The organism is Candidatus Pelagibacter sp. HIMB1542 (assembly GCF_052047835.1).
In the GTDB taxonomy this organism is placed as follows: domain Bacteria; phylum Pseudomonadota; class Alphaproteobacteria; order Pelagibacterales; family Pelagibacteraceae; genus Pelagibacter.
Genome location: NZ_JBNAJB010000001.1, coordinates 230687 through 287928 on the forward strand (window position 1 = coordinate 230687; position 57242 = coordinate 287928).

At 30.7% G+C, this 57242-nt stretch carries 68 protein-coding genes (2 of these 68 running past the window's edge); 51 read left to right on the plus strand and 17 right to left on the minus strand.

All coding sequences use genetic code 11. The features are described from left to right. The 17 genes in view from ACTTBI_RS01180 to ACTTBI_RS01260 are tightly spaced (at most 57 nt apart) and all read left to right on the plus strand, a layout consistent with a single transcriptional unit that may run on beyond the window. Positions 1-147, plus strand: partial view of a class I SAM-dependent DNA methyltransferase gene (locus ACTTBI_RS01180; protein ID WP_440614132.1) — the 3' end only. 489 nt of this gene lie to the left of the window's left edge; the window shows 147 of its 636 coding nt (coding positions 490-636); its start codon lies off the left edge, out of view; the stop codon is at positions 145-147. Continuing rightward, entirely contained in the window at positions 144-1379 is a 1236-nt protein-coding gene (locus ACTTBI_RS01185) for a M24 family metallopeptidase (RefSeq protein ID WP_440652262.1), read from the plus strand. Before ACTTBI_RS01180 ends, ACTTBI_RS01185 begins: the two co-directional genes overlap by 4 nt. Further along, a complete protein-coding gene (locus tag ACTTBI_RS01190) occupies positions 1379-1789 on the plus strand; it encodes an adenylyl-sulfate kinase (protein WP_440652263.1) in 411 nt (136 codons plus the stop codon). Before ACTTBI_RS01185 ends, ACTTBI_RS01190 begins: the two co-directional genes overlap by 1 nt. Continuing rightward, complete coding sequence (locus ACTTBI_RS01195; protein WP_075506148.1) at positions 1786-2160, plus strand: cytidyltransferase; 375 nt, start codon at positions 1786-1788, stop codon at positions 2158-2160. Before ACTTBI_RS01190 ends, ACTTBI_RS01195 begins: the two co-directional genes overlap by 4 nt. 6 nt (positions 2161-2166) lie before the next feature. Further along, positions 2167-3018: a HalD/BesD family halogenase gene (locus tag ACTTBI_RS01200; protein WP_440652264.1), complete on the plus strand. Its 852-nt coding sequence runs from the start codon at positions 2167-2169 to the stop codon at positions 3016-3018. After that, entirely contained in the window at positions 3019-3798 is a 780-nt protein-coding gene (locus ACTTBI_RS01205) for an enoyl-CoA hydratase (protein WP_440647580.1), read from the plus strand. A 2-nt stretch (positions 3799-3800) separates the two neighbouring features. Beyond that, positions 3801-4001, plus strand: a complete 201-nt coding sequence (locus ACTTBI_RS01210; protein ID WP_440652265.1) for a hypothetical protein — start codon at positions 3801-3803, stop codon at positions 3999-4001. 4 nt (positions 4002-4005) lie between these two features. After that, positions 4006-4440, plus strand: a complete 435-nt coding sequence (locus ACTTBI_RS01215) for a CoA-binding protein (protein WP_440618200.1) — start codon at positions 4006-4008, stop codon at positions 4438-4440. 4 nt (positions 4441-4444) lie between these two features. After that, positions 4445-4864, plus strand: a complete 420-nt coding sequence (locus tag ACTTBI_RS01220) for a YeeE/YedE family protein (protein ID WP_440652266.1) — start codon at positions 4445-4447, stop codon at positions 4862-4864. Next, positions 4861-5280, plus strand: coding sequence for a DUF6691 family protein (locus ACTTBI_RS01225; protein ID WP_440652267.1), 420 nt, complete (start codon positions 4861-4863; stop codon positions 5278-5280). Before ACTTBI_RS01220 ends, ACTTBI_RS01225 begins: the two co-directional genes overlap by 4 nt. 47 nt (positions 5281-5327) lie before the next feature. Continuing rightward, positions 5328-6938 (plus strand): hypothetical protein, encoded by a 1611-nt coding sequence (locus ACTTBI_RS01230; RefSeq protein WP_440652268.1) that lies wholly within the window; start codon positions 5328-5330, stop codon positions 6936-6938. A 46-nt stretch (positions 6939-6984) separates the two neighbouring features. Continuing rightward, complete coding sequence (locus ACTTBI_RS01235) at positions 6985-7554, plus strand: NAD(P)H-dependent oxidoreductase (RefSeq protein ID WP_440633576.1); 570 nt, start codon at positions 6985-6987, stop codon at positions 7552-7554. Further along, positions 7526-7999 (plus strand): hypothetical protein, encoded by a 474-nt coding sequence (locus tag ACTTBI_RS01240; RefSeq protein WP_440634399.1) that lies wholly within the window; start codon positions 7526-7528, stop codon positions 7997-7999. Before ACTTBI_RS01235 ends, ACTTBI_RS01240 begins: the two co-directional genes overlap by 29 nt. 57 nt (positions 8000-8056) lie before the next feature. Further along, positions 8057-10489 carry a GcvT family protein gene (locus ACTTBI_RS01245; RefSeq protein WP_440652269.1) on the plus strand — a complete coding sequence of 811 codons (2433 nt, stop codon included), beginning with the start codon at positions 8057-8059 and terminating at the stop codon, positions 10487-10489. Beyond that, positions 10489-11238 (plus strand): electron transfer flavoprotein subunit beta/FixA family protein, encoded by a 750-nt coding sequence (locus ACTTBI_RS01250; protein ID WP_440633573.1) that lies wholly within the window; start codon positions 10489-10491, stop codon positions 11236-11238. The genes ACTTBI_RS01245 and ACTTBI_RS01250 overlap by 1 nt, the downstream gene beginning before the upstream one ends. Next, complete coding sequence (locus ACTTBI_RS01255; protein WP_440652270.1) at positions 11238-12191, plus strand: electron transfer flavoprotein subunit alpha/FixB family protein; 954 nt, start codon at positions 11238-11240, stop codon at positions 12189-12191. The genes ACTTBI_RS01250 and ACTTBI_RS01255 overlap by 1 nt, the downstream gene beginning before the upstream one ends. Before the next feature lie 23 nt (positions 12192-12214). Further along, positions 12215-13834 (plus strand): electron transfer flavoprotein-ubiquinone oxidoreductase, encoded by a 1620-nt coding sequence (locus ACTTBI_RS01260; RefSeq protein WP_440652271.1) that lies wholly within the window; start codon positions 12215-12217, stop codon positions 13832-13834. A 1-nt stretch (position 13835) separates the two neighbouring features. Here the strand turns inward: ACTTBI_RS01260 and ACTTBI_RS01265 are convergent, their stop codons facing one another. Both ACTTBI_RS01265 and hisI read right to left on the minus strand, forming a co-directional pair. Next, a complete protein-coding gene (locus tag ACTTBI_RS01265) occupies positions 13836-14210 on the minus strand; it encodes a DUF2237 family protein (protein WP_440652272.1) in 375 nt (124 codons plus the stop codon). Beyond that, on the minus strand, positions 14210-14677 hold the full coding sequence (hisI, locus tag ACTTBI_RS01270) for a phosphoribosyl-AMP cyclohydrolase (RefSeq protein WP_075506137.1): 468 nt from the start codon (positions 14675-14677) through the stop codon (positions 14210-14212). The genes ACTTBI_RS01265 and hisI overlap by 1 nt, the downstream gene beginning before the upstream one ends. Positions 14678-14753: 76 nt before the next feature. Here hisI and folE point away from each other — a divergent pair, with 76 nt between their 5' ends. From folE to ACTTBI_RS01320, 10 genes are all read left to right on the plus strand, one after another. Next, entirely contained in the window at positions 14754-15374 is a 621-nt protein-coding gene (gene folE / locus ACTTBI_RS01275; protein ID WP_075506136.1) for a GTP cyclohydrolase I FolE, read from the plus strand. 1 nt (position 15375) lies between these two features. Then, positions 15376-16377 carry an MDR family oxidoreductase gene (locus ACTTBI_RS01280; protein ID WP_440652273.1) on the plus strand — a complete coding sequence of 334 codons (1002 nt, stop codon included), beginning with the start codon at positions 15376-15378 and terminating at the stop codon, positions 16375-16377. Then, positions 16377-17264, plus strand: coding sequence for a LysR family transcriptional regulator (locus tag ACTTBI_RS01285; protein WP_440614153.1), 888 nt, complete (start codon positions 16377-16379; stop codon positions 17262-17264). Before ACTTBI_RS01280 ends, ACTTBI_RS01285 begins: the two co-directional genes overlap by 1 nt. A gap of 126 nt (positions 17265-17390) precedes the next feature. Continuing rightward, a complete protein-coding gene (locus ACTTBI_RS01290) occupies positions 17391-18410 on the plus strand; it encodes an extracellular solute-binding protein (protein ID WP_440652274.1) in 1020 nt (339 codons plus the stop codon). Between the two features lie 72 nt (positions 18411-18482). Further along, entirely contained in the window at positions 18483-20093 is a 1611-nt protein-coding gene (locus ACTTBI_RS01295; RefSeq protein ID WP_440652275.1) for an ABC transporter permease, read from the plus strand. 1 nt (position 20094) lies between these two features. After that, the gene (locus ACTTBI_RS01300) at positions 20095-21153 is read left to right on the plus strand and encodes an ABC transporter ATP-binding protein (protein WP_440652276.1); all 1059 of its coding nucleotides are present in this window, start codon (positions 20095-20097) and stop codon (positions 21151-21153) included. A 14-nt stretch (positions 21154-21167) separates the two neighbouring features. After that, on the plus strand, positions 21168-21854 hold the full coding sequence (locus ACTTBI_RS01305; RefSeq protein WP_262590458.1) for an AzlC family ABC transporter permease: 687 nt from the start codon (positions 21168-21170) through the stop codon (positions 21852-21854). Between the two features lies 1 nt (position 21855). Further along, positions 21856-22164: an AzlD domain-containing protein gene (locus ACTTBI_RS01310; protein ID WP_075506129.1), complete on the plus strand. Its 309-nt coding sequence runs from the start codon at positions 21856-21858 to the stop codon at positions 22162-22164. 1 nt (position 22165) lies between these two features. After that, entirely contained in the window at positions 22166-23182 is a 1017-nt protein-coding gene (locus ACTTBI_RS01315; RefSeq protein ID WP_440652277.1) for an MBL fold metallo-hydrolase, read from the plus strand. Next, positions 23182-23619 (plus strand): DUF4396 domain-containing protein, encoded by a 438-nt coding sequence (locus tag ACTTBI_RS01320; protein WP_440633562.1) that lies wholly within the window; start codon positions 23182-23184, stop codon positions 23617-23619. The genes ACTTBI_RS01315 and ACTTBI_RS01320 overlap by 1 nt, the downstream gene beginning before the upstream one ends. Here the strand turns inward: ACTTBI_RS01320 and ACTTBI_RS01325 are convergent. Continuing rightward, positions 23606-24922: an MATE family efflux transporter gene (locus tag ACTTBI_RS01325; protein WP_440652278.1), complete on the minus strand. Its 1317-nt coding sequence runs from the start codon at positions 24920-24922 to the stop codon at positions 23606-23608. The genes ACTTBI_RS01320 and ACTTBI_RS01325 overlap by 14 nt on opposite strands. A 16-nt stretch (positions 24923-24938) precedes the next feature. Beyond that, positions 24939-25466 carry a cytochrome b gene (locus tag ACTTBI_RS01330; RefSeq protein ID WP_440652279.1) on the minus strand — a complete coding sequence of 176 codons (528 nt, stop codon included), beginning with the start codon at positions 25464-25466 and terminating at the stop codon, positions 24939-24941. On the opposite strand from ACTTBI_RS01330, the gene ACTTBI_RS01335 reads away from it, so the two are divergent. The 3 genes from ACTTBI_RS01335 to ACTTBI_RS01345 all read left to right on the plus strand — a co-directional run bounded on the left by ACTTBI_RS01335 (position 25461) and on the right by ACTTBI_RS01345 (position 28965). Continuing rightward, a complete protein-coding gene (locus tag ACTTBI_RS01335; RefSeq protein WP_440652280.1) occupies positions 25461-25928 on the plus strand; it encodes a c-type cytochrome in 468 nt (155 codons plus the stop codon). The genes ACTTBI_RS01330 and ACTTBI_RS01335 overlap by 6 nt on opposite strands. A gap of 77 nt (positions 25929-26005) precedes the next feature. After that, on the plus strand, positions 26006-28435 hold the full coding sequence (locus tag ACTTBI_RS01340) for an FAD-dependent oxidoreductase (RefSeq protein ID WP_440652281.1): 2430 nt from the start codon (positions 26006-26008) through the stop codon (positions 28433-28435). Between the two features lie 8 nt (positions 28436-28443). After that, a complete protein-coding gene (locus ACTTBI_RS01345; protein ID WP_440652282.1) occupies positions 28444-28965 on the plus strand; it encodes a hypothetical protein in 522 nt (173 codons plus the stop codon). A 284-nt stretch (positions 28966-29249) separates the two neighbouring features. Here the strand turns inward: ACTTBI_RS01345 and ACTTBI_RS01350 are convergent, their stop codons facing one another. The 3 genes from ACTTBI_RS01350 to ACTTBI_RS01360 are packed head-to-tail and all read right to left on the minus strand — an operon-like array spanning position 29250 to position 32503. Further along, positions 29250-30107 (minus strand): NAD(P)-dependent oxidoreductase, encoded by an 858-nt coding sequence (locus ACTTBI_RS01350; protein ID WP_440614163.1) that lies wholly within the window; start codon positions 30105-30107, stop codon positions 29250-29252. A 13-nt stretch (positions 30108-30120) separates the two neighbouring features. Continuing rightward, a complete protein-coding gene (locus ACTTBI_RS01355) occupies positions 30121-30984 on the minus strand; it encodes a DMT family transporter (protein WP_440614164.1) in 864 nt (287 codons plus the stop codon). Between the two features lie 13 nt (positions 30985-30997). Beyond that, positions 30998-32503 (minus strand): UxaA family hydrolase, encoded by a 1506-nt coding sequence (locus tag ACTTBI_RS01360; protein WP_440652283.1) that lies wholly within the window; start codon positions 32501-32503, stop codon positions 30998-31000. A 46-nt stretch (positions 32504-32549) separates the two neighbouring features. Between ACTTBI_RS01360 and ACTTBI_RS01365 the strand changes: the two genes are divergently transcribed. The 13 genes from ACTTBI_RS01365 (at position 32550) to ACTTBI_RS01425 (ending at position 46920) form a co-directional block, all read left to right on the plus strand. Then, positions 32550-34334 (plus strand): IlvD/Edd family dehydratase, encoded by a 1785-nt coding sequence (locus ACTTBI_RS01365; protein ID WP_440614166.1) that lies wholly within the window; start codon positions 32550-32552, stop codon positions 34332-34334. Next, the gene (locus ACTTBI_RS01370) at positions 34335-35303 is read left to right on the plus strand and encodes a 2-hydroxyacid dehydrogenase (protein WP_440652284.1); all 969 of its coding nucleotides are present in this window, start codon (positions 34335-34337) and stop codon (positions 35301-35303) included. Positions 35304-35428: 125 nt separating this feature from the next. Then, entirely contained in the window at positions 35429-36445 is a 1017-nt protein-coding gene (dctP, locus tag ACTTBI_RS01375; protein ID WP_262590472.1) for a TRAP transporter substrate-binding protein DctP, read from the plus strand. Positions 36446-36504: 59 nt separating this feature from the next. Beyond that, a complete protein-coding gene (locus ACTTBI_RS01380; protein ID WP_262590473.1) occupies positions 36505-37074 on the plus strand; it encodes a TRAP transporter small permease subunit in 570 nt (189 codons plus the stop codon). A gap of 1 nt (position 37075) precedes the next feature. Next, on the plus strand, positions 37076-38398 hold the full coding sequence (locus ACTTBI_RS01385; RefSeq protein ID WP_440614168.1) for a TRAP transporter large permease: 1323 nt from the start codon (positions 37076-37078) through the stop codon (positions 38396-38398). Beyond that, the gene (locus ACTTBI_RS01390; RefSeq protein WP_440652285.1) at positions 38395-39264 is read left to right on the plus strand and encodes an NAD(P)-dependent oxidoreductase; all 870 of its coding nucleotides are present in this window, start codon (positions 38395-38397) and stop codon (positions 39262-39264) included. The genes ACTTBI_RS01385 and ACTTBI_RS01390 overlap by 4 nt, the downstream gene beginning before the upstream one ends. Next, the gene (locus ACTTBI_RS01395) at positions 39261-40004 is read left to right on the plus strand and encodes an SDR family oxidoreductase (RefSeq protein WP_440652286.1); all 744 of its coding nucleotides are present in this window, start codon (positions 39261-39263) and stop codon (positions 40002-40004) included. The genes ACTTBI_RS01390 and ACTTBI_RS01395 overlap by 4 nt, the downstream gene beginning before the upstream one ends. A gap of 21 nt (positions 40005-40025) precedes the next feature. Beyond that, the gene (locus ACTTBI_RS01400) at positions 40026-40868 is read left to right on the plus strand and encodes a fumarylacetoacetate hydrolase family protein (protein WP_440652287.1); all 843 of its coding nucleotides are present in this window, start codon (positions 40026-40028) and stop codon (positions 40866-40868) included. Positions 40869-40874: 6 nt separating this feature from the next. Beyond that, positions 40875-42047: a mandelate racemase/muconate lactonizing enzyme family protein gene (locus ACTTBI_RS01405; protein ID WP_440652288.1), complete on the plus strand. Its 1173-nt coding sequence runs from the start codon at positions 40875-40877 to the stop codon at positions 42045-42047. Further along, complete coding sequence (locus ACTTBI_RS01410) at positions 42040-42951, plus strand: SMP-30/gluconolactonase/LRE family protein (protein WP_440652289.1); 912 nt, start codon at positions 42040-42042, stop codon at positions 42949-42951. Before ACTTBI_RS01405 ends, ACTTBI_RS01410 begins: the two co-directional genes overlap by 8 nt. Further along, positions 42926-45616 (plus strand): phosphoenolpyruvate carboxylase, encoded by a 2691-nt coding sequence (gene ppc / locus ACTTBI_RS01415; protein WP_440652290.1) that lies wholly within the window; start codon positions 42926-42928, stop codon positions 45614-45616. Before ACTTBI_RS01410 ends, ppc begins: the two co-directional genes overlap by 26 nt. Then, complete coding sequence (locus ACTTBI_RS01420) at positions 45617-46324, plus strand: cytochrome c biogenesis CcdA family protein (RefSeq protein ID WP_440618235.1); 708 nt, start codon at positions 45617-45619, stop codon at positions 46322-46324. It begins immediately after the preceding gene. Positions 46325-46332: 8 nt separating this feature from the next. Then, positions 46333-46920: an FMN-dependent NADH-azoreductase gene (locus ACTTBI_RS01425; protein ID WP_440633546.1), complete on the plus strand. Its 588-nt coding sequence runs from the start codon at positions 46333-46335 to the stop codon at positions 46918-46920. Here ACTTBI_RS01425 and ACTTBI_RS01430 read toward each other — a convergent pair. Next, the gene (locus ACTTBI_RS01430; RefSeq protein ID WP_440652291.1) at positions 46910-48013 is read right to left on the minus strand and encodes a TauD/TfdA family dioxygenase; all 1104 of its coding nucleotides are present in this window, start codon (positions 48011-48013) and stop codon (positions 46910-46912) included. The two genes, ACTTBI_RS01425 and ACTTBI_RS01430, sit on opposite strands and share 11 nt — an antisense overlap. A 67-nt stretch (positions 48014-48080) precedes the next feature. On the opposite strand from ACTTBI_RS01430, the gene ACTTBI_RS01435 reads away from it, so the two are divergent. From ACTTBI_RS01435 to ACTTBI_RS01445, 3 genes are read left to right on the plus strand one after another with little or no spacing between them, the layout of a single operon-like run. Next, positions 48081-48887, plus strand: coding sequence for an inositol monophosphatase family protein (locus tag ACTTBI_RS01435; protein WP_262590483.1), 807 nt, complete (start codon positions 48081-48083; stop codon positions 48885-48887). Next, positions 48884-49447, plus strand: coding sequence for a DUF924 family protein (locus tag ACTTBI_RS01440; protein ID WP_440652292.1), 564 nt, complete (start codon positions 48884-48886; stop codon positions 49445-49447). The genes ACTTBI_RS01435 and ACTTBI_RS01440 overlap by 4 nt, the downstream gene beginning before the upstream one ends. Before the next feature lies 1 nt (position 49448). Next, positions 49449-49820, plus strand: coding sequence for a DUF952 domain-containing protein (locus ACTTBI_RS01445; protein ID WP_440614178.1), 372 nt, complete (start codon positions 49449-49451; stop codon positions 49818-49820). Here ACTTBI_RS01445 and ACTTBI_RS01450 read toward each other — a convergent pair. The 7 genes from ACTTBI_RS01450 to ACTTBI_RS01480 all read right to left on the minus strand — a co-directional run bounded on the left by ACTTBI_RS01450 (position 49799) and on the right by ACTTBI_RS01480 (position 52362). Continuing rightward, a complete protein-coding gene (locus ACTTBI_RS01450) occupies positions 49799-50134 on the minus strand; it encodes a DMT family transporter (RefSeq protein WP_440648086.1) in 336 nt (111 codons plus the stop codon). The genes ACTTBI_RS01445 and ACTTBI_RS01450 overlap by 22 nt on opposite strands. 1 nt (position 50135) lies before the next feature. Next, complete coding sequence (locus ACTTBI_RS01455; protein ID WP_440652293.1) at positions 50136-50468, minus strand: DMT family transporter; 333 nt, start codon at positions 50466-50468, stop codon at positions 50136-50138. Positions 50469-50506: 38 nt separating this feature from the next. Next, a complete protein-coding gene (locus ACTTBI_RS01460; protein WP_440652294.1) occupies positions 50507-50827 on the minus strand; it encodes a nuclear transport factor 2 family protein in 321 nt (106 codons plus the stop codon). Positions 50828-50840: 13 nt separating this feature from the next. Continuing rightward, positions 50841-51164, minus strand: coding sequence for a GYD domain-containing protein (locus ACTTBI_RS01465; RefSeq protein WP_075505873.1), 324 nt, complete (start codon positions 51162-51164; stop codon positions 50841-50843). Positions 51165-51237: 73 nt separating this feature from the next. Next, positions 51238-51519: a hypothetical protein gene (locus ACTTBI_RS01470; protein WP_440614182.1), complete on the minus strand. Its 282-nt coding sequence runs from the start codon at positions 51517-51519 to the stop codon at positions 51238-51240. 26 nt (positions 51520-51545) lie between these two features. Next, positions 51546-51920 carry a hypothetical protein gene (locus tag ACTTBI_RS01475; RefSeq protein WP_440614183.1) on the minus strand — a complete coding sequence of 125 codons (375 nt, stop codon included), beginning with the start codon at positions 51918-51920 and terminating at the stop codon, positions 51546-51548. Between the two features lie 13 nt (positions 51921-51933). After that, positions 51934-52362 carry a hypothetical protein gene (locus ACTTBI_RS01480; protein WP_440614184.1) on the minus strand — a complete coding sequence of 143 codons (429 nt, stop codon included), beginning with the start codon at positions 52360-52362 and terminating at the stop codon, positions 51934-51936. Positions 52363-52525: 163 nt separating this feature from the next. Between ACTTBI_RS01480 and ACTTBI_RS01485 the strand changes: the two genes are divergently transcribed. Then, positions 52526-52942 carry a hypothetical protein gene (locus ACTTBI_RS01485; RefSeq protein ID WP_440614185.1) on the plus strand — a complete coding sequence of 139 codons (417 nt, stop codon included), beginning with the start codon at positions 52526-52528 and terminating at the stop codon, positions 52940-52942. On the opposite strand, the gene ACTTBI_RS01490 is transcribed toward ACTTBI_RS01485, so the two are convergent. Together ACTTBI_RS01490 and epsC are read right to left on the minus strand one after the other, a co-directional pair. After that, positions 52939-53940 carry a cysteine synthase A gene (locus ACTTBI_RS01490; RefSeq protein ID WP_440614186.1) on the minus strand — a complete coding sequence of 334 codons (1002 nt, stop codon included), beginning with the start codon at positions 53938-53940 and terminating at the stop codon, positions 52939-52941. The two genes, ACTTBI_RS01485 and ACTTBI_RS01490, sit on opposite strands and share 4 nt — an antisense overlap. After that, positions 53933-54517 (minus strand): serine O-acetyltransferase EpsC, encoded by a 585-nt coding sequence (epsC, locus tag ACTTBI_RS01495; protein ID WP_262590495.1) that lies wholly within the window; start codon positions 54515-54517, stop codon positions 53933-53935. The genes ACTTBI_RS01490 and epsC overlap by 8 nt, the downstream gene beginning before the upstream one ends. A 73-nt stretch (positions 54518-54590) precedes the next feature. Here epsC and ACTTBI_RS01500 point away from each other — a divergent pair, with 73 nt between their 5' ends. The 4 genes from ACTTBI_RS01500 to ACTTBI_RS01515 form a co-directional block, all read left to right on the plus strand. After that, positions 54591-55001, plus strand: coding sequence for a VOC family protein (locus ACTTBI_RS01500; RefSeq protein WP_440652295.1), 411 nt, complete (start codon positions 54591-54593; stop codon positions 54999-55001). A gap of 92 nt (positions 55002-55093) precedes the next feature. Continuing rightward, the gene (locus ACTTBI_RS01505) at positions 55094-56056 is read left to right on the plus strand and encodes an ABC transporter substrate-binding protein (RefSeq protein ID WP_262590496.1); all 963 of its coding nucleotides are present in this window, start codon (positions 55094-55096) and stop codon (positions 56054-56056) included. 68 nt (positions 56057-56124) lie between these two features. After that, on the plus strand, positions 56125-57186 hold the full coding sequence (locus tag ACTTBI_RS01510) for a quaternary amine ABC transporter ATP-binding protein (RefSeq protein ID WP_440652296.1): 1062 nt from the start codon (positions 56125-56127) through the stop codon (positions 57184-57186). Further along, on the plus strand, positions 57176-57242 hold the beginning of the coding sequence (locus ACTTBI_RS01515) for an ABC transporter permease (RefSeq protein ID WP_440648075.1). It continues 1439 nt past the right edge of the window; only the first 67 of its 1506 coding nucleotides appear in the window; it begins with the start codon at positions 57176-57178; its stop codon lies off the right edge, out of view. Before ACTTBI_RS01510 ends, ACTTBI_RS01515 begins: the two co-directional genes overlap by 11 nt.

A 57242-nucleotide genomic window follows, 5' to 3' on the forward strand; every position in this document is an offset into this window, starting at 1 on the left:
GGTATTTTTAAGAAATATAGTTTTGATACTAAAATAGATCAATTTAAACAGAACAAATTGTGGGAAGAAAAAGATTTCTTCAAATCAGATTACATTGCTAGTAAAAATGTAAATGCATGGTTAGGAATTTATAAAGTTACAAAATGAGATTTAGTAGAAAAATAGTTCCAGAATTTAAACCAAAACAGAATTATATTACCAAAAAAAGATTAAGAGAAGATGAAATAGATTTTGATAAACTTAGATCATATCGTTTAGATAGAGTTAGAAAAGAATTAGAAAAAAATAATTTAGAAGCTTGCTTTTTATTTGATCCAGTAAATGTTCGATATGCATTAGACACAGTAAACATGAGTGTTTATAATATGCATAATTTAACTCGATACTGCTTTGTTCCAGTTAATGGTCCAGTAATTCTTTATGAATATTTTAATTGTGAAAAGTTATCTGAGCATCTTCATCTTATAGATGAATTGAGACCAGCTATAACTTGGGATTATTTTAGTAACGGAGATCAATCTGAAGAGCAATTAAAAAAATGGATTAATGAAGTTAAAGATTTATCTAAATCATATTTTAAATCAAAAAAAATTGCCATTGATGTTTTAAACGGTCCTGCAGTTCTTGCGTTAAATAAAGAACAAATTCAAGTGGTTGATGCTAAATTAATTTTAGAACAAGCAAGAGTAATTAAATCATCTGAAGAAATTAAATGTATGAGATCAGCAATAGATGTTGCTGAAATGGGCATTGTTAAAATGAGAGAACAATTAAAACCAGGAATGACAGAAAATGAATTATGGTCAATTCTTCATCAAACAAATATAGAAAATTATGGTGAATGGATTGAGTGTAGATTATTAGCATCAGGAGAAAGAACAAATCCTTGGATGCAAGAATGTGGAAACAAAGTTATTCAAGATGGTGAACTAGTTGCTTTTGACACAGACATGGTAGGACCCTATGGATACTGTGCAGATATTTCTAGAGCATTTGTAGTTGGTAATAAATTTAATGAGGAACAAAAAAAATTATATTCAATGGCTGTTGAACAAATAGATTACAATTCAAGACTAATTAAAGATGGTTTATCTTTTAAAGAATTCACAGATAAATCATGGGGTTTACCTGAAGATTACTACCCAAATAGATACTCTGTAATGGTACATGGAATAGGTCTTTGCGATGAGTGGCCTGCAATTAGATATCCAACAGATGGTGGTGAATGTAGTGGAATGTTTCAAAAAAATATGACGATAACAGTTGAGAGCTATATTGGTAAAGTAGGTGGTAAAGAAGGTGTTAAACTTGAGCAACAATACCTTATAGGTGAAAATGGACTTGAATTAATGTCCCATCATCCTTTAGAAGATATTTAATGAAAATTATTTTGGTTATGGGTTTACCTGGAGCAGGTAAAACAACTTTAGCAAATGAAATGGCACCTTATTTATATGCTAAAAGATTAAATGCTGATGAAGTTAGAAAAGCAGCTGATGATTGGGATTTTTCAGAAGAAGGAAGAGTAAGGCAAGCTAAAAGAATGGCTGAATTTGCTCTAAAATTAAAAGCCGATGGTCATTATGTAATTGCAGATTTTGTTGCTCCTACACCGGAGGCAAGAAGCTTGTTTCCAGCAGATTTTAGAATTTGGGTAGATACAATAAAGAAAAGTAGATTTGAAGATACCAATCAAATGTTTGTTAATCCAAAAAACTTTGACTATCATGTAACAACTCAGGATGCTAAGAAATGGGCACCTTTAATAATTGAGGAGATAAAAAAATGACATATCAATGGGATAATAAAAAACCTACAGCGCAAATGTTGGGAAGATGGCAACCCTTTCATGATGGGCACTATAAACTGTTTAAAGAAATAATTAAAAAAACAGGACAAGTTTGTATCCAAATAAGAGATGTACAAGGTGTGGATGATAATCCATTTGATTTTGAAACTGTAAAAAAAAATATTGAAGAAAGATTAAATCCTGAATTTGAAGGTCAATTTAAAATTATGTTGGTTCCTAATATTACAAATATTTGTTACGGAAGAGGTGTTGGTTACAAAATTGAGGAAATAGTTTTAGATGAAGAAACTCAAAAAATTTCAGCTACTAAAATTAGAGCTCAAATGAGAGAAGAGGGTAAATTAAAATAACCTTTAATGAATGATAGATTAAATACTATTGTCGATTTAAAAAAATATCCTATTCACGATTTAAATTCTCCAATCATTAAAAATTTAGTAAAAAAATGTAAGGAAGAATTAGACCAATATAGTTGTTCAACTATTCCAAATTTTATTTTACCTAAATCTTTAGAGGTAATGAATTCAGAATTAGAAAAACAACTTGATGAAGTTTATATGTCTAAAGAAAGCATCAATGCGTATCTTTATGCTAAAGATGATCCAAGTTTACCTGAAAAACATCCAAAGAGAAATTTTATGGAAAGGTATAATGGATATTTAAATTCAGATTGCTTTCCAAAAAATTCAGAAATGAAATATCTTTATGAAACAGAAGAACTTTTAAAATTTGTTTCTGCATGTTTAGGTATTTCCCCTATTTATAGATGGGCAGACCCTTTGGCTTGTCATGCGTACAATGTTATGAAGCCAGATGGAATTCTTCCTTGGCATTTTGATAGTTGTGAATTCACTTTAAGTTTGATGATACAGAAACCTGAAAAAGGAGGTGTTTTTGAATATTGTCCAAATATTAGAGCACCAGGAAACGAAAATTTTGATGAGGTTAAAAAAGTTTTAGATGGAGATCGATCAAGAGTAAGACAGCTTAAATTAGAACCAGGGGATCTTCAAATTTTTAAAGGAAGATTTACTTTGCATAGAGTAACAAAAGTAGAAGGTCAAAAATCTAGATATATGTGCATTCCTGCTTATGTCTTAGATCCTTATAGAGTAAATACCCCAGAACACTCAAAAGCAATTTATGGTAAAGTTTTACCAATTCATATAGAAAGAAATCAGGCTAGATCCGATGGATTAGCTGATTAAATGACTAGTAATATTAAAATAAAGAGAATTAATTCTGAGATTTCATCAATAATAATTGATGAACCAAAAACATATAATTCTCTTTCATTTAAAAATCTTTCCGATTTATTAAAATCATTAAAAAAATTAGATGCTGATAAAAAAACTAAAGTAATAATCATAGAGGGCGCAGGAAAAGGATTTAGTGCTGGCCATAATCTAAAAGAAGTCAGAAGTCTAAAAAAAAAAGATAAATATCAAAAGTTATTTAATCTTTGCTCTAAGGTTATGTTACAAATTGTTGAAGGAAAAAAACCAGTTATTGCAAAGGTTCATGGGGCAGCTTTTGCAGCAGGCTGTCAGTTAGTTGCAAGTTGTGATCTCGCATATAGCACCAAAGACGCTTTATTCGCTACACCTGGTGTAAATATTGGATTGTTTTGCAGCACACCAATGGTGGCGGTTAGTAGAAAAATTAATCGTAAACCAATGATGGAGATGCTTTTAACAGGAGAACCTATCAAAGCAAATTATGCAAAAGAAATTGGTTTAATAAATGATCATTTTTCTAAATCAAAATTAAACGATGAAGTTTTAAAAGTAGCAAAAAAAATTGGATCGAAATCTAATTTGACCATTAAAATCGGAAAACAGGCTTTTTATAAGCAATTAGAAATGCCTCTAAGAAATGCTTATGCATACACTAGCAAAATGATGACTGTTAATATGATGGCAATGGATGCCAAAGAAGGCATCTCGGCCTTCTTAGAAAAAAGACAACCAAATTGGAAACATAAATAATAATGAAGAATAAAAAAAATATACTCATTATTTTATTTATTATTTTTGGAATGTACTTTGTATTAAATCTTAAAGATTATAATTTTAAAAGAGCAGTAGATGCTTGTATTGCCGGAAGTCAAAAATTATCTGAGACTAAAATTACTGATTTGGAAGAAGCAAGAAAATTCTGCGAGGAACAAATTAAAAAAGAAAACAAATAATAAAATGAGTGACATAAAGAGGATTTTAGAAAATTCTAAGTCTATAGCAATGATTGGTGTCAGTAATGATTTAAAAAAACCCTCAACTATTGTCATGAAATATATGCAAGAGTATGGTTATAAAGTTTATCCAGTTAATCCATCAGCTAAGGGTAAAAAAATTTTAGGTGAAGAAGTGTATGCTTCGATAACAGAGATTAAAGATCCTATAGACATTGTAGATGTTTTTAGACCTTCTAAAGAAGCCTTTGGCATAGCTGAAGATACTGTGAAAATTGGCGCTAAAGTATTATGGCTACAACTTGGAATAAGAGACGAAAATGCTAAGTCACTTGTAGAAAAAAATAATATAGAATACGTAGAAAACAAATGTACTAAAATGGAATATCAAAAATTTTTTTTAAAAGTCAGACAGGCTTTTCCTGTTTTGAGTAATTAATTTTATGAACATAGTAAATTTTACACCAATTCCAGCTTTTACTGGTGGATTGATAATTGGATTAGCGGTGGTGGTATTTTTTTTACTGAATGGCCGTTTAGTGGGAATTAGTGGTATCGCAAGTAATGCGTTAACTGAGAAAGAAAATAAATTTGATAATTTATTATTCTTATTAGGTTTAATTATTGCACCATTTATTTACTTCTTGTTTTCTAATGGAGGAATTAAGATTATTATCTCTAATTCTTACGTGTTGATGATTTCTGCAGGTTTGTTAGTTGGAATTGGAACACGTGTTAGCGGTGGATGCACAAGTGGCCACGGTATAAGTGGTATTGGAAGATTTTCTTTAAGATCAATTATTGCAACAATTACATTTATAATTGTTGGAATATTAACTGTATTTATAAAAAATTTATTATGAACAAATTAGCTTCCCTTCTTTCAGGTATAATATTTGGTATCGGTTTAGTGATATCTGAAATGGTTAATCCAGCAAAAGTATTAGGCTTTTTGGATTTATTTGGAAATTGGGATCCATCTCTTGCATTTGTGATGATGGGAGCTTTGATTGTTTCATCTCCTTTGTTTCACATAATTAAGAAAAAAGAAAAACCATTATTTGCAGAGAAATTTAATTATTCAAATAACAAAACAATTAATAATCAATTAATATTAGGTTCAGCTTTATTTGGTGCTGGATGGGGATTAGGAGGATTATGTCCTGGTCCAGCTATAACTTCTGTTGCTTTATTGAATATTTACTCAATAACTTTTGTTGTTTCAATGTTTGTAGGATTTTACTTAGTTAAATCATTCAATTTAAACTCCTCAAGATAAATTTATAATTTTTCTTAATTGTTTATAATGAGCAGAAATAATTTTTTATGGATAAAGTTTTAAAATTTTTAGACAGCACTTTTTTAGATTTAGGTCGACAATTTAAATGGACTTATTTGCCTCCTTTAATGGTTTACGTTGCGGCTGGTATTTCTGGATTAACTGGAATAGTTGGAACTTTTTTTGTTAAAGACTACTTAAATTTATCTGCAGCATTTTTAGCGGGGCTTGGGTTCTGGGCTGGAATTCCATGGGCATTAAAAATGCCTTTAGGACACTTGGTTGATCTTATATGGGATAGAAAAAATTATATGGTTTACTTTGGCGCTTCTTTAATCGCTTTAAGTTTGCTGATTATGTATGGACTTATAATTCATACAGAGGACATGTCTGAAATTTTCACAGTTGAGACTTGGTTTGTGATTAGCGTAATTTTAGCACCTGTTGGTTATGTAATTCAAGATGTTGTTGCTGATGCTATGACTGTTGAAGCTGTCCCACTAACTGATGAGAGTGGAAATGATTACAGTAAAGATCAAGTTAAAATTATGCATACAACAATGCAAACCCTTAGTCGTTTTGCAATTATTGGAGGCACTGTTTTAGTTGCGTTGGTGAATGTAATTTTATTTAGAGATGTATATAGCCTAGAACAGTCTGCTAAAATTTCTCTATACGGTAAAATTTATTTATATGCGTTAGTTATTCCAGTTGTTTCGATCTTAGGAGTATTTTTAGCAAAATATTTAAGGAATAAGAAAATTCAAAATTTAAAATCTAAAGGACTTGAATTTAAAGAGGAAAGAGGAACTGAGAAAACTAAAATTAATTGGTGGATCCTTGGAGGAAGCTTAATTTTTGTTATTTTCACTTTATCTATTGGATCCTTCAAAGTTCCCTTTGCACAAGAAATTGTTTTCATTGGTTCAGTTATCATAATTTTATTTTTGATGTTTAAGCTGATCAAAGAGTTGCCAGAAAATTTAAGGTTAACAATTGTTGGTACTGCAGTAATTATATTTATATTTAGAGCAATGCCAGGCCCTGGTCCCGGTCTAACGTGGTTTGAAATTGATGAACTTGGTTTTAATGAACAATTTTTTTCAATTTTGTCTTTATTGGCTTCAATTTTAACATTGGCTGGAATTGTTTTATTGAGACCGTTTATGGCTAATAATTCAATTGCAAAAATTATTGTTGTATTAAGTATAGCTGGTGCGATTTTATTTTTACCAAGTGTTGGGATGTATTATGGATTTCATAATTGGACTGCTTCAATAACAGGTGGTGTAGTTGATGCTAAATTTATAGCGATACTTAATACAGCTTTAGAGTCTCCATTGGGTCAGGTATCAATGATTCCTTTATTAGCTTGGATTGCAAAAAATGCTCCTTCACATCTTAAAGCAACTTTTTTTGCAGTATTTGCTTCTTTTACAAATTTAGCTCTTTCAGCAAGTGCTTTAGGAACAAAATATTTAAATCAAATTTTTACAGTTACTAGAGAAGTAAAAGATAAAGTTTCAGGTGAAATTCAAACTACTGCTGATTACTCAGAGCTTGGGATATTGTTAATTGTTGTAACTTTACTTACACTTATTTTGCCTATTTTATTTGTATATATAATTAACAATAGTAAGTACAAAACCTCAGAATAAACAATAATTTTATAGTTTTTTTGGTTTTTTTTGTTAATTAAAAATTATGAAAAAAATTTTCCTAGTTTACGGTCATTATAATGAAAATTCATTTAACGCAGCAATTAAAAATGAATTTATCAAACACTCTGAATTAAAAGGTAACAAAGTAGACGTTGTAGATTTATACAAAGAAAAATTTGATCCTGTATTTGCTGGAGAAGACCCAAGTGCTGAAGTCTTAGATCATCGTAAGAGAATAGAAGAGTGTGATACAATTGTATTAGTTGCACCAATATGGAATTTTAGAATGCCAGCAATTGTTGAAGGATGGATTGATAAAGTGTTGGCACCACCATGGGCATTTAGATTTAAGCAACTAGTTGGAAACTATGGTTATCCAATTGGTAATTTAAGAAAAAAGAAAGCGGTAATTTTTTGCACATATGGTTCACCAAGACTAGCTATCACTACATTTTTTTTAAATTTACCGATTAGAAGACTTAAAAGAGGGGTATTTCATATGTGTGGCATATATAACATTACCTATCGAAGATATTTTGCAGTACCTTTTGTAAGCGACTCAAAAAGACAAGAGTTCTTAGAAGATGTTAGAAAAACTGCGAATAATATTTAGCACTTTATTAATTCTATTATTAACTACTGTTTATTCATATTCAGAGTTGATAAACCCAAGCAAAAATATTACTCCAAAAGAAGTTGTTGAAATTCAACTTAATGGTCTCAAACAAAATGATTTAGAATATAAAGATAGAGGGATAGAGCAAACCTGGACCTTTGCTCACCCGAATAATAAAAGAGTAACAGGTCCCCTAGGTAATTTTAAGCGAATGATCAAAGGAGCCTCCTATAAAATGATGATTAATCATCTAAGCCACACTATTACAGAGCTTGGCAGTAGTGACAAATGGGCCCAATTTGAGGTCATCATTTTAGATAAGGACAAAATTTATCACAAGTTCAATTGGCAGGTTGAAAAATATACAGACGAAGGAGTTTTAAAAGATTGTTGGTTGACCACAATGGTCTCAAGTCCAATTCCACTCGGCAGCTCAATTTGATTATCCACAGATACATTTTTGTTTCGTTACTAATAAAAATTTAGTAGGAATCACGAAATGAAAACAAAAACTAAAGTCGTAGTAGTTGGTGGTGGAGTAGTTGGTGTCAGTGCTCTTTATCATTTAGCAAAAAAAGGTTGGCCTGATGTAGTCCTTGTTGAGAGAAAAGAATTAACCTCAGGTTCAACTTGGCATGCCGCAGGTTTGTTGCCGTTGTTTAATATGAGTTACTCTGTAGGTCAGCTACATAAGTATGCAGTAAATCTTTATAAAACTTTAGAAGAAGAAACTGGAAAAAATGTTGGCTTTAGTGTTGTTTCAAATATTCGTTTGGCAAGTACAAAAGATAGAATGGATGAGTACCATCAGTACGCAGGTGTAGCTCGAACAATTGGGGTAGATGTAAAATTTTTAACTCCACAACAAGTAAAAGAAATTTGGCCTTTATGTCATACAGATGATTTAGTTGGAGCAATTCAACACCCAGAAGATGGATACATTCAACCAGCAGATTTAACACAAGCTTTAGCTACTGGTGCAAGAAATAGGGGAGCGGAGATTTATAGAAACACAACTGTTCTATCAATGAGACAAACAAAAGATGGATGGATTGTTGAAACAGATAAAGGATCAATAGAGTGTGAACATGTAATCTCTTGTTCTGGAAATTTTGCAAGACAAACTGGTGAAATGGTTGGATTAGATATTCCAGTTATCCCTGTTGAACATCAATACATCGTAACCGAACCACATCCTGCTATTCAACAAAGAAAAAAAGACGGTTTACCAGAAATGGGAGTTTTAAGAGATAGCGATAGTAGATGGTATATGAGAGAAGAAGCGGGTGGATTAATTTTAGGACCTTATGAAGATGGTGCACCAGCATGTTATGTAGAAGGACCATCAAAGAATTCTGAATACGAATTATTTCAAGAAGATTTAGATAGATTAGCTCCACATATTGAAGGAGCAATACATAGAGTTCCAGCTTTTGGAGAAGTTGGGGTTAAGAAAGTTTATAATGGAGCAATTTGTTATACACCTGATGGAAATCCAATTGTTGGACCTGCTTGGGGATTAAAGAATTTTTGGATTAATGAAGGTCATAGTTTTGGAATAACTGCAGCAGGTGGTGCTGGTTGGCAACTTGCTGAATGGATTGTAGACGGTGAACCAACAATTGATATGTTGGGAGTTGAGCCAAGACGATATGGAAACTATGCAACGAAATCATATTTAAAAGCTAAGAATGAAGAAGCTTATAGTCATGTTTTTATAGTTCACTATCCAGATGAAGAAAGACCTGCAGCAAGACCTTTAAGAACAGCTCCATGTTATGAAAGAATGAAAAATTTAGGAGCAGTCTTCGGTCAAAAATTTGGATGGGAAAGACCTAATTTTTTTGCAACGGATGGAATGGAACAAAAAGATGATTGGTCGTTTAGAAGATCAAAATGGTTTGATGCAATTAAAAAGGAATGTCAAAACGTAAAAGAAAATGTTGGTCTTTTAGATATGACTGCTTTTGCAAAATGCAGAATAAGAGGACCTAAAGCAGAAGAATTTTTAGATTATTTAGTTGCAAACAAACTTCCAAAAAAGATTGGAAGAATAAATCTATGTCATGCATTAAATACCAAAGGTGGTGTGCACTCAGAATTTACAATCATGAAAGAAGCAGAGAATAGTTACTATTTAGTATCAGCTGGAGCTAATTTAAGATTAGATCATGACTGGATTCAAAAATGGATGCCAGATGACGGATCTGTAATTTTTGAGGATTTAACAAATAGCACAGGTGTATTGGTAGTGGCTGGACCTAAAGCAAGACAATTAATGCAAAAAGTTTCAACAGATGATTTTTCTAATGATAACTTTAAATGGTTAACAGCAAAAAATGTGAATGTAGGATATGCACCAGTTAACGCCATGAGGGTAAATTTCGTTGGTGAACTTGGATGGGAACTTCATCATCCAATCGAGTATCAAAATCATATTTTTGATAAATTAATGGAAGCTGGTAAAGATTTAGGAATTAAACCATTCGGTATCAGAGCAATGAATAGTTTAAGAGTAGAAAAATCTTACAAATTAGTTGGAACAGAATTGTCGATTGAATATTCTCCATACGAATCTGGACTAGATAGATTTATTCATCCAAATAAAGGAAACTTTATTGGTTTAGAAGCACTTAACCAATGGAGAGAAAAAGGTTTTGATAACAAATTAGTAACTTTAGAAGTTCACAATACTAAAGATGCAGATGTTCTAGGAAATAATCCTATATTTAAAGACGGTAAAGTTGTTGGAAGAGCAACAGGTGGTGAGTTTGGGTTTAGATTAGATAAATCAATTGCTCTAGCAATGGTAAAACCTGATTGTTCTAATGTGGGCGACAAATTACAAGTTGATATATTGGGTGAAATGTATGACGCTACCGTTTTAGATGAAAGTCCATATGATTCAGAAAATAATTTGTTGAGAGCTTAATGAAAATCTTAGTAGCAGTAAAAAGAGTTATTGATTACAACGTTCAAATCAGAGTTAAAGAGGATGGCACTGGTGTAGTTACAGACAATGTAAAAATGTCAACCAATCCACCAGATGATAATGCAATCGAAGAGGCAGTAAAAATTAAAGAAGCAGGAAAGGCAACTGAAGTGGTTGCAATAACTGTAGGTGAAGAAAAAGCTCAAGAAACTGTTAGAAAGGCTTTAGCAGTTGGAGCAGATAGAGGAATTCATGTTAAAGCAGATGGAATACTAGAACCTTTAGCTGTTTCAAAAATTTTACAAAAGATTGTTGAAAAAGAAAATCCAGATTTAGTTTTTATGGGAAAACAAGCAATTGATGATGATTGTAATCAAACAGGTCAAATGTTGAGTGCATTATTAAATTGGCCACAAGCAACTTTTGCATCAAAGATTGATGTAAAAGATAATAAGCTAGAAGTTACTAGAGAAATAGATGAGGGACTTGAAACAATTGAAATAAATGTTCCTGCTATTGTAACTTGCGATTTAAGATTAAATGAACCAAGATACGCTTCTCTTCCAAACATTATGAAGGCAAAGAAAAAACCAATTGAAGAAATTTCTGCATCTGATCTAGGTATTGATACTTCTCCAAGAGTAGAGCAAATTAAAGTAGAAGAGCCACCAAAAAGAAAAGCGGGCATTAAAGTGGCTAATGTAGCAGAATTAGTTCAAAAATTAAAAAATGAGGCAAAGGTAATATAATGGCAGTTTTACTTATAGCAGAGCATAATAATAAAGAGTTAAGACCATTTACATTAAATGCGGCTACAGCCGCTTCACAAATTGATAGCGAAGTTCATGCTGTGATAATTGGAAATGATAGTGCAGAGGCATCAAAACAATTATCAGAACTTCCAGTAATTAAAAAAGTATTAAGTGTTGAAGCACCACACTATGAAAATTTCACTGCAGAAAATTTTGCTCCAGTTGTGGTTAGTTTAGCAGAAAATTATTCTCATATCATTTGTTCAGCAAATACATTTGGTAAAAATTTAATGCCAAGAATTGCAGCTCATCTTGATACCTCACAAGTTAGTGACATTATAAAAGTAATATCATCTGATACTTTTGTTAGACCAATTTATGCTGGGAATGCTTTTGCAACAGTTAAAAGTAATGATGCAAAAAAATGTGTAACTATTAGACCAACTTCATTTGATCCTTGTGAAAGCTCAGGAGGTTCAGCACCAATTGAGAAAATTGATGCTGGTAAAGAATTTTCAAATACAAAATTTATAAAAAGAGAAGAAATTAAATCTGATAGACCTGAACTAGGTACAGCTAGAATTGTTGTATCAGGTGGAAGAGGAATGCAAAGTGGAGATAACTTTAAATTAATTACTGAAATTGCTGATAAGCTTGGAGCAGCTATTGGAGCATCAAGAGCTGCAGTTGATGCAGGTTATATAAGCAATGATCATCAAGTTGGGCAAACCGGAAAAGTTGTCGTGCCAGATTTATACATAGCTGTTGGAATATCAGGAGCAATTCAGCATTTAGCGGGCATGAAAGAAAGTAAAGTCATAGTTGCAATTAATAAAGATGGTGAGGCCCCAATTTTTAGCGTTGCTGATTATGGTCTTGAAGCAGATCTCTTTGAAGCTTTGCCTCAGTTCATGGAAGAGCTGAACAAATTAAACACTATACAAAAATAATCCTTACAGTTAAAAATTAGATTATGTCTAGAGAATCTATGGAATATGATGTTGTAATCATTGGTGGTGGCCCATCAGGATTAGCGACTGCAATTAAATTAAAACAATTAGATTCAAATTTAAATGTTTGTTTGCTTGAAAAAGCTTCAGAAATAGGAGCTCATATTTTGAGTGGGAATGTTTTTGAAACAAGAGCTCTAGATGAGTTATTACCTAATTGGAGAGAACTTAACTCGCCAATTAAAACAAAAGTAACAAAAGAAAAATTTTTATTTTTAGGAAAAACAAAATCTTTAAGTTGGCCAACTTGGCTTTTGCCAGCAGTTCAACAAAATCATAAAAATTATATTATTAGTTTAGCTAACTTATGTAGATGGTTAGCTGAACAAGCAGAAGCTTTGGGTGTAGAAATTTTTCCAGGTTTCCCAGCAAGTGAAATTTTATATAACGATGACGGGTCTGTTAAAGGAGTAGCTACCCAAGATATGGGTAAAGATAAAGAGGGCAACAAAAAAGATAGTTTTGAACCAGGCATTGAGCTTTTAGGAAAAGTAACAGTATTTGCTGAAGGTTGCAGAGGTCATCTAGGAAAACAATTAATTCAAAAATTTGAACTGAGTAAAGGAAAAGATCCCCAGCAATATGGAATTGGTTTTAAGGAAATTTGGGAAATAGAAGAAAAAAATCATGAAGAAGGACTAGTAATGCATACAGCTGGATGGCCACTTGATAACAATACTTACGGTGGAAGCTTTATGTATCACGCTGAAAATAAACAAGTGTTTTTAGGCTATGTAATAGGATTGGATTACAAAAATCCACATTTATCTCCATATGATGAATTTCAAAGATTTAAAACTCATCCAGCAATTAAAAAAATAATAGAGGGAGGAAAAAGAATTTCATATGGCGCAAGAGCATTAATCGAGGGAGGATTTCAAAGTTTACCTAAAATGTTTATGCCAGGTGCATTATTAGTAGGATGTGATGCTGGTACATTAAATATGCCTAAAATTAAAGGCTCTCATACCGCAATGAAAAGTGGAATGATAGCAGCTGAAACTATTAATGAACACTTAAAAGAAAATAAAGATTTATCTAATTATGAAGATAAATTTAAAAAAAGTTGGTTATATAAAGAATTATTTGAGGCTCGAAATGTAAAACCTAGTTTTAGTTGGGGACTAATTTTGGGGATTATCTTTACAGGTATTGATCAAATTTTGTTCAGAGGAAAACTTCCGTTCACTCTTAAACATAAACATGCAGATCATGAAACATTAAAACCTGCAAGTCAAATGCCCAAAATTGATTATCCAAAGTACGATAATGTAATAACTTTTGATAAAACTAGTTCAGTTTATCTTACAGGAACTAACCATGCTGACAATCAACCTGTCCACTTACAACTTAAAGATCCTGATTTACCAATCAAATACACTTTAGAAAAATTTGATGAACCTGCACAAAGATATTGTCCTGCTGGAGTATACGAAGTGCAGAAAGAAAATGATGTTAATAAGTTTGTAATTAATTCGCAAAATTGTATTCACTGTAAAACTTGCGATATTAAAGAACCTTCACAAAACATAAATTGGGTGACACCAGAAGGTGGTGGTGGACCAAGATATGGAAATATGTAAATTAGGACAAATCTATTGCAAACTTTTTTAAAGTTTCAATAGGTACATATTTAAGAGTGTTTTCGTGGGTTCTTTTTAGAAATATTGGACATCCTTTACCAGCTTCAACTGCTCTTGCATACCAACTAGCACACAAACACCATCCATCTCCATCTTTTAAACCTGGAAACCCAAATTCAGGATGTGGAGTAATTAAATCGTTACCTGCTTCTTTCATCCACTCTAAGCATTCGGTAGTAACTTTAGCACAAACTGTATGAAGTCCATGATCATTCTCGTCAGTGTTACAACAACCATCACGAAACCAACCTGTTAATGGATCATTGGAGCATTCTTCTAGATTTTCGCCTAGAACATTTTTTTGTTTTTCACTCATTAAATCTTAGTAGGATTTGGTTGTCCTTTATAAACTTCTTCAGGATCAAATTTTTTTTCTTTTTCAAGAAATTCCATTTCTACTTTACGTCCATTATCAATTGGTCCCATAGGAATAGATCTATAAAAGCATGATCTGTATCCAACATGGCAACTAGCACCGTCTCCTATATCAACTGTTAACCAAATTGAGTCTTGATCATCATCAATTCTAATTTCAGTTACTTTTTGAGTAAAGCCACTTGTTTTACCTTTGTGCCAGATTGCTTTTCTAGATCTACTAAAGTAGTGAGCTTCTTTGGTTTCAATTGTTTTTTTTAATGCTTCAACATTCATATAGCCGTGCATTAAAATATCTTTGGTTTTTGAACACATTGTGATGACAGGTATTAAGCCATCATTATCAAATTTTGGTGAAAGAAGATTTCCTTCCTCGATATCGTAGATATTTTCTCTTTTTTTGAACATAGAATGTGATTATGTAGCACATATCTAGATATAATAAATATTTTAAAATCAGGTAATTACTGTATAAAAAGGCGCTATGAAATTAGTAAAAGACACTGACAACAAGTTAAATGAAAATAAGCAAGTTTCAGACAAAGATGCTGAAGAAGCTTTTAAAACAATTTTAACATGGATGGGGGAAGACCCAAATAGAGAAGGTTTATTAGAAACTCCAAAAAGGGTTGTTAAAGCATTTAAAGAATATTTCAAAGGTTACAAAGAAGATCCAGATAAAATTTTGGATAAAACTTTTGGTGATGTAGAGGGATATGATGACATGGTTGTCCAAAAAAATATTTCTGTTCAAAGTCATTGCGAACATCACATGGCACCAATTATTGGAAAAGCCCATGTTGCTTATATTCCAAAAGAAAGAGTTGTAGGTTTAAGTAAACTTGCAAGAGTAGTTGAGGTTTTTTCTAAAAGACTTCAAACTCAAGAGAGACTTACAATGCAAATTGCAAATACTTTAATGGAATCATTAGATGCAAAAGGTGTTGCAGTTACAATAGATTCAACTCATCAGTGTATGACTATGAGAGGAATTAAAAAAGAACAAGCAACTACAGTAACAAATTATTATTTAGGTCAATTTAAAGAAGATTTAAGTTTTCAAAATAGATATTTACGATTTATTAGCACTACGCTAAAAGATTAAAGTGTCTGATCAATTTAAAGCAATAGTTCTTAATCAAGAAGGTGAAAATTTTTCTAGAGAAGTAAAATCTTTAGATAGAAGTTTTTTAAAACATGGGGATGTAACTGTTCAGGTAGAATATTCAGATTTAAATTTTAAAGATGGAATGATTCTAAAGAATGGTGGAAGACTAGTAAAAGAGTATCCGCACATACCAGGAATAGATTTTTCAGGAAAAGTAATTGAAAGTGAAAATTCAAAATTTAAATCAGGCGATGAAGTAATATTAACTGGTTTTAGAGTTGGAGAAGTATTTTTTGGTGGTTATTCTCAGATAGCAAAAGTTAATGCAGACTTCCTAGTAAAAAAACCTGATAACTTAAGTAGCAAGCAGGCAATGATTTTAGGGACAGCAGGCTTAACTTCTTTAATGAGTGCCTTTGCAATTCAAGCAAGAGAAAGTATTTTGCTTGGGGAAAAAGTAAATGATGTTTTGGTAACAGGAGCAACCGGAGGCGTTGGCAGTGTTGCAATAATGGTTTTAACAAAATTAGGATACAATGTAACTGCAGTATCTGGAAAAGAAAGTAAGTCAGATTATTTAAAATCTTTAGGAGCAAAAAACATTATAAATAGAGCTGAATTTGATAAAGACCCAAGACCAATAGATAAAGGTTTATGGGACGGAGTGGTAGACACTGTTGGAGGAAAAATTTTAGCAAACACAATTGCACAAACAAAGCCTAATGGAATTATAGCTGTATGTGGAAATGCAAATAGTAATGAACTTAACACCAATTTACTTCCTTTTATGTTACGAGGTATTAAGGTTTGGGGAATGGATTCTGCAAATTGCAGTATAAAAAGAAGAGAATTTATGTGGGGTGAAGCTTCAAAATTAATTGATTTTGAATTGCTTGAAAAATCAGTTTTAACAGTAAGTTTAGAAGAGCTAATTGAAACTTATCCTAAAATTTTAAAAGGTGAAATTTCTGGAAGAGTATTAGTGGATGTAAATAAATAATGGATTGGGATAAATTAAAAATTTTTCATGCTGTCGCAGAAGCTGGAAGTTTTACAAATGCTACTGTAAATTTAAACCTAAGCCAATCTGCAATCAGTAGACAGATACAGTCCTTAGAACAAGATTTAAAAGTACAACTATTTGAAAGACATGCAAGAGGATTAACACTTACAGAAAACGGTGAATATGTTTTTAAAACTGCACATGAAGTAATAAGTAAATTAAAAGAAGTTGAAACTTCTTTAGGCGATCAGAAGAATAAACCAACAGGAAAATTAACTATAACAACAGTAAGAAGTTTTGGTACTCATTGGTTAACGCCTAGAATTCAAGAATTTATGAGACTTAATCCAGAGATTGAGATTGAACTAGTCTTTGATGATAAAGAATTAGATCTAAGTACAAGACAGGCTGATATTGGAATTTTCATGAGAAGACCAAAACAGCTTAATTATATTCAAAAAAAGCTAGTCGATATCAAATACTATATTTATGGATCAAATAAGTACTTAGAAAAAAATGGAATGCCAAAGACAATAAACGATCTAAATAAACATAAATTTATTTCGTTTGGAAAAGGAGCACCTTCTCCAGTTTATAATCCAGATTGGGCATTAAAAATTGGAATGCATGACGGTAAAAAAAGAAAATCAATCATGAAGGTAAATAGTGTAATGGGTCTTTTGTTAGCTGTAGAATCTGGTGTAGGGTTGGCGGCACTTCCTGAATATTTAGTGATAAATTCAAACAACGTAATTAAAGTACTTCCGAAAGTAGAAGGCCCTATAACAGAAGCGCACTTTGTTTACCCTCAATCATTAAAAAATACTGCTAGAGTTCAAGCATTTAGAAATTTCTTATTTAGCAAAATCGGCGACTGGAAATAAAAATTTCCTACATTTAAAAATAATAAAAAAAGTATTGAAATATGTGTCAATTTATGCGATTGATAATCATTCGCATTGATAATAATTCTCATTCGCAAATAAACTAGGGTAAAGAAAAGGATATAAATGAAAAAAATAACATTATTAGGATTAATTTTATTTTTCTTTGCCAAAATGAGTATAGCAGGTGAAGTAAATGTTTTTAGTGCAAGACATTACGACTCTGACATTCAGTTGTATGAAAAGTTTACGAACAAAACAGGTATAAAAGTTAACGTAGTTTCAGGTAAAGACAAAGCGTTGCAAAAAAGAATTACTGAAGAAGGAAAAGACTCTAAAGCTGATTTATATATTACAGCAGATGCTGGAAGACTAGGTGCGTTTGACGAAAAAGGTATGTTTCAGAACTCTATGTCAGTGCAGATTGAAGCTTTAGTGCCAGCAAACTTTAGATCTGATAATTGGACAGGTATCGCTAAAAGAGCAAGAATAATTTACTACTCACCAGAAAGAGTAAGTTCAGAAGATTTAAAAGGGATAACTTATGAAAGTTTGTCAGATTCAAAATGGAAAGGTAAAATTGTAATTAGAAAATCTAATAATATTTACAATCAATCTCTTGTTGCATCATTAATTAAAAATAATGGTAAAGAACAAACTTTAGAATGGGCAAAAAAATTAGTTTTAAATTTTGCAAGAAATCCTAAAGGAAATGATAGAGCTCAAATTTTAGCTGTTGCCGCTGGTGAAGCTGATTTATCTATAGCAAACACTTATTATTATGCTTTGATGTTATCTGGTCAAAAAGGAGAAGACCAAAAAGAAGCTGCTCAAAAGGTATTACCTTATTTCCCAAATCAAAATGATAGAGGGACACATATGAATATAAGTGGTGGAGGTATTTTAAAAAATTCTCCTAATCCTGAAAATGCAAAAAAATTATTAGAATTTCTTTTAACAAAAGAAGCACAACAACATATAGTAAACAATACATTTGAATACCCAATGATAGATGGTGTTGAACCACACCCTCTTATAAAACAAATGGGTGAAAATTTTAAACAGGATTTAAAAACAAAAGTTGAAGACTATAAAAAAAATCAGGCTGATGCATTGGAGGTAATGTTGATGTCTGGTTGGAAATAAAAGAGGTTAAAACTAAGTACTTTTGGTATAAAGTTTATTACTCTACTTTATATCATTAGTACTTCGTTAAAAATGGGTAATAAAATTAATATTTGGTTTTTGAGCTCTTTGCTCATTTCTATTATAGTTGCAATACCAATTGTAACTGTATTTAGTAGTTTTTTTGAACCAACAAGTGAGTATTTATCAATTGTTAAAAATACATTTTTGTATGAATACATTTCTAATTCAATAATTCTTGTAATTGGAGTTTTAATTACAACTTTTGTAATCGGTGTAGGATCTGCTTATTTAGTTTCATTTTACAAATTTCCTGGAGTTAATTTTTTTAAATGGGTTTTAATTTTATCTTTTGCAGTTCCAGCTTATATCTATGCATATTCATTAACTGCTTTTTTTGAAAATTATGGAACAGCTTTTTCAATTATGAAAAGCTTATTCGGTGATGGAAATTATAATTCTTTTTTACCTAAATTCGACGGAATGCTAGGAGCTATAATTTCAATTTCATTTTCACTATTTGGTTATGTTTACGTGTTAACAAGAACCTCATTTCATTATCAATCTCAAAATTTGCTAGAACTTGGTAAAAACCTTGGTTTTTCAACAAAAAAAACATTTTTTAATATTATTTTACCATCAGCAAGACCAGCAATTATTGCTGGATTATCTTTAGTTGCTATGGAGACTTTATCAGATTTTGGTGCAGTATCTTTTTTTGGGATATCGACTTTAACTACTGGAATTTATGATGCATGGATATCTTTTGATGATTTGGCTCTAGCAAACAGAATATCTTTTTTTCTCCTAATTTTTATATTTGGATTATTTTATTTAGAGAATTTATCCAGAAAAAAAGCACAGTACCATTCTCCTGCCAAAGGAAATTTTAAGACTAAAACTTTGAAACAATTAAGTGGCTATAAATCTTTAATGGCAATTATTTTTTGTTCATTTGTATTTTTTGCTAGCTTTATATTTCCAGTTTTGCAAATGCTTTACTGGACAATTAAATTTCCAAAACATTTTATAGATCTAAATATTATTGAATTATTGTCAAACACGTTGATTTTAGTTTTCCTATCAGGTTTTCTTTTGATATTTTTATCTTTTGTATCAAATTATGGAAATAGAATTAGTAAAAATAAGTTTTTAAATATTTTAACAACTTTTTCAATTACTGGTTATGCTGTTCCAGGAATAATATTAGCTGTGGCCTTCATAACTTTTATTTCTTGGTTTGATGAAAATGTTTTTTATTTTTTTGATATAAAACAAATTTTTATTGGATCTATACTTGGTTTAGTAATTGTTTATTTTGTACGATTTTATTCTTTAGCTAACAATGGTATTAAATCTGGATATTTAAAAATTAATTACTCAATTGATGAAAGTGCATATCTACTAGGTTATTCAAAATTAAAAACTTTTTTAAATATACATATCCCTTATCTTAAAAACTCAGTCCTATTAATTGCTATATTATTATCAATCGAAATAATCAAAGAATTACCAATTACATTAATTATGCGTCCTTTTAATTTCGAAACATTTGCCACCCAAGCCTATATATTTGCTTCACAAGATTTACTAGAAGCTGCTGCTGCACCTTCATTATTACTAATTATGATTGCAAGTATTTTTATTTTAATTACATCTAAGTATATGTTTAAAGATAAATAAAATGAGAATTAATTTTTTAGAAATTGAGAATGTTACTTTTGCTGCAAGCTCTAAAAATAAAGTAACCAATGTTTCATTTAATATTGAAAATGAAGGAGATATAGTTTGTTTGCTAGGTCCTTCTGGAATCGGAAAAACTACAATATTAAGAACAATAGCTGGCCTTGAAAAAATTCAGTCTGGTAAAATTATTTTAAAAAATAAAATTATTTCATCTAAAGAAAGCCATGTTGAACCTGAGGATAGAAATATATCTTTGGCTTTTCAAGACAACTCTCTATTTCCTCACTACAATGTTTTGGAAAATATTAATTTTGGTGCTGAGAGAAATAAAAAGAAGAAAAAAGGTTTAAATTTTAAAGAAATAGTGAAATTTCTTCATTTAGAAAAAATCTTAGAAAAATATCCTCATGAAATTAGTTCTGGAGAAGCTCAAAGAGCCTCTTTAGCCAGATCTTTGTTATCAAATCCTGATTTGTTACTACTAGATGAACCTTTGTCGAATATAGATCAAAGTTTCAAAGAAGAAATACAGGTAAAGTTAAAGCAAATCTTAAAAGACTTAAAAATTACAACAATAATTGTTACTCACGACTCTTACGAAGCATTCTATCTAGGTAACAAATGTGGAATTATTTTAGACGGAGAACTTAAACAATTTGATGACCCTTATAATGTTTATCATTTCCCAAATTCTGTTGATGTAGTTAATTTTTTAAACAGAGGAATATTAATTCCAGCAAAAGTTACTGATGAAAATACTTTAGAAAATGATGATTTAGGTACAATCAAAGGTAATTTTACAAAACATTATCCAAAAGGATCTAAAGTACAGTTATTGTTACAGCCAGAAGATCTAGAACATGATGATAAAAGCAATTTAAAATTAGAAGTGGTAGATAGAAAGTTTAGGGGAACAAATTTTATATATACTCTAAAGACCAGTAGTGATTTACTAATTCCTGTTTTTGTTCATTCGCATCATGTTCATCAACATGAAATCGATGAAAAATTTGGGATTAAACGGCCAATAAATATTGATCACATAGTTTGTTTTTAATAGAACCCAAATAAATGCTTACAAAAAAACAATTATTTACTAGAGGCATGCTGGATATTTCTCCACACATGTTATCTGTGATTCCATTTGGAATCATTTGTGGAGCTATCGGTGTTGAATTAGGATTTGACCCATTATTAGTTTATGCGATGTCTATTATTATTTTTGGTGGTGCATCACAAATTGTTTTTTTACAATTATTATCAGGTGGTGCATCTGGATTGGTAGCAGCAACATCTGTCGGTGTTATCAATTCAAGACATCTTTTATATGGAGCAGTTTTATCAGAGTACTTAGAAAAATTATCATTAATAAAAAAATTGTTAATCTCTTATATTATTGTCGACCAAGGTTTTGCAGAATCTAATAAATTTTTTAAAAAAAATAAATCAGAGCAGTACTTACATTATCATTTGATTGGTACAGGTTGCACGATGTGGGTTTGTTGGCAAATTGCTACATTGTCAGGAATCATTTTAGGTTCATTTGTTCCAGAGGAACTTGGATTAAAATTTGCAATACCACTTACTTTTATAGCTATTGTAATACAAGATTTAAAAAAACTTGATCACTTAATTGTAATGATTGTATGTGGATTGAGTTCGTTATTATTTTATGATGCTCCATTTAGATCTTATATAATTATTTCACCTATACTCGCTTTGTTTGTTGCGGCTTTAATATTGAGGTTAAAAAAATAAAATGACCTGGTTATCAATTATTGTTGCAGGAATATTAACTTACTTTACTAGAATGACGATGGTAGCTCTAGTAAGTCGAGACATGTTGGGAGATAAAATAAAAGCTGTGTTAGCTTATGTTCCATCAGCCGTGTTTCCTGCAATAATATTTCCAGGAATTTTTATAAATGACTACGGTCAGTTCATTGAAATGGATGACCCTAAAATATTTGCTGCAATTGTTGCTGTAATTGTTGGTTATTTTTCAAGAAATATAATCGCAACTATTTTGTCTGGTTTAATTTCTTATTGGTTTTTGATATTTATCTAAAATGATCTTTAGACAAATATTCGATAGTGTTTCTAGCACTTATACTTATTTAATTGCATCTGGAAGGGGACGTGAAGCTTTAATAATAGACCCAGTCTTAGAAAAAGTTGATCAGTATATTAATTTGTTAAATCAATTAGATTTAAAATTAGTAAAGGTGATAGATACCCATATTCACGCAGATCATATCTCTGGAATTGCTGAACTAAGAGATAAAACTAATTGTGTAACTGTTATGGGTAATAAAACTCCTGCCGATGTAGTTGCAATGAGAGTATCAGATGAAGAGATAATCAAAATAGATGGAATTGATCTACAAGCTTTATACACTCCTGGCCATACTTCTGAGAGCTTTAGTTTTTTGATGGGTGATAGAGTTTTTACAGGAGATACATTATTAATTAGAGGTACTGGTAGAACAGATTTTCAAAACGGAGATCCTAAAGACTCTTATAATTCAATATTTAACAAACTATTAAAACTACCTGATCAAACTCTAGTTTATCCAGCACATGATTATAAAGGAGAAATGGTAAGTACCATTATAGAAGAAAGACAATTTAATCCAAGATTACAGGTAAAATCAGTAGAAGAGTACGTGGATATTATGAATAATTTAAATTTACCAGATCCCAAAATGATGGATGTTGCAGTTCCAAGTAATCTTAAGTTGGGTATTGATTTAAACCGTCAAAAAGTAAACAATGGAATTGAGCCAGAGGAGTTTAACAAGATTAAAAAAGATGAGAATACAGTTCTGATAGATTTAAGAGAACAAATTGAAATAGATAAAGAAGGTAAACTAGATAACAGCAATATAGTCCCATTTCCTTCCATGCATGACTACATTGAGAAAAATAAAGATAGTTTAAAAAATAAAAAAATTCTTTTTTACTGTGCTCATGGACACAGATCTACTTTGGCAGTTCAGATTTCTAAATCATATAATTTTGGTAACTGCTTTCACTTAATTGGTGGGTTAGAAAAATGGAAAAAAAAAGGATTAGAAATTAACTAATGACAGCATCAACTTTTCATTGGTCTTGTAAACATACATGGAGAAGAAGCGCAAAGAATACAGCATGGTGTCTATTAGGTTGTGCCATCGGAGATTTTGGAACAATTTTATTTTTTCAACTTACACAAATTCCGTTTCCAGTATTAGGAATAATGATTCTAGCAATAATAAACGGTTTAATCACAAGTATAATATTAGAAACAATAATTCTAATGAGACAAGGTTTTGAATTTAATAATGCTTTGAAGACAGCTTCTGGAATGAGTTTGATTTCAATGATTAGCATGGAAGTGATGATGAATTTGACTGACTTTGTTTTAACAGGTGGTGCAATTTTAACTTGGTGGGTTATTCCAATTATGTTGATAGTAGGTTTTTTAACTCCGTGGCCTTATAATTACTGGAGATTAAAAAAATACGGGATTAACTGTCATTAAATCTTAAATAAATCCTGTTTAAATAAAAATATAAAGATAAAGCTCTCAAGATCATAAATATCGTTAAAGATATCCATACCCCATGATTTGAAATGTAATTTGTTAGAACTAAAGAAATTAGTAAATATAAAGAAACAGAAAAAAACATAGCATTTCTAATTTCTTTTGTTTGAGAGGCTCCAATAAAAATACCGTCAAATTGATAACAAAAGGATGCAAAAAAAGGCAAAATAATCATCCAAATTGAATAATCTAAACTTAAAGATCTTATTAAATCAATATCAGACATCATAAAGATCACATTCTTATGAATAAAATAATACACAATAGAAATACCTAAGCCTGTTACTGAACTTAAAATAAATGAATTTTTTACAATAGAACTAAATAAATTTTTATCTTTTTTGCCCAAAGAATAACCAATAATGCCTTCAGTTGAAAATGCATAAGCATCTAAAATAAATGCGGATAGAAAAACAAGATTAATTAAAATCGCGTTAGCAGCTATATACTCCTCTCCAATTTTTGATCCAAGGTATGTGAACCATAAAAAAGAAAAAGTAAGCAATATAGTTCGAATAAAAATATTAAAATTAATATCAAAAATATTTTTTAATTTATTTAGATCAACAATTTCCCTTATTATAAAATTAATTTTTGTAAGCTTGTTTAAATAAAAAAAAGTATAAATTAAAAATACAGTAGAGGTAATTATCCCAGAAAAAAGAGTTCCATAAGCAACACCTTTAATATTTAAATTGTATTGAGTTACGAGAATTATGCTCAATATAATATTTAATATTGAGAAAAAGCCTACTGCAATACTTGAAATTTTTGTTTTTTGTAATCCAACAAAAAGACCTGTGATAATATAAAGAGTAAGTTCTCCGGGAGCTGAATAAATTCTAATTTTAAAATATTCCTCATAAAAAATAGTAGTTTGTGAATTTAGATCAAATATTTGTAGACTTATCTTAAGAATTAAATTTTGAGCAAAAAATAAGACTATAGAAAGTATAATTACAAATAATAAATTTCTTAAAATAATATTCATTATTTCTTCATAGTTTTCTGCCCCATTAGCTTGAGAAACCATACCGACAGTTCCCATTCTTAAAAATCCAAAACTCCAAAAAATCATTGAAAATAAATTTGCTGAAACAGAAGTTGCAGATAAATAAGAAACATTACCTAAGTTACCCATTAAAGATGTATCGATAATTGCAACTAAGGGAATAGCTAGATTGGCAAAAAATATTGGAATAGATAATTTTAAAATATATCCAATAGATGATTTTTCCATGTCTGATGATTAATTATTATAATATTTTTTTTAATAAATTTTCTTTAAAGAATAATTTATGAATTATTACGGCACTTACATGTAAAGCAACTAAACCAATAAGTACATAGTTTGATATTATATGAATATTATAAAATTGATCAGCAAGCTCAAAATTGTCTTTTATTTTTATTTCTTTTAAAAAAATCATCAGAGGCTCACCATTGAAGAGTTTCTTCAATATTCCTGAAATGGTTACTGATAAGACAGTGATGTATAATAATAAATGATTTAGTTTAGCAATAAACCTCTGTCCTATAAAAGTAGCAGGTCCTAACTTTGGAACAGGGTTAATTAAATTATTAAGTAACCTAAAAATTATAACGTAAAATATCCCAAGCCCAATTGTCACATGTATATTTTCAATAGTTATTCTTTCCTCTCCAAAATCTAAACCAACTAAATAAAAGCCAAGAGGAATTTGTATCAAAAGTAAAATTGCACTTAGCCAATGCAGAGACTTGGAAATAAATCCGTATTCTGTTAAAGTGTTCTTAACATGCATAGCATATTAAAACATACCAAGAAGATCTTTGGTACAGTAATCTTATCTTTAATAATGGTATTTTCTGGTTCATTAGCTAATGCAGAGTTGTCAGTAGAAGATATTATTAAAAGTAGAAAAGCACTATTTAGTAAGAATTATAGTACTGCTAAGAGGGTACAGTCTTTTTCTTCAAATGGAGATTTTGATGAAGCAATAGAGCTAATGAAAGAAATGAATGAAAATTACATTACATTGTTAGATCTATTTCCAGAAAATTCTAAAGAAGGATTTAAAACAGAGGCTTTACCTATAATTTGGGAAGAAAAAGATGCTTTCAATGCATTAATGCAAAAATCTGCTGATGACATGATAAAACTCACTTCCATTATAGAAGATGTAGATGATATTAGAGGAACTCTAGGAAAATTAATGTGGGCGAATTGTAAGGCCTGTCATTCCAAATATAGAAAACCTCATTAATAAATTTATATACCCATTTTGGTTATTTAAAATTAATTTTGTTTAATTAATTTAAAATCTAAGTAGTTTCTTTTTCCATGGATAAAATTCAATCTCACGCCAAGCTCGTAATTGTTGGTGGTGGAATAATGGGAGTTAGTTTACTCTATCATCTTACAAAAGAAGGATGGAGTGATGTCGTATTAATTGAAAAAAGCGAACTTACTTCTGGATCAACTTGGCATGCTGCAGGTCAATGTCCTCATATGTTAACGAGTCTAAATCTTGCAAAAATACATCTTCATTCAACTAACCTTTATAAGTCGCTAGAAAAAGAAACTGAACAACCAACAGGATTTCATGAAACAGGAAGTTTAAGGTTAGCTTATACTAAAGAGGATCTTGAGTGGTTTGATTATACTAAAGGAATTTTAGATATAGCTGGTTCTCCATGTTCAATTATATCAACAGAAGAAATTCATCAATATCATCCTTTTATAAAGTTAGATGGAATTAAAGGTGCTTTTTTAACTCCAGAAGATGGCTACACAGATCCAACTAGCACAACAAATGCAATGGCTAAAGGAGCAAGAAATAGTGGAGCCAAAATTTATAGAAAAAATAGAGTAACTGATATTGAACAATTGCCTTCAGGAGAGTGGAAAGTAATTACTGAAAAGGGTGATATTGTTTGTGAGCATGTTGTTAATGCTGCAGGAAGTTTTTGTCCAGAAGTAGCACAGATGGTTGGTTTAAAAAATGTTCCAAGTATAAACATGATCCATCAATACTTAGTTACAGAAGCACATCCTGAAATAGAAAAATTAAGTAAAGAATTACCAGTTGTAAGAGATCCAGACTCTTCTTCTTATCTAAGACAAGAGGGTAAAGGACTTTTAATTGGTCCTTATGAAAAAGATGTAGCAGCTTGGGCTTTAGATGGAATGGATTGGAAATTTGATATGGAGTTGTTAGATCCAGATCTTGATAGAATTGCAGAACACTTAGAAAAAGGAATGGATCGTATTCCACAGTTTAAAGATGTGGGTATTAAAAGAATTATATGTGGTCCTATTACACATACACCTGATGATAATTTTTTAGCTGGTCCTGCACCAGGACTTAAAAACTTTTGGATGTTTTGTGCAGCAAGTATTGGAATTGCTCATGGAGGGGGAGCTGGAAAATATATGGCTCAGTGGATTGTACATGGTGACTCGGAAATAAATATGATGGAATTTGAACCAAGAAGATACATGAGTTGGGTTGATAAAAATTATTCAGTTGAAAAATCAAAAGAGCAATATCGAAGAATGTATGTAACTCCAATGCCTAATGATGTTGTAGAGGTTGGAAGACCAATGAAAACAACACCAATTTATCAAAAGTTGAAAGAAAAAGGTGCTGAATATTTTGATTTATATGGATGGGAAAAACCAGCTTGGTTTAATAAAGATAATATTAAAGAAGAATTAAGTTATAAAAGAAATAATTTATTTCCTATAATTCAAAAAGAATGTCTGCATGTTCATAACAATGTAGGCTTGATAGATCTATCAACTTTTTCAAAATATGAAATTACTGGAGAAGATAGTTATAACTTTTTAGAAAGACTTTGTGTTAATAGAGTTCCAAAAAAAGATGGAAGTATTGTTTTAACTCATCTTTTAAATGATATTGGAAGAATTCAAACTGAACTAACTTTAACTAAACTAAAAGATAACCATTATTACGCATTATCAGGAGCAGTATCAGAAATTAGAGATTTGGATTGGCTAAATCAGAATAAAAAAGAAAACGAAAAAGTTGAAATTAAAAATATAACTTTAGACAAAGGTGTAATTGGTATCATAGGACCAAAATCAAGAATGGTTTTACAAAAATTAACAAATACAGATTTAGGAAATGAAAATTTCCCTTGGTTAAAAAGTAAGGAAATAAGTTTAGGTAACATTACTGTAACAGCCTTAAGAGTAAACTATATGGGTGAACTAGGTTGGGAACTGCATCATGACTTTAAAGATATGGAAAAACTATATGAGTTATTAAGCGAAGCTGGTAAGGAATTTGATATTATAGATTTTGGAGCTCATGCAATGAATTCTATGAGAATTGAGAAGGGATACAGAGGTTGGGGGTCAGAATTAACTCCAGAAATTAGTGTAGTTGAAGCAGGCTTGGAAAGATTTTTTAATATTGAAAAAAAATCTGAATTTAAAGGGTCCAAAATTGTATCTAAATTAATAAAAAATGGCCCAAAAATTAAACTAGTTTACATGGAAGTTGATGCTGTAGATGCGGATGCTCATGGAAATGAACCAATTTACTTTAATGGTATTATAGTTGGTCTTACAACATCAGGGGCTTATGGGTATAGAGTAAACAAAAGTTTAGCCTTTGGATATGTCAAAACTGAATTTGCAAAAGTTGGAAATGAGTTTTTGATTAAAATCCAAGGAAAAGATGTTAAATCAAAAGTTATTGATGAACCTGCTTTTGATGTAAATAACGATAGGCTAAAATCTTAAAATAAACAATGCTTCCAGTATCAGTAACAGATCATATAGAGGAATACGTTTCTCAAGAGATATATGTTCAGGTTGCAATAATTAAGGGTAAAGAAAAAATTTCTACAGATTCAGCAATCAAAAAATATTTTATTAGTAATCATTTTAAAGAATTAAGTTTAGGAAAACCTTATGATCATTTTATTGATGGTTTAAGAGACAAATGTTTAGGTGAATTAAAAAATTCTCCTATGAGAAACACAGAAACAGATGATGAAACAATTATAATGTTACAAAAAAAATTAAATGAATTAAGTGAAGTAGAATTAGAGGATACTTACTGGGAAATTGAAACTGGAGAATTTTTTTCAGGTGAACAAATTAAAGAGTTAGAAAAAGATCGAGATATGTTAATTACAAAATTAAACTCAACAGATGAAAACGAAGTTGTAAAAACAATTTTTAACTTTTGTGAAATTTATGAAAAGTTATGTGAAAAAAAATATCCCGAAGCACCACTTCCGCTAGAAATATTAAAGTCTAAAAATTAATTTTTTTAAGGGTTCGCTCTTTAGTTGATACCTAAAGAGCTCCCTTTTTATCGCCTCTTTGGCATTAAATCCAAACGGATTTTATTATTTTAAGTTTTTTTATATCTAAAGATCTTCAGCTAAGTATCAGGTGGTAGCAATTTTAACATAAACCTCCTTCATATAAAAAGGTAATTATATCAAAATTATTTTCAATAAATTTATTTGCATTTAGTGCAAATATATAAGTTGAATACAACCTACTGCTTTAGTAGATTCCCGATATCTTATTTAACTTCCTTCAATTATTTTTTATTAATTAATTCACTAATAAAGTTTTCTCCATAACCATCATCAACAGCTTTTTGAAAATAATTTTTATTTAGTTCAGCAACTTTTTCAGCTTCTGGAAAATCTTTTAAAAGATCCTGAATGTAAGTTAAATCTTTAACAGAGTTACTTGCAGTAAATTTAAATCCTGTGTAATCACCTTTAAGTAAATTATCAAAAACTCTGTTCAGAGCCGCAGAGTTTCCAGATCCTAGTTTTGCAACATCAAATACTTTTTTTAGATCTAATCCTAATCCAGTAGCACATTTTGCTAAATGATTTACTAATGCTCCATTTCCTAAAGATAAAAAGTTATTTAAAAGTTTTGATTTTGCACCCATACCTACTGGACCAAAATGAAAATAATCCTTACAAAATATATTAAAATAAGGCTCTGCTATTTTAAAATTCTCATCTGACGCCCCAACTATACCACCCAAAACACCTTCTTCTGCTTGAACAGGTCCTCCCATTACTGGACATTCAACGTAGTTGATATTATTTGATTTAAAAATTGCCTCAGTTTCAATAGAGCCCGTTTTATTGTGAGTAGTAATATCAATTACAATTGTTTTATTGCTTAAGATATTTGATAATTTTTCTGAAATAGATTTCGCAATAGGTGTATTGGTAACACACATAAACAAAGCATCTAAATTTTTAGATGCAAAATCTTCAAAAGATTTAACTTCTTTAGCTCCCTCACTTACTATCTTTTCAATAGGTTTACGATTTTTGTTAGCAATTACAAAAAGATTATTTTTGTGCTTAATGATGTTTTTAGCAATTCCATAACCCATATAACCAACACCAATAAAACCAATATTTTTCATCAAACCTCCAATTTTAAGTTTTTTTACCTTCAGTTCTTATAAATAATAAACCAAATATTATTACACCCACAACACCCACAATCTTATTTATATCAAATGGTACACCAAAAATGAAAAAATTAAAAATTGTAGACCAAACTAATTGAGAATATTGAAAATTAGTTACAAAAGATAAATTTGATAATTGAATTGCATAAATAATTAAAGAGTGGCTTACAAAACCTGCAAAACCAAGTAACGCTAAGTATAACCAAAAAATATTATTACTTAATGGTTCCCATTTAAAAAAAATATAAATACTAAATATTATTGCTCCCAAAATAGAAGTGTAAAATATTGCTGCAAATGGATCGTTATCACTTGATACTACTTTTGTAAAAAATTGGTAAAGCGCCCAACATATAGGTGGAACGATTGGAAAAATTAAATCTACACTAAATATTTTCATGCTAGGACTTAAAGAATAAACAATTGAACTAAAACTAAGGAGCATCAAAAGAATTCCTTTAAAAGTCAAAATATCTTTTAAAAAATAAGCAGAAAGTAAAGCAACGATTAATGGGGCTGTAAAGAAAACTACATAAATATCTACTAGGTCAAACTTTTGAAGAGAAAAAAACATAAACGTTGTAGCTGTCACCATCAATGTTGATCTAATAATTTGAACTTTAAAATTTTTTTTTAAGTTTACTTTCGGCTTAAATATTAAAAAAAATACAATTAAAGATACTAAATGAAAAAAAAATCTTCCCCAAATAGCCTGTGGAATAGGCATGACTGTTCCTAGGTATTTTGCACTAGAATCCATACAAACAAACATAAAGAAACCACCAGCAGCTAATAAAATTACGTTTAATAAAGATGTTTGATTTTGCACTTTAGGAAATTTTTTACATTACAACGCCTACTTGCCAAGGATTAAACTCCTCGTCACCGTAGCCATTGATTTCACTCTTAGATTTATTTCCTGATGCAGTATTTACTACTAATTCAAATATTTTTTGACCAACTTCCTCTACTTTTTCTTTTCCTTCAGCTATTGTTCCACAATTAATATCCATATCTTCTGACATTCTTTCAAACATTGCTGAGTTGGTTGATAGTTTTAAACTTGGAACTGGTTTACATCCAAAACAAGATCCTCTTCCAGTTGTGAAACAAATTACATTTGCTCCTGATGCAACTTGCCCTGTAACAGATACTGGATCATATCCAGGTGAATCCATAAAATTGAAACCTTTATTTTTTAAAGGTTCAGCATAATTCAATACATCTTGTAAAATTGAGTTTCCACCTTTAGCAACTGCTCCTAAAGATTTTTCTAAAATAGTTGTAAGCCCACCTTTTTTATTTCCAGGTGCTGGGTTATTGTCCATAGAACTATTGTTTATTGATGTATAATGTCTCCACCATTCAATTCTTTTTATTAATTTATCTGCAGTTTGTTGTGAATTAGCTCTATTAATTAACAAATGTTCTGCTCCATAAATTTCTGGAGTTTCTGATAAAATTGAACTTCCACCTTTTTTAACCAAAAGATCGGCAGCAACTCCTAATGCAGGATTAGCTGTAATTCCTGAATAACCATCAGATCCTCCACATTGTAAGGCTAAAGTTAAATTACTAACAGGCTGAGATGTTCTTTGAACATTGTTTGCTTCAGATAATAGGTTTTTTATTTGAGATAATACTTTATCAACAATTTTTTTAGTTCCACCTTCATCTTGAATAGTTAGAAAATGAATTCGGTTATGTTTCTTTAAAGATTCGTCAAACAAACTTACCTGAGCGCATTCACAACCTAAACCTATAACAAAAACATGAGAAAAATTTGGATGATTTTTAAAACCATCAATCGTTCTTTGAAAAATTTGCATTCCTTCACTTTCAGTATTCATTCCACATCCTGTTGAGTGAGTAATAGGCACTATTCCATCTATATTTGGATAATCTTTTAAAATTTCTGAATACTTTATTTTTTCAACAATCATTTTTGTAACTGTTGCAGAGCAATTAACGGTACTAACTATTCCAATATAATTTCTTGTAGCTACTTGGCCGTTATCTCTTAATATTCCATTGAAAAAAGTATCTGCTTTTTCGTCAACATTGTGTGATTTATCAGTTACTTTGAAATCTCTTTTAAATTCTCTAAATTCTAAATTATGAGAGTGAACATGCTCTCCTGGTTTAATATCATTTAAAGCAAATCCAATAATTTGATCATATTTGATAATAGGATCACCTTTTTTAATCTCTTTTAAACATACTTTGTGACCAAAAGGGATTGGATCCAACGTACTTATATTATGTCCTTCAATTTTTGTTTTTTCTGGTATGATAAATTGACTTACGCCAACATTGTCATTGCCATTTAAAACTATTAGATTATTCATAAATTTATTATATAACCAATAACTTAAACAAACCATTATATTAATTATGCCTAAAAAAAGAAAAAAGAGTTTTCGAAGTCAACAGTGGTTCAATAATCCTAAAAACCCTGACATGACGGCTTTATATTTAGAAAGGTACTTAAATTATGGTCTTACAAGAAAAGAATTGCAATCTGGAAATCCAATTATAGGTATTGCTCAATCAGGCAGTGATCTTTCTCCATGTAACAGACATTTTATGTCTTTAACAAAAAGAATTAAAGATGGGATCAGAAGAGCTGGAGGAATTCCAATGGAATTTCCAACTCATCCTATTCAAGAAACTGGAAAAAGACCAACAGCTATGTTGGACAGAAATCTATCTTATTTATCTTTGGTAGAAGTTTTGTATGGTTATCCAATCGATGGAGTTATTTTAACTACAGGGTGTGATAAAACTACTCCTGCAGCATTAATGGCAGCAGCCACAGTTAATATTCCTGCAATAGTTCTTTCAGGTGGCCCAATGTTAGATGGAGTTTACAAAGGAAAACTTGCCGGATCTGGATTAGTAGTTTGGGAAGCTAGAAAAATGTTAGCTAAGGGAGAAATTAAATACGAAGAATTTATGGACATGGTTGCATCTTCAGCACCAAGTGCTGGTCATTGCAATACTATGGGAACAGCATCTTCAATGAATTCAGTTGCAGAAGCTTTAGGTATGTCTTTACCTGGAGGAGCTGTAATTCCCGCACCTTACAGAGAAAGAGAACAGATTTCATATGAAACTGGAAAAAGAATTGTTGGAATGGTTCATGAAGATTTAACTCCATCTAAAATCATGACACGTAAAGCATTTGAAAACGCAGTAGTAGTTGCAAGCGCAATAGGTGGATCAAGTAACTGCACAACACATTTAAGTGCAATAGCTAAACACATGGGAATTAAGTTTGATTTATCTGATTGGCAAAAATTAGGTCATAATATTCCTTTGCTAGTAAACTGCCAGCCAGCTGGTGAATATTTAATGGAAAGTTTTCACAGAGCAGGTGCAATACCAGCTGTTATGAAAGAATTAATTAAGAATAAAAAAATTCATACCAACATAAAGACTGTAACTGGAAAGACAGTAGGTGAAAATTTGAAAAAGAAAATTGATGTAGATAGCAAAGTAATCAAAACATTTAAAAATGCTCTAACAGAAAAAGCTGGTTTCTTAGTTATGAGAAGTAACTTCTTCTCATCTGCAATAATGAAAACATCAGTAATCAGTAAAGAATTTAGAGATCAATATCTATCAAACCCTAAACATCCGAATGCTTTTGAGTGTAAGGCAATTGTTTTTGAAGGTCCTGAAGATTACCATAAAAGACTTAATGATAAGAAATTAAAAATTGATGAGAACTCAATATTAATTGTTAGAGGATGTGGTCCAGTAGGTTACCCTGGTTCTGCAGAAGTAGTTAATATGCAACCACCTGACAGATTGTTAAAAAAAGGTATTAGACATCTACCTACTTTAGGAGATGGAAGACAAAGTGGAACATCTGAAAGTCCTTCAATACTTCATGTGTCTCCAGAGTCCGCAGTTGGAGGAGATTTAGGAATAGTTAAAACAGGTGATAAAATTAAAATTGATCTAAATAAAAGAAGAGTTGATTTACTAATTTCTCAGGCTGAGTTTAAGAAGCGAAGAAAAAATAAAAAGAAATTTAAAGCAAATAATCAAACACCTTGGCAAGAAATATTCAGAAATACAGTAGGTCAATTAGATGATGGTGCTTGTATTAATTCTAGAGGAAAATACTTGGATGTATCTCATACAAAAGGTTTACCTAGAGACTCTCATTAAATGAAACCAAAGATATTAGTTTCTAGAAAAATTTCAGATTTAGCAGAAGAAAAATTAAGCAAAGAATTTGATGTAACATTAAATCCAAAAGACGAGCCAATTCCAGAAAGTGAATTAATTAAGATAATAAACGACTATGATGGGATGATTTCTACAGGATTTGATAAAATTGGAGAAAATTTTTTCAATAATCTAAATGGTAAATTAAAAATCATTGCTCAGGTAGGAGTGGGGTACGATAATATTTCTGTTAACTCAGCTTTAGAAAAAAAAGTAAAAGTTACCAATACACCTAACGTGTTAAATGAAGCTGTTGCAGAGCTTACTATTCTTTTAATTTTAGCTGCATCAAGAAGAATTGGTGAAGCTTATAATTTAGTTAGAACTGATAATTGGAAAAATCAAAAACCTGACTTAACTAAATTTATGATTGGTAATTCAGTTACTGGCAAAACTTTAGGTATTATTGGTATGGGACGAATAGGAAGAATGGCTGCAAAAAGTGCAAAAGCATTTGGCATGAAAATAATTTATTATAATAGAAATAAGTTGTCTGCAGATTTAGAGGATGGTGCAAAATATTATTCAGATTTAAATTCAATGTTACCGAATTGTGATTTTGTAAGTATACACACACCAGCTACCGCAGAAACAAAATACATTCTCAATAAAGATACAATTAGCTTATTACCAAAACATGCAGTTGTTATAAACACATCAAGAGGATCAACAATTAATGACGATGCATTGATTGATGCACTAGAAAATAAAAAAATTTATGCAGCTGGTTTGGATGTTTTTAACAATGAACCAAATTTAGATAATAGATATTTAAAATTAGATAACTGTTTTGTTCTTCCTCATGTAGGTAGTGCGACACATGAAACACGTCTTGCAATGAGTATGATGGCAGTTGATAATATTTACTGTTTTTTCAATAAAAAACCCCTGATTTCAGAAGTAGTTTAGAGCAATTCTAGTCTCTGTGTTTATAAAATATATATAATTTCTATATATAATAACTAAACTGATTTAATTGAAATAGAAAATCATTTATGATTAACTTTCGAAAAAACATAAACGAGAGGAAGATAATGTTTAAATTAATATCTAAAACTTTAGCAGCGGTGGCTATGGTTTCAGTTGCTTTATTTGGCTCTGCAAATGCAAAGACTTTAAAGATTGAAACTCACTTTACTGCTAGCTCACCAAATGGTGAAGTTGCGGCTCAGTTCGCAAAAAATGTAGAAAAGTTTTCTGGTGGAAGCTTGAAAATTGAAATGTTCTACTCATCTTCAGTAACAGGTAAATCTGCTGAGGTATTTAACTCTGCACAAACTGGAATTATCGATTGTGATATGACTGGTGCTGGTTACCAAACTGGTAAAAATGCAGCGTTCCAATTCGCAGGTGATGTAATGGGTGGATACGATAACCCATACCAACAATATGAATTCTTGAACTACCCAGGTGCTCAAGATGCTGTTGATGCATTATACAACAAATATGGAATGACTTTGATTGGTTGGTGGATACCAGGACATGAGTCTTTAATATCTAGCAGACCAATTCCAGATGTTGCTTCATTGAAAGACTTTAAATTTAGATCACCTCCAGGAATGGAAAGTATGATCTTTACAACTTTAGGTGCGAAGCCAATCGTTATGGACTTTGGTGAAGTTCCTACAGCTTTACAAACTGGTCTAATCGATGGTGCTGACTATTCATCTTTAGCAACTAACTATGCTGGTGGACACTATGAGCAAAACAAATATGCTACATACCCAGGTTTCCACTCTATGCCGGCTGACCACTTAGCTTGTAACACAAAAGTATGGAACAAGTTAAAGCCACATGAGCAAGGTGCTATGAAAGCTGGAATAGAAATCGCTGGAAGAACTATTACTAGCTTAGTTGAGAGAAAAAACGCTGAAGCTGTTAAAGCTTTAAATGAAATGGGCGTTACTCTTCATGACTGGTCTAGAGAAGATAGACTTAAATTCAGAACAGCTGCACTTGCTGCTTGGGAAGAATGGAAGACTAAATCTCCAGAAGCTGCGGCTTTAATCGAAATACACAAAGCTTACATGAAAGCTAATGGTATTATGTAATAAATAATTTTTGAAGGGCCTGAAAAGGCCCTTCGAATAAAATCTAAAATTTTTACTCAATGATAGATAAAGAGTTACAAGAACAGAACGAAAAAGTAGCGAGTAAAGATGATTTTCCAATTAATTGGATTGATAGAGTTTCCTTATTTTTAAGTCACACAATAAAATATCTAATTCCTGTAATTGTAATTGTGATGATGTATGAAATTTTTATGCGATATGTTTTATTTAAGCCAACCTTGTGGGCAAATGAGTTATGTTTATGGCTTGCTGGTGTTTGCTATTTGGTTGGTGGAATATACGCAACAAGATTAAGAAGCCATATTAGAATAGTTTTACTTTACGACTGGGTTGGAAGACCAACTCAAAGAATTTTTGACTTAATTAGTACTATAATTATTGTTCTTTTTGCTACAGCAGTAATTTATGGTGGATGGGAAGATGCACATAGATCTTTTACTACCTGGGAGAGATTTGCAACTTATTGGGATCCTCCAATTCCAGCTACAATGAAACCACTTACACTTTTATGCGTATTTCTTATTGCAGTTCAATCAGTAAATAACTTAATCATTGATTGGAGAAATCCAAAAGAGAAACAATACGACCCTTCTAAAGAATTAAAGTAAGATGGAATTTGAAATAGGAACACTCTCGATAATATTAATAGTTGGATTATTAGCACTGATATCTATTGGTGTTCCTATGGGATTTGCATCAGGTTTCATGGGTGCAGTACTAGTATTTTTATACATAGGTGAGCATGCATTAGGAATATTGCTTTCAAGATATTATTCATTGGTTGTTACTTATTCATTTTTGTCAGTGCCTTTATTTATCTTTATGGCCTCCTTGCTCGAACGCTCTAATATTGCACGAGATCTTTATGATGCATTAAACGCGTGGTTAAGAAAAACTAGAGGTGGAGTAGGTGTAGTTACTGCAATCATGGCGACCATCATGGCTGCAATGAGTGGAATTATTGGAGGAGAAATAGTTTTATTAGGGTTAATTGCATTACCACAAATGTTAAGACTTAAATATGATCAAGACATGTCTATTGGTATTATTTGTGCATCTGGATCTTTAGGAACAATGATACCTCCATCAATCGTTTTAATTATTTATGGATTAACAACAGAGACTTCTATTACGATGTTATTCCAAGAAGCAATTGTTCCAGGTTTAATGATCTCAGGTTTAATTATTACATACATACTTATTAGAACAAGGTTACAACCTCATTTAGCTCCATTAAGTGATGAGCCGGCTTTAACTTTAAAAGAAAAAATGTCTTACCTACCAGGTCTACTTCCTCCAATTGGAATTGTAATTATTGTATTAGGTTCAATTTATTCTGGAATGACTGGTATCACTGAAGCTGCAGGAATGGGTGTTGTTGCTACTTTAATTATTATTTTTGCAAGAAAAGAACTGACATGGTTTTTATTTAAGGATGCATTAACAAGAACTTTCAAAGCATCTGGAACTATTTTGACAATTACATTTGGTGCAACAGTTTTAGCGGGAGCTTATTCTCTTGCTGGTGGCCCAAAATACGTTGCAGAAACAATTTTAGCTTATGATTTAAAACCAATGTATTTAATTTTTATGATGCAGATTATGTTTTTAATCATGGGAGCATTTATGGATTGGGTTGGAATTGTATTGTTAGCAATGCCAGTATTTTTACCTATAGTACTTGCACTTGGTTTTGATCCGATTTGGTTTGGAATATTATTCTGTGTAAATATGCAGGTTTCATTTTTAAGCCCACCATTTGGACCCGCTGCTTTCTATTTAAAATCAGTTGCTCCTCCACATATATCTTTAACAGATATCTTTAGAGGTTTTGCTCCATTTATAGTTATTCAGTTAATTGTATTAGCATGTGTTATGTTCTTCCCAGAAATAATGACACAAAATTTCCACGAGTTTAAACCAAAACCATGATAACAATTGGATTTATTGGAACAGGCCTAATGGGCCTACCAATGGCTAAAAATGTATTAAAATCTGGATTTAAATTAAAAGCCTTTAATCGATCAATAGAAAAAGCAGAACCACTAAAAGAGTTTGGTGCAGAAATTTCAAAAACAATAAGTGATGTAGTTAAAGATAGTGATTTTGTCATTACCATGTTAACTGATGATAGTGCTGTAGATGCAATAACTTCTAGTTCAGATTTTTTAGACAACTTAAAATCAGGATCAACAGTTATAGATATGAGCTCTGTAAAACCCACGACAGCAACAAAACACGGAACTAATTTAAAATCAAAAAATGTAAATTATTTAGATGCACCAGTTTCAGGAGGAACAATCGGAGCAGAAGAAGCTTCACTAGCTATCATGGTTGGCGGTGAACAAAGTATTTTTGATAAATCTGAAAAAATTTTAAAAGCAATGGGAAACCCAACATTAGTTGGACCTATTGGAAGTGGACAGGTATCAAAACTAGCAAATCAAATTGTTGTTGGAGTTACAATAGGAGCTGTTGCAGAAGCCATAACATTATGTGAAAAAGCTGGAGCAGATCCAAATAAATTAATCAAAGCTCTTTCAGGTGGATGGGCGGATAGTAAAATACTTCAAACACATGGAAAAAGAATGATTGATAAAGATTTTAGCCCTAAGGGTAAGACCTATACTCATTTGAAAGATATGAATAATATTTTAGAATGTGCAAATTCTTATAATACTCATTTACCTATTTCAAATTTAGTTAAAGAAATGTATAAGACTTTAGTTGATAATGGTCATGGTAACACTGATCACAGTTCACTTTATAACGAGATTGAAAGGATAAATAAAAAATGAGCGGAAGACTTAATGGGAAACAAATTGTTGTAACAGCAGCAGGACAAGGAATTGGAAAAGCAACAGCAATTGCATTTCATAAAGAAGGAGCTCATGTAACAGCTACAGATTTAAATGATAAAACATTAGCAGAGTTAAATAAAGAATATCCAGATATTAAAGTTACCAAATTAGACTCAACTGATAACAACGCTATCTTAGAATTTACTAAAACTCTTGATAGAGTAGATGTGTTATTTAATGCAGTTGGATTTGTTCACCATGGAACAATTCTTGAATGTAATGAAAAAGATTGGGATTTCTCATCAAATGTAAATGTGAAATCAATGTATTTTATGTGTAAGGCGATATTACCACTAATGGTAAAACAAAAAGGTGGAAGTATAATTAATGTATCTTCATGTGCTTCAAGCTTAAAAGGTTTTCCAAACAGATTTGTCTACGGAACAACAAAGGGCGCTGTCATAGGTTTAACTAAAGCAATTGCAGCTGACTTTGTAAAACAAAATATCAGATGTAATTCAATTGCTCCTGGAACAGTTTTCTCACCATCTTGGCAAGACAGAGTAAACCAGAGCCCAGATCCAGTTCAGGCAAAAAAAGATTTTATTGCAAGACAACCAATGGGAAGATTAGGAACTGCAGAAGAGATTGCTGCAGTTGCAGTTTATCTCGCAAGTGATGATGCAACTTTTACAACAGGAACTACAATTTCTGTTGATGGTGGAATTTCAATATAATTTAATAACAAAAGGACAATTATGAAATTATTAAGAGTAGGTCAAAAAGGACAAGAAAAACCAGCAGCTTTAGACAATGATGGTAAAATTAGAGATATCAGTTCACATATTTCAGATTTAAATCCTGATCATTTAAATTTTGAAACTATTTCAAAATTACAAAGTACTGATTTAGCAAGTCTTCCAGAGATATCTTCAAGTGAAAGAATTGGTTCATGTATTACAAAACCAGGAAAATTTATTGCAATAGGTTTAAATTTTTCTGATCACGCTGCTGAAACAGGTGCAGAAGTTCCATCTGAGCCAATTACTTTTATGAAAGCAACAAGTTGTATCAATGGTCCTAACGATGATATCGAAATTGTGTCTGGTTCAAAAAAATTAGACTGGGAAGTAGAATTAGGAATTGTAATTGGAAAACATACAAAACATATTTCAGAAGCTCAATCACAAGATCACATTTTAGGATATTGTTTAGTAAACGATATTAGTGAAAGAGAATGGCAAATAGAAAAAATGGGTCAATGGGTTAAAGGAAAATCTCATGACACGTATGGACCAATTGGACCTTATTTAGTAACTAAAGATGAAATTGCTGACATTAATAATTTAAAAATGAGTTTAGATGTTAACGGTCAAAGAATGCAGACTGGAAATACTAATACTATGATTTTTAATGTTAACGTTATTGTATCTTATTTAAGTAAATTCATGTCATTACAGCCAGGTGATATAATTACAACTGGTACACCTCCAGGAGTTGGTATGGGAATGAAGCCACAACAATTCTTGAAAGCTGGTGATACAATGAGATTATCAATTGAAAATTTAGGAGAGCAAAACTCTAAAGTAGTTGCTTTATAATCTTTTGTGAAAATAACTTCTATTAAAAGTCATGTACTTAAATATGAGTTAGAGAAAGAATTAGGTTATTCACAACAATATTATAAACACAGAACAGCTCATTTAGTCGAAGTACAAACTGATGAAGGTGTTACCGGGTGGGGCGAATGTTTTGGTCCAGGTAATATTGCTTTAGCTAATAAGTTCATTGTTGAAAAGGTAATTCAGCCTTTAATAATAGGTGAAAACCCTTTGAATAAAGAACATATTTGGCAAAAAGTTTACAATCTTTTAAGAGATAGTGGTCAAAAAGGAATGCCAATACAAGCTTTGTCAGGAGTTGACATAGCTTTATGGGATATCTTGGGAAAAAAAACAAACTCTCCTCTTTACCAACTTGTTGGTGGAAAATGTAATAATGAAGTTCCTGTATATGGATATGGAATGATGTTGCAAAAAAAATCAGTTGATGAGCTAATTCCATTGTTTGAAGAAGAAGCTAAACAGATTAAATCAAAAAACTTTAAAGCAATGAAAATGAAGGTTGGATTAGGTCCAAAAGAAGATTTAAAGTTAGTTCAAGCAGTTAGAAATTCTATAGGTAAAGATTTTAAATTAATGGTGGATGCTAACCATGCTTATAATCTGAAAGATGCTCATTATGTTGGAAAAGGACTTGATGAACTAGATGTTTATTGGTTTGAAGAACCTGTTGCTCCCGAAGATTACAACGGTTATCGAGAATTGAAAAAAAATATATCAACTAGTGTAGCTGGAGGTGAGGCAGAATTTACAAAGTATGGATGGAATAAATTAATTACCAATAATTGCATTGATATAGCTCAACCAGAAGTATGTGGATTAGGGGGTATTACAGAATATTTGAAAGTTGCAGCCTTGGCGCAGGCTAACTTTGTTCCTGTAATTAATCATGTTTGGGGATCTGCTGTAAGCATAGCGGTAAATCTTCATTTATTGACTGCACAACCTGACATGCCAGGTGGATTATTCCCAACAAAATCTATGCTAGAATTTGATACAACAGAGAAAAATATTTTTATTACAGATCTACCAAAAGAAAATTTTTCAATTTTAGATCAAGTTAAAAACAATAATGGATTTGCATCAGTGACAGACAATGTAGGTATTGGTATAAATCCTAATGAGGACTTTATTAAGGAGTTTGAAGTAAATGAATAAAATTAAAACTACAGAGCCAAAACCTATTTGGAAAATAAGATGTACTTTAGGTGAGGGAACACTATGGGTTAAAGAACACAACTCAATTTATTTTGTTGATATAAAGAAAAAGAAAATTTGTTCTTTAAATATTAAAAATAAAAAAAAGAAAATATTTAAAGTTAATAAAGAGATAGGTTTCATTGCTCATGTAAGAGATCATATATTTATTTTAGGATTACAAGGTGAATTAAGAATTCAAAATTTAAAATCAAAAAAAGTTTTAAAATCGATACCTATAGAACCTAAATTAAAATTGAATAGAATAAACGATGGCAAAACTGATCCTGCTGGAAATCTTTGGTTCGGAACTATGGATAACTTAGAGAGAAAAATTGAAAAAGGATCTTTGTATAAATTAGATAAAAATTTAAAATTAACTAGAGTTGATAAAAACTATAGAATTACAAATGGCCCAGCATTTATCGATCAATATAATTTTTACCACACTGATAGTCCTAAAAAAACTATCTATAAAATTAAGATAAATAAAAATAATAAAATAATTAGTAAAAAAATATTTAAAAAGTTAACTCCCGAGGAAGGAGTTCCAGATGGAATGACTGTAGATAAAAATAAAAATTTATGGGTTGCACATTTTCGTGGGGCATGTGTCTCAGTATTTAACAGTAGAGCAAAATTAATTCACAGAATTAAGTTTCCAGCCAAAAATATTACTAATTGTGCCTTTGGTGGTAAGAATAATCAAGAACTCTACGTTTCAACAGCTACAAAAGGAATGGACAAGGCTGATTTGCGAAAATTTAGATATTCAGGATTCTTTTTTGGTGTAAAAACAAACACAAAAGGAGTTTTACAAAAAAAATTTATTTTAAGTAATGAAGCAAAGAGATCTTTACTATGAACGAATACCTACTAAGCTTTTAAGAGAAGATATAAGATTATTAGGAACTTTCCTTGGAAGAGTAATCAAAGATCAAGAAGGCACAAAATTTTTCAATATTGTTGAGCGATTAAGATTATTATCTAAAAACACCTTATTAGATAAAAATAAAAGTAAGGTATTTTCCAAAATTTCAAAAGACATAAGAAAGCTTTCACCTGAAATTACTTTTAAGGTCACTAGAGCTTTTTCACATATTCTAAATTTAATGAATTTAGCTGAGTCGTTAGATGCTTCTAGAAAACTTAATGAATACGATAATCCATATTTTAAGAATAAAAAACAAAATCTATTTATTGAGGATATTATTAATAATCTATTTAAAAATAGAAAAATCTCTGACAAAAAAATTTATGATCAGGCAACAAAACTTGATATTGGAATAGTTCTCACCGCACATCCAACAGAAGTTAAGAGAAGAACACTAATTCAAAAATACGCAAATTTAACTACCTTGATGGAGCAACGCCATCTTTATAAAAAATACCCTGCAAAGATTATTGAAATTGATCGAAAACTATATTCGGAGATAGCTATTATTTGGAAAACTGATGAACTAAAAAGAACCAAGCCATCACCACTTGATGAAGCTAGATGGGGCTTGGCTGTAATAGAAGATAGTTTATGGGATACAATTCCAAGAGTTTATAAAAGGTTGAATGATATTTTTAGAAAAAACTTAAATAAAGATCTTCCTAGAAACTTTAATCCTATTCAATTTGGTTCGTGGATGGGTGGAGATAGAGATGGAAATCCAAATGTTACATCTGAAGTAACAAAAAAAGTAATTTTATTTTCAAGATGGCAAGCTGCAAAGTTATACGAAAGAGAACTTACAAAATTAATTCAAGATTTATCAATGGAAGAATGTTCTAATAAAATCAAAAAAGTTACTGGAAATAGTTTTGAACCTTATAGAGTTTATTTAAGACCTTTAAGAGACAAAGTAAGAAGAACACATCAGTTAATTGAAGCACATATAAATTATAATAAGCCATTAGATGAAAATAAATTACTAAAAGATAAGTATGAAATTATAAATCCATTAAGAGAAGTTAGAACTTCCTTAAACATGAACAAAGGTCAACACATTGCAAATGCAGATTTGTTGGATTTAATAAGAAGAGTTAGATGTTTTGGAATAAATTTAGCAAGATTAGATATCAGGCAGGAGTCTGATAGACATGAAAAACTTTTAAATGAAATATTTAAAAAGAAAAATAAAATAAATTATTCACAATTACCTGAAGAAAAGAAAATTGAATTACTTAATAAATCAATAAAACAAAAAAAATCTTTTGTTAATAAAATTAATTTAAGAGACAAAGAGAATTTAGAAGTTTGGAAAACATTTAAACAAATATCTAAAGAGCCAGAGCAATGTATGGGTGCGTATGTAATTTCAATGACTTCAAAAGCATCTGATATTTTATCTGTTTATTTATTGCAATTACAGGCCGAAACAAAGAATTTGTTAAGAGTAGTACCACTTTTTGAAACTTTAGATGATTTAAAGAATGCCAAAGGTGTTATGCAAAATTTATTTAAACTTCCTTGGTATAGAAAAATGATCAACTCAAAACAAGAAGTAATGATTGGATATTCAGATTCTAGTAAAGATGCTGGAAAACTATCTGCAAGTTGGCATCAATATAAACTTCAAGAAGAACTTAGAAATTTAGCTAAAAAATATAAAATAGATCTTGTATTTTTCCATGGAAGAGGAGGATCTCCAGGAAGAGGAGGAGGACCAATTCAGGCAACTCTTAAATCTCAACCATCTGGAACAGTAAATGGAAAAATTAGAATTACTGATCAAGGAGAGGTGATACAACAAAAATATGGATTTAAGCCTTTAGCTGAATATAACCTATGTAGTTATATTGGTGCAGTAATGGAGGCAACTCTAAATCCACCTCCTAGATCTAAACCAAATTGGCGAGAGCTTATTCAAAAAATGTCTGAGATTTCTACATCTGCTTACCGAAAGTATTTAAATCAAAGTGAAGATTTTATTAGATATTTTAAAACTGTTACTCCACATAAATCTCTTGGAAAACTTGCAATTGGTTCAAGACCTACCAAAAGAAAAAATGTTGATAATATTCAAAGTTTAAGAGCTATTCCTTGGGTGTTTGCATGGACACAAATTAGATTAATGCTTCCCGCATGGCTTGGTACAACTGAGGCTTTAAGGTATGGATCAATAAAAAAATTTAAAAAAACTATGACAGACATGGAGAGGAACTGGCCTTATTTCGTATCAACAATGGATATTTTGGATATGGTGATTTCAAAGGTTGATCCTGAAATATCAGTGATTTATGAAAATAATTTGGCTGATAAATCTTTAATAAGGATTGGAAAAAGATTGAGGTTTCAATTTGATGCATTGGTCAAATTGCACAATAAAATTACCCCAAAAGAAGTTATAAAAGAAAGAAAAGAGTTTAGAAAAGCGTTATTTATCAGAAATAACTACACTGAGATGCTTAATATTCTTCAGTCAAATATAATGAATAAATTAACAAATAAAAAATATAAAAATTCAGATAAGAAATATTTAGACGATGCTTTAATGACATCTATCGCAGGAATTTCTGCAGCAATGAAAAACACTGGATAGATGATTGAATATTTAATTGCTTTTGGGGCAGGGTTAATAAGTTTTTTATCTCCTTGTGTTTTACCCTTAATCCCTGGATACATTTCTTATATCTCAGGTCAGTCACTACAAGAAATTTTAAATAAAAAACAAACAAATATTTTCCCATTGATTTTATTTTGTCTAGGGTTTTCAACTGTATTTGTTATCTTAGGAGCATCTGCATCTTTTTTAGGACAAGCACTTTTACAAAATTCAGAAATATTAAGAATTTTAGCTGGAATTATAATTGTAATTTTTTCTCTTCAATTAATTGGAATTATTAATATTTCGTATTTAAACTTTGAAAAAAGATTTGATGCAAAAGAATCAAGAAATATTCTTTTTCCATATGTAATTGGTGTTGCTTTTGGTTTCGGTTGGACACCATGTATTGGTCCAATTTTAGGATCAATTTTAGCTTTAGCATCTATCGAAGAAACATTATCAAAAGCAGTCATAATGTTAATTTTTTATTCTTTAGGTTTGGCTATACCATTTGTTTTATCAGGATATTTAATTCAAAGATTTTTATTATTTTCTAAAAACTTTAAGAAGAATATTAATTTAATATCAAAAATAGGTGGAATAACTTTATTAATAACTGGAATTTTGATTTTAACTAATCAATTGCAAGCAGTTGGTTTTTATATAATTAAAATCTTTCCTTTTATGCAAAATTTTGGTTAGTGTGTTTTATGAAAATTTATCAAATAGATTCAAGCGCTAGAAAAAAAGGCTCAACATCAAGAGCATTAGCAAAAAAACTTTTGGAAAAAATCAAAAAACCAGAGGATGAAGTAATTTATAGAGATTTAGATGATGAAATGCTTTTTGTAAGTGGCTTAACAGAATCTGGAATGAAAATTGATGAGAAGGATCAAACTGCAGAACATAAGAAAATGTTTGAACTTTCTGACAAGCTTGTAAAAGAATTAAAAGAGAGTGATATTATTATAATTTCAGCTCCAATATATAATTACGGACCACCCGCAACTCTTAAAGCTTGGTCAGATTTAGCTGCAAGAATAGGGGAAACCTTTAAATTTAAACCTAATGGTAGAAGAGAAGGGTTATTAAAAAATAAAAAAGCATACCTTGTAATTACTTCTGGCGGAACAAAACTAAATAGCTCAGAAGATTTTTTAACGCCTTGGTTAAAATTTATTTTAAATTTTTTTGGAATTGAAAAAGTTGAAGTTATAAGCGCTGATCAAATGGCCTTAGATTATGAAAAATCTATTAGGGATGCAGAAGCTCAAATAGAAAATATTTCTACAAATTAAACTTTCTTTTTAAGTGTCTTAATTTTCCTTCGGTACTATCGTAGTCTATATAGCAACCTTGTAAAAATCTTTCTCCTTCATTAGCATCATAAACTGTTCGTCCATGAAGCAACCTATGATTATCCATCATCATTAAATCTTTTGGGACAAGTTTAAATTCTATTCTATATTTATCTGAATTGTACATTTCAGACAGTTTTTTTCTTGCTTGATAGTATAAATCTAATTCTTCTTTATCTAAGATTGGAACAAAATCTAATCTTGGACTAAATCTTACTTGCTTAAAATTTTTATACTCATCTAATTCAATTAAAGGACATAAGGATTCTAAAATTACTTCTTTATCAATAAATTTAAATCTTACTTTTACTTCTGTTAAGATTTTATAATAATCAGGATAACTTTTTTTTAAATCTTCAGTAACAGTATATCCATCAACCAATGTAGAATATCCTCCTGAAACTTTACTTTCTATGCAATGCAAAAGTTGGATACATGGTACAGGGTTTCGATATGGATTATCTGTGTGCGGTGCAAGAGCTAAAGAAGTATATGCAAGATCATTAGGGTCAGGTTTTGATTTAACATCAAAATATTCTCCAAAGTTTGTTCGTCTAACACTGCCTATTGAGTTTGCAAACTCAACAATATAATTTTTAGTTGTTGGTATATTTTTAATTACAACAAATCCAAACTTATAGAAAGAAACGAGTAAGTCATGCATTTCTTTACTTTCATAAAAATTATCTTGGTATTCAGAATTTTTGATATTGCTTAAACTGGAATCCCATTTAGTTTTTTCTATAGATTTTATAACTGTATCTTCTTTTGAGAATTCTAAAGCAATTTTATTAAGATTAAGCCTAGAACTAATTCCATCATTAAAGTTGACTTCTAAAAATTCCTCATGAATGGAGGCTTTATTAATGATTATATCATTACTCAAACTAGTTGGGTCAAAAAGTCTTTGTTGAGTTCCTTTATCAACAAATTCTTCACCATCCACTCTTTCTCTTAACCAAAAAGGATGTATTTCTTTTTTTTCAGTACCATTATTGAAGTAGACTTTATTTTCGTGAAGCTCAATTTTCATAAATAATCATTGAGCATTATTTAAAATTTAACTTTAATCAATATAAATTAAATAGTATGAGTTCTTTGTGAATAATTTTGATACAAAAAAATATCCAGTATTTTCAAGTTTTTTAAACCAGTTAGCAAAAGATCTAACAAAATTTTATTATGCTAAGTTGGATAAGCCATTCAAGATAACCAACAAGATGAAAGGTAAAGGTTACGATCCAGTAACTACATCTGACAAAGCTTTTGAAAAGTTTATAAGGTCTAAAATTTCTAAAAGATTTCCAGATCATCAAATTATAGGTGAGGAGTATGGTCACAAAAATACCAAAAGTGAATTTTCATGGGTAATAGATCCAATTGATGGAACTAGATCATATGTTGTTGGTAATCCTAGTTGGAGTAATTTGATTTCATTAAATTATAATGGGGAGCCAATTTTAGGATTAGCAAATTTTCCTAAAATGAAAAAATATTACTTAAATGTAAATAAAAACACCGCATACGTTTTTGAAAATAATAAAAAAAGAAAACTAAAAGTTAATTCTAAATTAAATTTTGCAAATTCAAAATTAGCTGCAGCTTTTCATAATCAATTAACCTTAAAACAACAATCCAAAATTCAAAAATTTATTAAAAGAATGCAATTTCCATGTTTTGATGCTTTAACATATTGTCAACTAGCTGAAGGTAGATTGGAAATGGTTGCACAGTGTGCAAACAAAATTTGGGACATTCATCCAATAATGCCAATAGTGAGAGCAAGTGGGGCCATAGTAACTACGTGGGGTAATAGAAATCCTGTGGTAGGAGGAAATATTATTGTCTCAAATAATAAAGCAAATCATAAACAAATATTAAAATTATTAAAACCTTTAGCTGAATGATACCAGAACGAGCGCAATCAATTTTAGATTTCTGGTTTAAAGAAACTCCTTTTGAGATGAGATTTAAGAAGGACGATAAATTTGATCAAAAGATAAAAGATAATTTTTTAAATGATTACGAACTTGCTTGTCAAAATGAATATGATGATTGGCAGGATAATCCCATGAGCTGTTTAGCTTTAGTAATTTTGTTTGATCAATTTTCAAGAAATATATTTAGAGATAATAAAAAAGCATTTGCTCAAGATCAAAAAACTAGATTGATAGTAAATGATGCAGTGTATTCTGGATATTTAGAAGCTATGAATGTTGATCAAAGATTCTTTATGCTTTTACCTTTAATTCACAGTGAAGAAATTAGTGATCATGAAATGGCTTATTACTTATTAAATAAATATTTAAGGGAACATGAAGGCTACAATAAGATTAAAAAATTTTGGCAAGACCACACTAAAGCAATTAGACAGTTTCATAGATATCCACATAGAAATGAAATTTTAGGAAGAGAGTCTACTGAAGAAGAGCTGGAATTTTTAAAAGGACCAAACTCTTACTGGTAAAATGAATTTAGAATTTATTTTTAAAGTTATAGATAAAGAAGAATGGCAAAAAGCTAAGCAATCCGGAACTTATGGTGGATCTGAAAAAGATATTAAAGATGGCTATATTCATTTCTCAGAAGAAGATCAGGTCGAGGAAACCTTAAAAAAACATTTTCCAAATAAAGAAAACCTTGTTTTGCTTAGAGTAAATGCTTTTAAACTTGAACACTTACTTTGGGAACAAGCATCAAATGGTGATATGTACCCACATTTATATTCTCCATTAGATACAACTACTGTTGTTAATGAATATGAACTATCTTTAAATGAAGATGGAAGTTATCAACTTCCAGATATTTTAAAAAAATATCAATTTAATCGACCTAAGTAATTAACCATTACTACGCCAATAATAATTAAAGCAATTCCAATTATCCCATAAATATTAGGAACTTGATTAAATTTTAATACAGCAAAAAGAACAACTCCTGTTACTGTCAAACCACTATAAATTGAATAAGCAAATCCTACAGGTATTGCATGCATAGCTTTTGCAATTGAAAACATTGTAATACACATAAAAAGGATACATAAAATTGAAGGAGTTAGCTTTGTAAAACCCTCAGAAATTTTAGCAAAACTATTTGAAGCTATTCCAAAAATTATACCGTTAGCTAAAAACAAATATCCTATAAGAGGTTTCATATTATTTACTTCCTAACAAATTAACCATTAAAACTCCAATAATTATAAATACTAGTCCGATCATGGAGTAAAGATTTGGAACTTGATTATATTTAATTACACCTACTATAACTGTTGCAATGATTGTTAATCCTGCAAATGAAGCGTAAGTGATACCCATTGGTATATTTTTCATCACCAAGGAAAGCGCATACATGCACAATACAATTGTAATTGCGGTAATTATACTTGGGAAGAGAAGAGTAAAACCTTCAGCACTTTTAGCAAAACTATTTGATGTAACTCCTAGGAATACAGCAACACCTAAAAACAAGTATGAAGTAGCGAGACTCATTTAATAATATTAAATGAAATCTCGCTAAATATATATAATTATTTAGGCATTGGAGTAGCACCAGTTTCTAAACTAACAATTTTTCCATTGTCATATTTATAAACTGCCATTACAGCCTCAACATTTCCATCGTTAAATGTAACAAAAGCATGATGAATTCCAACTTCATCATTCTCGTAAACAATTCTAACTTTATCTTGATTGATATCACCACTCATTGCCCATTTGATAACATCAACTTTTGTTAAAACATTTCCTGATTTATGCATTGTAAATTTAAAATCATCATGCAAAAGCTCATTCATCGCTGCTTCGTCTTTATTTTTTAATGCGGCACTATATTTTTCTAAGATGGACATTTATTCCTTTCTTTTATTCACCTGGTTTTTTAAAGTTTTTTCCAGCATCTGCAGCTTTATTGAAAGTTTTATTATAATCAAATACTTCATGAATCATAATATCTTCCATTAAACCTGCATTCATAATTGCAACCTTCATTCCAAGAACACTTTCGTAATCTCCTTCAATAACATTGATTACATCAAATCTTCCTCGAACCCACTCATAACTATGAAACTTTACTCCAACAGTATCACAAATAGCTTTGATAGCTGCTCCTCTGTCTGCATTAGGATCACTTTGCATTCTTAAAGCAAGATCACGACTAATCTTTCCAATAATATAAAATTTAGACATTTTTTCTCCTGTTGCTTAATTTAATAATTAAAGTCTAGCAGAGATAATCCAAAATGTGGAGTCTCTGTTCTTTTTATACTTTAGCTAATTCGTAAATTTCATAACCATCCATTACTTCATCAAATACAGGTTTTGAAACTGGGTTTGACCCATCCATAAATGAATGAAGTGCTGCCATGTCATGAACTACAATTTTAAACATTACTGTTGATTTATCAGGTGAAACACTAGCTATTGTTTTAGTAACATCAGCTACTTTTTTTCTTTCAACCATACCTTCATCTGATTGCATAAAGCCCATAAACTTTTCAAAGCATCCTTCTTTTAATTTTCCTACTACCAATATATCTTTCATTTTTTTTCCCTTATCTTTATCTTTTATTAATATAGAGTTTGAACTACTTTCTTAACTCTATCTTCTCCATTAGGTACTGTTGAATTTATAAAGTCATGACAAGCGTTAGTTTTAGCCTTATCAAATTTAGATCCATAAAACTTATCAACAGCTTTGTTTACTCCTTCATCCCATTGCTTTTCAGGGACTCCAACTTCTAGGGCATAAGCTTTTAAAACTTTAACTGATGCCATAGATTTTTCTTTCATACTATATTCAAATGTTTCACCAATTGGCAAGAAATAGTTAGCCATATAAATACCACTACATTCCCAAGCTCTATTCTTGTCACTATCAGACATATCCGCATATGCAGAGGTCAGAAATAAAACACTGAATAAAATCACTATTATTTTTTTCATAATTTTCTTCTATTTATTTTATTGTAACAACAGTTGTTCCGGGAAAAGTATATCCCACAACATAACTAAATAGCATTTTTTGAAATTCTTGTATCATTGGCCATTTGCTTCCAAGCTCTTGGTGATTTTGAAAACCAGCAGGATTTTCATAATACTCAGTTAAAATAAAATACATATTTCCAGTCATACCTTGTGAAGGATCTGCAGGATTATTCCATTCAGGTCCTTTGATAACTGAATATGAATTTAATTTTTTTTCACCGGTCATTGGATGAGTTTCTTTCATCCATTTATGGTGCGTTTTTAACATTTCTTCGACTTTAGCAACATCACTAGCTGGAACTTTCAAAGTAATAGCAAACGCATTTGCTTTTGCATGGCCGTCAGCGTTAGCAATTGTAGTAAATAAACTAAGCATCAAAATTATTATTATTTTTTTCATTTTATCTTTCTTTTTAATTATTAATTATAAGTAATCGAAGACTGTTACATATTCATGACAAAGTCTCTCGTGTTTATAACGCGCGTCAGTTATGCAATTAAGGAGCACAAAAATTGCTGATTATGTTGTTTTATCTGATGATAAAATTTGATAGGGTTTTAATATGATCGAAAAATTTAATGGAATTTTTTATTTAATTGTATTTTTAGTACATTTTATTGTTTTTGCTGTTTATGCATATCAAACCGTTTTCGCTACAAAGAAATTTTTAGATAAGTTCGGTATTGATGATACTGGTGCTGGAATGACCAGATTTTTTGGTTCTTTGTTTATAGGTGCTGTTGCGATGGCAATATGGGTTGGCTTTATTAGACCTGATGGTCTTCAAGGAACATGGGCATTTTTTAATTTAGTGTTTTTACAAAACCTTTCAGCTTTTATTGTTGGTATATATAATATTAAAATCAATAAGCTCGGTCACACACCACAAACATCTAATGAAGGAATTATTGCACCAGGTATTCTAACTTTGTTAAGTGCAATACTTTGTTACGGATTAGCAGATAAGATTTATATCTAAAACCAACTAGGTATTGGTAGACCTTTTTCTTCTAAGAATTTTTTATTGAACATTTTAGTTGCATATTTATCGCTTCTGTCACAAAGGATTGTAACGATGGTTTTACCAGGTCCTAATTCTTTTCCCATTCTAATAGCTCCAGCAATATTTATTCCACAACTAGTTCCTAAACTTAGACCTTCATTTTGAATTAAATCATAAAGAATAGGTAAAGCTTCATGGTCATCAATAGAGTAAGCATCATCAATTTTAGCCTCACCAAAGTTTGCTGTAACTCTACTTGAACCAATTCCCTCTGTTATAGATCCTCCTTCAGATTTTAACTCTCCATTCTTTATATAATTATAAAGAGCAGAACCTTTGGGGTCTGAAAGGTAAATTTTGATATCTTTATTCTTTTCTTTTAATGCATTACTTACACCCGAAATGGTGCCACCAGTTCCAGATGAACACACAAAACCATCTACCTTACCATCTGTCTGTTCCCAGATCTCTTGACCTGTTCCCTCATAATGACCTTTTGCATTTGCAGTATTATCAAATTGATTAGCCCAAATAACTCCATTGTTATTTGAAGGTCTTAATTCATCTGCAAGTCTTGCAGCAACCTTTACAAAGTTATTGTCATCTTTATAAGGCTTTGGTTCAACTAATCTTAACTCAGCACCAAGGTTTCTAAGTAAATCTTTTTTTTCCTGAGTTTGATTGTCGTTCATTACAATAATCGTTTTGTAACCTAAAGAATTTCCTAAAAGACCTAATCCAATTCCAGTGTTACCAGCTGTACCTTCAACAACGGTTCCACCTTTAGAGATTAATTTTTTTTCTTGTGCATCTTTAATTAATGCAAGTGCAGCTCTATCTTTTACAGATCCGCCTGGATTTAAAAATTCTGCCTTACCATAAATATTACAACCAGTAATCTCTGATGCAGCTCTAAGTTTTATAAGTGGAGTATTTCCAATCCCAGAAATAAAATCGTTTTGCGTATTATTCATTTTCTGATTTTTTATCACTATCAGGGGTAATTCCGTAAGGTTTAAATTCACTATCAGCTATTCCAACATTCTTAGCGGGAATTCCAACCATAACAGCATTCTCAGGAACATCTTTTGTAATTACAGCGTTTGCACCAATTTTTGCACATCTTCCAACAGTTACCGGACCTAGTACTTGTGCTCCTGATCCAATAACCACTTCATCTTTAATTGTTGGATGTCTCTTCATATTTCTTTGATCATTTGAATTTATACTTGGTGCAATTCCACCCAATGTAACCATATGGTAGATAGTAACATTATCTCCAATATCTGAAGTTTCACCAATCACAACTCCCATGCCATGATCTATAAATAAATTTTTTCCAATTTTTGCATTAGGATGAATTTCAATTCCAGTTAAGAATCTTGAAAATTGAGAAATGATTCTTGCAACTAGATAAAATTTAGCAGTACTAAAAAAGTTTGCTATTCTATGAAAGAATACTGCTTTGACACCTGGATAGGTTAAAATCAAACTAAGCTTTGATTTTGCTGCAGGATCTCTATCAATTATCGATTGTAAATAATCATTCATTGTATTTTATGCTCACTTGAAATTTTAATAAGTGGCTTATATAGTCATTATATTCTGTTATTAAAGATTAATTATGTACAAAAACACTAATTGTTTTCATTTAGCTATACCTTGTGGTGATCTAGAGGTCGCAAAAAAATTTTATAGCGAAACTTTAGGATGTAGATTGGATAATTCTGCACAAGAGTGGGCTGATGTTGACTTTTGGGGTAATGAATTAACACTTCATAAAAGTGATCATAAATTAGATAACGAAAGACATGATGTGGACATGGGAAATGTGTCTGTACCCCATTTTGGTGTACACTTATCTAGAAAAGATTTTGATGCACTTAAAAAAAGATTAAAAGATAGTGGTACAAAATATTATGACGAACCATACTTAAGATTTAAAGGCACAAAGTATGAACAAGAAACATTCTTTGTAAAAGACCCTAACGAAAATATACTAGAGATTAAAACTCTTACATCTAACCCAGAATAGTAAAAATACATCTAATTTTTAGATACTTATTTTCTTTGACACCTTCTCTCAATTCGCGATAGACTTTATCTATAAATAATTAAGGAGAGATAATGAAAATAATCAAATCTACACTTGTAGCTGGATTAATTTCAATTTTATCAATTTTCTCTGCAAACGCAGAAAAAGTTAAAATTGGAGATCCAGGTTGGACAGGTGCAACTGCAATTGCAAATTTACTTGCTGCAGTAGTTATAGACAAAATGGGTGGTGAAGCAGAATTAGTTCCTGGAAACAATACTGCAATTTATGCAGCGATTGACAGAGGAAAAGGTGAAATCGATGTTCACCCTGATATTTGGTTACCAAACCAAGAAGCTTACACTAATGATTTAGTTCCAAAAGGAACTTTAAAATTAAGCAGCAAACCATATGAAGGAAACCAAGGTTACTGTGTTTCCCAACAGTTTGCAAAAAAAATGAATATTACAGCTATTGAAGACTTAGCTAGACCAGAAGTTGTTAAAGCAATGGACAGCGATGGAAATGGTAAAGGTGAATTTTGGATTGGTGCTGATGGTTGGGCTTCTGCAAATGTTAACCAGGTTAAATTAAGAGACTATGGTTTATATGATGCTGGTATCGAAGCAGTTAGAGCTGCTGAAGCAGTTAAAAATGCAAGAGTACTAGACTCAATCAAAAAAGGTGAAGGATATGCATTCTATTGTTACAAGCCTCATGCAATTTGGGGAATGGCTGACGTAGTAATGTTAACAGAACCAAAATATGATCCTGCAAAATATAAAATGATTCAACCTAAAGCAGATGCTGACTGGTACAAGAAATCTTATGTTGCATCAAAAGATGCTCTTAAGCAAATCCAAATCGGTTGGGCTACTTCTTTAGAGAGTCAATCACCAGCAATTGTAGAATTCTTTAAGAATTTTCAATTAACAGCTGATGATGTTTCTGCAATGGCATATGCAGTTTCAGTTGAGAAAAAAGATCCAGCTGATGTAGCAAGAGCTTGGATGGAAGCAAATAAATCAACTGTAGACGGTTGGTTAGGACTATAATCTAAATCAAAATCTATACTCGGCAATTTAAGATTGCCGAGTATATTTTCCTATAATAAAAGACAAAAATGGATTCATCGAGTTCAGCAATACAAATTCAAAATGTTTGGAAAGTATTTGGAAATACTTCTAAAGAAGCATTAGATGCAATCCAAAATAAAAAAATTTCAAAAACAGAAGCCTTAGAAAATTACAACTCAGTTATTGGAGTTTCAGATGTTTCATTTGATGTTAAACAAGGTGAAATATTCTGTGTTATGGGGCTTTCAGGGAGTGGAAAGTCTACATTAGTAAGGCATATTAATAGACTTTTAGAACCAACATCAGGAAAAATTTTAATTAATGGTCAGGATGTAATGGCCTTAGATAGAGAAAGCCTTCAAGAATTAAGAAATAAAAAAATAGGTATGGTTTTTCAAAACTTTGCACTCATGCCTCACAGATCTGTTGTTGATAACATTGCAATGCCGCTTGAGATAAGAGGTGTAAGCAAAAATGATAGATTAGACGCTGCAAATAAAATTTTAGAAATTGTAGAGCTACAAGGTTGGGGTAATAAGTTTGCTCACGAACTATCTGGAGGAATGCAACAAAGGGTAGGTCTTGCAAGAGCACTAGCAGCTGATCCAGAGTTTCTGTTAATGGACGAACCTTTTAGCGCATTAGATCCACTGATTAGAAGACAGCTTCAGGCTGAATTCATCAAACTCTCAAAACAAATGAAAAAAACTACAGTATTTATTACTCATGATTTAGATGAAGCAGTAAGAGTAGGACACAGAATTGCTATTATGAGAGATGGAAAAGTAATCCAAATAGGTACACCTGAAGAAATAGTTGTAAGTCCTGCAGACGAATATGTTGCTGACTTTGTAAAAGGAATTTCAAGACTTAAAGTTGTTCAAGCAAAAACAATCATGCAATCTATTGAGAGTTACGAGAGTGCTAATGGAAAATTAAATGAAAACAACAAAAGTGTTGGAGAGAATGAATTATTAAGCAAGCTCATTGAGTTATCAAAATCTAGCGAAGGACCATTGTTAGTTAAAGATAATAATCAAAATAATGTTGGTGTGTTAACGCAATCAGATCTTTTAAAAGCGGTTATAGAGGGTGGAGATGGAGAATAAACAAATACACAATCCAACTAGATCAGAATTAATTACAGATTTTGTAAAATCTAATC

Coding starts and splice junctions, on each gene's coding strand:
- ACTTBI_RS01445 (WP_440614178.1), top strand. CDS start 49,449: ATGAATTTAGAATTTATTTTTAAAGTTATAGATAAAGAAGAATGGCAA.
- ACTTBI_RS01240 (WP_440634399.1), top strand. CDS start 7,526: ATGTTAGAAAAACTGCGAATAATATTTAGCACTTTATTAATTCTATTA.
- ACTTBI_RS01225 (WP_440652267.1), top strand. CDS start 4,861: ATGAACAAATTAGCTTCCCTTCTTTCAGGTATAATATTTGGTATCGGT.
- ACTTBI_RS01220 (WP_440652266.1), top strand. CDS start 4,445: ATGAACATAGTAAATTTTACACCAATTCCAGCTTTTACTGGTGGATTG.
- ACTTBI_RS01450 (WP_440648086.1), bottom strand. CDS start 50,134: ATGAAACCTCTTATAGGATATTTGTTTTTAGCTAACGGTATAATTTTT.
- ACTTBI_RS01205 (WP_440647580.1), top strand. CDS start 3,019: ATGACTAGTAATATTAAAATAAAGAGAATTAATTCTGAGATTTCATCA.
- ACTTBI_RS01485 (WP_440614185.1), top strand. CDS start 52,526: ATGATCGAAAAATTTAATGGAATTTTTTATTTAATTGTATTTTTAGTA.
- ACTTBI_RS01420 (WP_440618235.1), top strand. CDS start 45,617: ATGATTGAATATTTAATTGCTTTTGGGGCAGGGTTAATAAGTTTTTTA.
- ACTTBI_RS01330 (WP_440652279.1), bottom strand. CDS start 25,466: ATGCATGTTAAGAACACTTTAACAGAATACGGATTTATTTCCAAGTCT.
- ACTTBI_RS01320 (WP_440633562.1), top strand. CDS start 23,182: ATGACAGCATCAACTTTTCATTGGTCTTGTAAACATACATGGAGAAGA.
- ACTTBI_RS01360 (WP_440652283.1), bottom strand. CDS start 32,503: ATGAATAATCTAATAGTTTTAAATGGCAATGACAATGTTGGCGTAAGT.
- ACTTBI_RS01295 (WP_440652275.1), top strand. CDS start 18,483: ATGGGTAATAAAATTAATATTTGGTTTTTGAGCTCTTTGCTCATTTCT.
- ACTTBI_RS01235 (WP_440633576.1), top strand. CDS start 6,985: ATGAAAAAAATTTTCCTAGTTTACGGTCATTATAATGAAAATTCATTT.
- ACTTBI_RS01315 (WP_440652277.1), top strand. CDS start 22,166: ATGATCTTTAGACAAATATTCGATAGTGTTTCTAGCACTTATACTTAT.
- ACTTBI_RS01245 (WP_440652269.1), top strand. CDS start 8,057: ATGAAAACAAAAACTAAAGTCGTAGTAGTTGGTGGTGGAGTAGTTGGT.
- ACTTBI_RS01215 (WP_440618200.1), top strand. CDS start 4,006: ATGAGTGACATAAAGAGGATTTTAGAAAATTCTAAGTCTATAGCAATG.
- ACTTBI_RS01440 (WP_440652292.1), top strand. CDS start 48,884: ATGATACCAGAACGAGCGCAATCAATTTTAGATTTCTGGTTTAAAGAA.
- ACTTBI_RS01310 (WP_075506129.1), top strand. CDS start 21,856: ATGACCTGGTTATCAATTATTGTTGCAGGAATATTAACTTACTTTACT.
- ACTTBI_RS01350 (WP_440614163.1), bottom strand. CDS start 30,107: ATGAAAAATATTGGTTTTATTGGTGTTGGTTATATGGGTTATGGAATT.
- ACTTBI_RS01200 (WP_440652264.1), top strand. CDS start 2,167: ATGAATGATAGATTAAATACTATTGTCGATTTAAAAAAATATCCTATT.
- ACTTBI_RS01385 (WP_440614168.1), top strand. CDS start 37,076: ATGGAATTTGAAATAGGAACACTCTCGATAATATTAATAGTTGGATTA.
- ACTTBI_RS01465 (WP_075505873.1), bottom strand. CDS start 51,164: ATGTCTAAATTTTATATTATTGGAAAGATTAGTCGTGATCTTGCTTTA.
- ACTTBI_RS01500 (WP_440652295.1), top strand. CDS start 54,591: ATGTACAAAAACACTAATTGTTTTCATTTAGCTATACCTTGTGGTGAT.
- ACTTBI_RS01365 (WP_440614166.1), top strand. CDS start 32,550: ATGCCTAAAAAAAGAAAAAAGAGTTTTCGAAGTCAACAGTGGTTCAAT.
- dctP (WP_262590472.1), top strand. CDS start 35,429: ATGTTTAAATTAATATCTAAAACTTTAGCAGCGGTGGCTATGGTTTCA.
- ACTTBI_RS01185 (WP_440652262.1), top strand. CDS start 144: ATGAGATTTAGTAGAAAAATAGTTCCAGAATTTAAACCAAAACAGAAT.
- ACTTBI_RS01425 (WP_440633546.1), top strand. CDS start 46,333: ATGAAAATTTATCAAATAGATTCAAGCGCTAGAAAAAAAGGCTCAACA.
- ACTTBI_RS01430 (WP_440652291.1), bottom strand. CDS start 48,013: ATGAAAATTGAGCTTCACGAAAATAAAGTCTACTTCAATAATGGTACT.
- ACTTBI_RS01300 (WP_440652276.1), top strand. CDS start 20,095: ATGAGAATTAATTTTTTAGAAATTGAGAATGTTACTTTTGCTGCAAGC.
- ACTTBI_RS01505 (WP_262590496.1), top strand. CDS start 55,094: ATGAAAATAATCAAATCTACACTTGTAGCTGGATTAATTTCAATTTTA.
- ACTTBI_RS01230 (WP_440652268.1), top strand. CDS start 5,328: ATGGATAAAGTTTTAAAATTTTTAGACAGCACTTTTTTAGATTTAGGT.
- ACTTBI_RS01395 (WP_440652286.1), top strand. CDS start 39,261: ATGAGCGGAAGACTTAATGGGAAACAAATTGTTGTAACAGCAGCAGGA.
- ACTTBI_RS01190 (WP_440652263.1), top strand. CDS start 1,379: ATGAAAATTATTTTGGTTATGGGTTTACCTGGAGCAGGTAAAACAACT.
- ACTTBI_RS01195 (WP_075506148.1), top strand. CDS start 1,786: ATGACATATCAATGGGATAATAAAAAACCTACAGCGCAAATGTTGGGA.
- ACTTBI_RS01340 (WP_440652281.1), top strand. CDS start 26,006: ATGGATAAAATTCAATCTCACGCCAAGCTCGTAATTGTTGGTGGTGGA.
- ACTTBI_RS01305 (WP_262590458.1), top strand. CDS start 21,168: ATGCTTACAAAAAAACAATTATTTACTAGAGGCATGCTGGATATTTCT.
- ACTTBI_RS01325 (WP_440652278.1), bottom strand. CDS start 24,922: ATGGAAAAATCATCTATTGGATATATTTTAAAATTATCTATTCCAATA.
- ACTTBI_RS01290 (WP_440652274.1), top strand. CDS start 17,391: ATGAAAAAAATAACATTATTAGGATTAATTTTATTTTTCTTTGCCAAA.
- ACTTBI_RS01335 (WP_440652280.1), top strand. CDS start 25,461: ATGCATAGCATATTAAAACATACCAAGAAGATCTTTGGTACAGTAATC.
- epsC (WP_262590495.1), bottom strand. CDS start 54,517: ATGAATGATTATTTACAATCGATAATTGATAGAGATCCTGCAGCAAAA.
- ACTTBI_RS01460 (WP_440652294.1), bottom strand. CDS start 50,827: ATGTCCATCTTAGAAAAATATAGTGCCGCATTAAAAAATAAAGACGAA.
- ACTTBI_RS01490 (WP_440614186.1), bottom strand. CDS start 53,940: ATGAATAATACGCAAAACGATTTTATTTCTGGGATTGGAAATACTCCA.
- ACTTBI_RS01455 (WP_440652293.1), bottom strand. CDS start 50,468: ATGAGTCTCGCTACTTCATACTTGTTTTTAGGTGTTGCTGTATTCCTA.
- ACTTBI_RS01265 (WP_440652272.1), bottom strand. CDS start 14,210: ATGAGTGAAAAACAAAAAAATGTTCTAGGCGAAAATCTAGAAGAATGC.
- hisI (WP_075506137.1), bottom strand. CDS start 14,677: ATGTTCAAAAAAAGAGAAAATATCTACGATATCGAGGAAGGAAATCTT.
- ACTTBI_RS01400 (WP_440652287.1), top strand. CDS start 40,026: ATGAAATTATTAAGAGTAGGTCAAAAAGGACAAGAAAAACCAGCAGCT.
- ACTTBI_RS01470 (WP_440614182.1), bottom strand. CDS start 51,519: ATGAAAGATATATTGGTAGTAGGAAAATTAAAAGAAGGATGCTTTGAA.
- ACTTBI_RS01250 (WP_440633573.1), top strand. CDS start 10,489: ATGAAAATCTTAGTAGCAGTAAAAAGAGTTATTGATTACAACGTTCAA.
- ACTTBI_RS01255 (WP_440652270.1), top strand. CDS start 11,238: ATGGCAGTTTTACTTATAGCAGAGCATAATAATAAAGAGTTAAGACCA.
- ACTTBI_RS01410 (WP_440652289.1), top strand. CDS start 42,040: ATGAATAAAATTAAAACTACAGAGCCAAAACCTATTTGGAAAATAAGA.
- ACTTBI_RS01345 (WP_440652282.1), top strand. CDS start 28,444: ATGCTTCCAGTATCAGTAACAGATCATATAGAGGAATACGTTTCTCAA.
- ACTTBI_RS01380 (WP_262590473.1), top strand. CDS start 36,505: ATGATAGATAAAGAGTTACAAGAACAGAACGAAAAAGTAGCGAGTAAA.
- ACTTBI_RS01510 (WP_440652296.1), top strand. CDS start 56,125: ATGGATTCATCGAGTTCAGCAATACAAATTCAAAATGTTTGGAAAGTA.
- ACTTBI_RS01475 (WP_440614183.1), bottom strand. CDS start 51,920: ATGAAAAAAATAATAGTGATTTTATTCAGTGTTTTATTTCTGACCTCT.
- ACTTBI_RS01210 (WP_440652265.1), top strand. CDS start 3,801: ATGAAGAATAAAAAAAATATACTCATTATTTTATTTATTATTTTTGGA.
- ACTTBI_RS01370 (WP_440652284.1), top strand. CDS start 34,335: ATGAAACCAAAGATATTAGTTTCTAGAAAAATTTCAGATTTAGCAGAA.
- ppc (WP_440652290.1), top strand. CDS start 42,926: ATGAAGCAAAGAGATCTTTACTATGAACGAATACCTACTAAGCTTTTA.
- ACTTBI_RS01260 (WP_440652271.1), top strand. CDS start 12,215: ATGTCTAGAGAATCTATGGAATATGATGTTGTAATCATTGGTGGTGGC.
- folE (WP_075506136.1), top strand. CDS start 14,754: ATGAAATTAGTAAAAGACACTGACAACAAGTTAAATGAAAATAAGCAA.
- ACTTBI_RS01285 (WP_440614153.1), top strand. CDS start 16,377: ATGGATTGGGATAAATTAAAAATTTTTCATGCTGTCGCAGAAGCTGGA.
- ACTTBI_RS01480 (WP_440614184.1), bottom strand. CDS start 52,362: ATGAAAAAAATAATAATAATTTTGATGCTTAGTTTATTTACTACAATT.
- ACTTBI_RS01390 (WP_440652285.1), top strand. CDS start 38,395: ATGATAACAATTGGATTTATTGGAACAGGCCTAATGGGCCTACCAATG.